This is a genomic window from Pseudarthrobacter sp. NPDC058329, from assembly GCF_042879835.1.
In the GTDB taxonomy this organism is placed as follows: domain Bacteria; phylum Actinomycetota; class Actinomycetes; order Actinomycetales; family Micrococcaceae; genus Arthrobacter.
In genome coordinates, this window is the sequence record NZ_JBHVZR010000018.1 from 57,672 (window position 1) to 100,697 (window position 43,026).

General features: G+C 65.2%; 39 protein-coding genes and 1 pseudogene (1 of these 40 cut by a window edge). 32 read left to right on the forward strand and 8 right to left on the reverse strand.

Annotated features, from left to right (window positions below):
- The 23 genes from dinB to dnaE all read left to right on the forward strand — a co-directional run.
- Nucleotides 1-960: the 3' portion of a DNA polymerase IV gene (gene dinB / locus ACFVYC_RS18905; protein WP_387553210.1), read on the forward strand. 198 nt of this gene lie to the left of the window's left edge; 960 of the gene's 1,158 nt are visible here — the last part of the coding sequence; its start codon lies off the left edge, out of view; the stop codon is at nucleotides 958-960.
- A 276-nt stretch (nucleotides 961-1,236) separates the two neighbouring features.
- Complete coding sequence (locus ACFVYC_RS18910) at nucleotides 1,237-1,611, forward strand: DUF3040 domain-containing protein (RefSeq protein ID WP_387553138.1); 375 nt, start codon at nucleotides 1,237-1,239, stop codon at nucleotides 1,609-1,611.
- 376 nt (nucleotides 1,612-1,987) lie between these two features.
- Nucleotides 1,988-2,416, forward strand: coding sequence for a division/cell wall cluster transcriptional repressor MraZ (gene mraZ / locus ACFVYC_RS18915; RefSeq protein WP_256247430.1), 429 nt, complete (start codon nucleotides 1,988-1,990; stop codon nucleotides 2,414-2,416).
- Between the two features lie 167 nt (nucleotides 2,417-2,583).
- A complete protein-coding gene (gene rsmH, locus ACFVYC_RS18920) occupies nucleotides 2,584-3,573 on the forward strand; it encodes a 16S rRNA (cytosine(1402)-N(4))-methyltransferase RsmH (RefSeq protein WP_387553141.1) in 990 nt (329 codons plus the stop codon).
- Complete coding sequence (locus ACFVYC_RS18925; protein WP_387553143.1) at nucleotides 3,573-4,262, forward strand: hypothetical protein; 690 nt, start codon at nucleotides 3,573-3,575, stop codon at nucleotides 4,260-4,262. The genes rsmH and ACFVYC_RS18925 overlap by 1 nt, the downstream gene beginning before the upstream one ends.
- Nucleotides 4,263-4,310: 48 nt before the next feature.
- Nucleotides 4,311-6,110 carry a peptidoglycan D,D-transpeptidase FtsI family protein gene (locus ACFVYC_RS18930; RefSeq protein ID WP_387553145.1) on the forward strand — a complete coding sequence of 600 codons (1,800 nt, stop codon included), beginning with the start codon at nucleotides 4,311-4,313 and terminating at the stop codon, nucleotides 6,108-6,110.
- 82 nt (nucleotides 6,111-6,192) lie between these two features.
- Entirely contained in the window at nucleotides 6,193-7,824 is a 1,632-nt protein-coding gene (locus tag ACFVYC_RS18935; protein ID WP_387553147.1) for a UDP-N-acetylmuramoyl-L-alanyl-D-glutamate--2,6-diaminopimelate ligase, read from the forward strand.
- Nucleotides 7,825-7,830: 6 nt separating this feature from the next.
- Nucleotides 7,831-9,297 (forward strand): UDP-N-acetylmuramoyl-tripeptide--D-alanyl-D-alanine ligase, encoded by a 1,467-nt coding sequence (murF, locus tag ACFVYC_RS18940; protein WP_387553149.1) that lies wholly within the window; start codon nucleotides 7,831-7,833, stop codon nucleotides 9,295-9,297.
- The gene (mraY, locus tag ACFVYC_RS18945; protein WP_387553150.1) at nucleotides 9,294-10,403 is read left to right on the forward strand and encodes a phospho-N-acetylmuramoyl-pentapeptide-transferase; all 1,110 of its coding nucleotides are present in this window, start codon (nucleotides 9,294-9,296) and stop codon (nucleotides 10,401-10,403) included. The genes murF and mraY overlap by 4 nt, the downstream gene beginning before the upstream one ends.
- Nucleotides 10,385-11,962, forward strand: coding sequence for a UDP-N-acetylmuramoyl-L-alanine--D-glutamate ligase (gene murD / locus ACFVYC_RS18950; RefSeq protein ID WP_387553152.1), 1,578 nt, complete (start codon nucleotides 10,385-10,387; stop codon nucleotides 11,960-11,962). The genes mraY and murD overlap by 19 nt, the downstream gene beginning before the upstream one ends.
- Before the next feature lie 2 nt (nucleotides 11,963-11,964).
- Nucleotides 11,965-13,308, forward strand: a complete 1,344-nt coding sequence (ftsW, locus tag ACFVYC_RS18955) for a putative lipid II flippase FtsW (protein WP_387553154.1) — start codon at nucleotides 11,965-11,967, stop codon at nucleotides 13,306-13,308.
- Between the two features lie 6 nt (nucleotides 13,309-13,314).
- Nucleotides 13,315-14,415, forward strand: coding sequence for an undecaprenyldiphospho-muramoylpentapeptide beta-N-acetylglucosaminyltransferase (gene murG, locus ACFVYC_RS18960; protein WP_387553155.1), 1,101 nt, complete (start codon nucleotides 13,315-13,317; stop codon nucleotides 14,413-14,415).
- Entirely contained in the window at nucleotides 14,412-15,788 is a 1,377-nt protein-coding gene (murC, locus tag ACFVYC_RS18965) for a UDP-N-acetylmuramate--L-alanine ligase (RefSeq protein WP_387553156.1), read from the forward strand. The genes murG and murC overlap by 4 nt, the downstream gene beginning before the upstream one ends.
- Nucleotides 15,781-16,752 (forward strand): cell division protein FtsQ/DivIB, encoded by a 972-nt coding sequence (locus ACFVYC_RS18970; RefSeq protein WP_387553157.1) that lies wholly within the window; start codon nucleotides 15,781-15,783, stop codon nucleotides 16,750-16,752. The genes murC and ACFVYC_RS18970 overlap by 8 nt, the downstream gene beginning before the upstream one ends.
- A 184-nt stretch (nucleotides 16,753-16,936) precedes the next feature.
- Nucleotides 16,937-18,172 (forward strand): cell division protein FtsZ, encoded by a 1,236-nt coding sequence (gene ftsZ / locus ACFVYC_RS18975; protein ID WP_387553158.1) that lies wholly within the window; start codon nucleotides 16,937-16,939, stop codon nucleotides 18,170-18,172.
- Between the two features lie 8 nt (nucleotides 18,173-18,180).
- Nucleotides 18,181-18,870, forward strand: a complete 690-nt coding sequence (locus tag ACFVYC_RS18980) for a polyphenol oxidase family protein (RefSeq protein ID WP_387553160.1) — start codon at nucleotides 18,181-18,183, stop codon at nucleotides 18,868-18,870.
- Nucleotides 18,863-19,600: a YggS family pyridoxal phosphate-dependent enzyme gene (locus ACFVYC_RS18985; protein WP_387553162.1), complete on the forward strand. Its 738-nt coding sequence runs from the start codon at nucleotides 18,863-18,865 to the stop codon at nucleotides 19,598-19,600. Before ACFVYC_RS18980 ends, ACFVYC_RS18985 begins: the two co-directional genes overlap by 8 nt.
- An 89-nt stretch (nucleotides 19,601-19,689) precedes the next feature.
- Nucleotides 19,690-20,220, forward strand: a complete 531-nt coding sequence (locus tag ACFVYC_RS18990) for a cell division protein SepF (RefSeq protein ID WP_387553164.1) — start codon at nucleotides 19,690-19,692, stop codon at nucleotides 20,218-20,220.
- 123 nt (nucleotides 20,221-20,343) lie between these two features.
- Nucleotides 20,344-20,631, forward strand: coding sequence for a YggT family protein (locus tag ACFVYC_RS18995; protein WP_387553166.1), 288 nt, complete (start codon nucleotides 20,344-20,346; stop codon nucleotides 20,629-20,631).
- A gap of 178 nt (nucleotides 20,632-20,809) precedes the next feature.
- Nucleotides 20,810-21,499 carry a DivIVA domain-containing protein gene (locus tag ACFVYC_RS19000; protein ID WP_387553168.1) on the forward strand — a complete coding sequence of 230 codons (690 nt, stop codon included), beginning with the start codon at nucleotides 20,810-20,812 and terminating at the stop codon, nucleotides 21,497-21,499.
- A gap of 91 nt (nucleotides 21,500-21,590) precedes the next feature.
- Nucleotides 21,591-22,166 (forward strand): signal peptidase II, encoded by a 576-nt coding sequence (lspA, locus tag ACFVYC_RS19005; RefSeq protein ID WP_387553170.1) that lies wholly within the window; start codon nucleotides 21,591-21,593, stop codon nucleotides 22,164-22,166.
- Complete coding sequence (locus ACFVYC_RS19010; protein ID WP_387553212.1) at nucleotides 22,159-23,085, forward strand: RluA family pseudouridine synthase; 927 nt, start codon at nucleotides 22,159-22,161, stop codon at nucleotides 23,083-23,085. The genes lspA and ACFVYC_RS19010 overlap by 8 nt, the downstream gene beginning before the upstream one ends.
- A gap of 36 nt (nucleotides 23,086-23,121) precedes the next feature.
- Nucleotides 23,122-26,679 (forward strand): DNA polymerase III subunit alpha, encoded by a 3,558-nt coding sequence (gene dnaE, locus ACFVYC_RS19015; RefSeq protein ID WP_387553172.1) that lies wholly within the window; start codon nucleotides 23,122-23,124, stop codon nucleotides 26,677-26,679.
- 95 nt (nucleotides 26,680-26,774) lie between these two features.
- On the opposite strand, the gene ACFVYC_RS19020 is transcribed toward dnaE, so the two are convergent.
- Nucleotides 26,775-27,275: a flavin reductase family protein gene (locus ACFVYC_RS19020; RefSeq protein WP_387553174.1), complete on the reverse strand. Its 501-nt coding sequence runs from the start codon at nucleotides 27,273-27,275 to the stop codon at nucleotides 26,775-26,777.
- A gap of 128 nt (nucleotides 27,276-27,403) precedes the next feature.
- On the opposite strand from ACFVYC_RS19020, the gene ACFVYC_RS19025 reads away from it, so the two are divergent.
- The 3 genes from ACFVYC_RS19025 to nrdR all read left to right on the forward strand — a co-directional run bounded on the left by ACFVYC_RS19025 (nucleotide 27,404) and on the right by nrdR (nucleotide 30,018).
- The gene (locus ACFVYC_RS19025; protein WP_387553176.1) at nucleotides 27,404-27,955 is read left to right on the forward strand and encodes a hypothetical protein; all 552 of its coding nucleotides are present in this window, start codon (nucleotides 27,404-27,406) and stop codon (nucleotides 27,953-27,955) included.
- A 4-nt stretch (nucleotides 27,956-27,959) separates the two neighbouring features.
- Complete coding sequence (gene hisD, locus ACFVYC_RS19030; RefSeq protein ID WP_387553178.1) at nucleotides 27,960-29,327, forward strand: histidinol dehydrogenase; 1,368 nt, start codon at nucleotides 27,960-27,962, stop codon at nucleotides 29,325-29,327.
- Nucleotides 29,328-29,511: 184 nt separating this feature from the next.
- On the forward strand, nucleotides 29,512-30,018 hold the full coding sequence (nrdR, locus tag ACFVYC_RS19035) for a transcriptional regulator NrdR (protein WP_387553180.1): 507 nt from the start codon (nucleotides 29,512-29,514) through the stop codon (nucleotides 30,016-30,018).
- Between the two features lie 144 nt (nucleotides 30,019-30,162).
- Here the strand turns inward: nrdR and ppgK are convergent, their stop codons facing one another.
- Both ppgK and map read right to left on the reverse strand, forming a co-directional pair.
- Nucleotides 30,163-30,966 carry a polyphosphate--glucose phosphotransferase gene (ppgK, locus tag ACFVYC_RS19040; RefSeq protein WP_387553182.1) on the reverse strand — a complete coding sequence of 268 codons (804 nt, stop codon included), beginning with the start codon at nucleotides 30,964-30,966 and terminating at the stop codon, nucleotides 30,163-30,165.
- 120 nt (nucleotides 30,967-31,086) lie between these two features.
- Complete coding sequence (map, locus tag ACFVYC_RS19045) at nucleotides 31,087-31,965, reverse strand: type I methionyl aminopeptidase (protein WP_387553184.1); 879 nt, start codon at nucleotides 31,963-31,965, stop codon at nucleotides 31,087-31,089.
- A 120-nt stretch (nucleotides 31,966-32,085) separates the two neighbouring features.
- Here map and ACFVYC_RS19050 point away from each other — a divergent pair, with 120 nt between their 5' ends.
- The gene (locus ACFVYC_RS19050; protein WP_387553186.1) at nucleotides 32,086-32,250 is read left to right on the forward strand and encodes an SPOR domain-containing protein; all 165 of its coding nucleotides are present in this window, start codon (nucleotides 32,086-32,088) and stop codon (nucleotides 32,248-32,250) included.
- A 72-nt stretch (nucleotides 32,251-32,322) separates the two neighbouring features.
- Here ACFVYC_RS19050 and panB read toward each other — a convergent pair whose 3' ends face one another.
- Nucleotides 32,323-33,219, reverse strand: coding sequence for a 3-methyl-2-oxobutanoate hydroxymethyltransferase (gene panB, locus ACFVYC_RS19055; RefSeq protein ID WP_387553188.1), 897 nt, complete (start codon nucleotides 33,217-33,219; stop codon nucleotides 32,323-32,325).
- A gap of 259 nt (nucleotides 33,220-33,478) precedes the next feature.
- Here panB and glnA (ACFVYC_RS19060) point away from each other — a divergent pair, with 259 nt between their 5' ends.
- The 4 genes from glnA (ACFVYC_RS19060) to ACFVYC_RS19075 all read left to right on the forward strand — a co-directional run bounded on the left by glnA (ACFVYC_RS19060) (nucleotide 33,479) and on the right by ACFVYC_RS19075 (nucleotide 38,891).
- Nucleotides 33,479-34,819: a type I glutamate--ammonia ligase gene (gene glnA / locus ACFVYC_RS19060; protein WP_387553190.1), complete on the forward strand. Its 1,341-nt coding sequence runs from the start codon at nucleotides 33,479-33,481 to the stop codon at nucleotides 34,817-34,819.
- 9 nt (nucleotides 34,820-34,828) lie between these two features.
- Nucleotides 34,829-37,840, forward strand: coding sequence for a bifunctional [glutamine synthetase] adenylyltransferase/[glutamine synthetase]-adenylyl-L-tyrosine phosphorylase (locus tag ACFVYC_RS19065; protein ID WP_387553192.1), 3,012 nt, complete (start codon nucleotides 34,829-34,831; stop codon nucleotides 37,838-37,840).
- 68 nt (nucleotides 37,841-37,908) lie between these two features.
- On the forward strand, nucleotides 37,909-38,352 hold the full coding sequence (locus ACFVYC_RS19070; RefSeq protein WP_387553194.1) for a VOC family protein: 444 nt from the start codon (nucleotides 37,909-37,911) through the stop codon (nucleotides 38,350-38,352).
- 5 nt (nucleotides 38,353-38,357) lie between these two features.
- Nucleotides 38,358-38,891 (forward strand): GNAT family N-acetyltransferase, encoded by a 534-nt coding sequence (locus tag ACFVYC_RS19075; protein ID WP_387553196.1) that lies wholly within the window; start codon nucleotides 38,358-38,360, stop codon nucleotides 38,889-38,891.
- 258 nt (nucleotides 38,892-39,149) lie between these two features.
- Here the strand turns inward: ACFVYC_RS19075 and glnA (ACFVYC_RS19080) are convergent, their stop codons facing one another.
- Nucleotides 39,150-40,574 carry a type I glutamate--ammonia ligase gene (gene glnA, locus ACFVYC_RS19080; protein WP_387553198.1) on the reverse strand — a complete coding sequence of 475 codons (1,425 nt, stop codon included), beginning with the start codon at nucleotides 40,572-40,574 and terminating at the stop codon, nucleotides 39,150-39,152.
- A gap of 275 nt (nucleotides 40,575-40,849) precedes the next feature.
- On the opposite strand from glnA (ACFVYC_RS19080), the gene ACFVYC_RS19085 reads away from it, so the two are divergent.
- Nucleotides 40,850-41,287, forward strand: coding sequence for an RDD family protein (locus ACFVYC_RS19085; RefSeq protein ID WP_387553200.1), 438 nt, complete (start codon nucleotides 40,850-40,852; stop codon nucleotides 41,285-41,287).
- 10 nt (nucleotides 41,288-41,297) lie between these two features.
- Here the strand turns inward: ACFVYC_RS19085 and ACFVYC_RS19090 are convergent, their stop codons facing one another.
- From ACFVYC_RS19090 to ACFVYC_RS19100, 3 genes and pseudogenes are all read right to left on the reverse strand, one after another.
- Nucleotides 41,298-41,684, reverse strand: a complete 387-nt coding sequence (locus ACFVYC_RS19090) for a DUF3817 domain-containing protein (RefSeq protein ID WP_387553202.1) — start codon at nucleotides 41,682-41,684, stop codon at nucleotides 41,298-41,300.
- A 90-nt stretch (nucleotides 41,685-41,774) separates the two neighbouring features.
- Nucleotides 41,775-42,527: a DUF4191 domain-containing protein gene (locus ACFVYC_RS19095; protein ID WP_387553204.1), complete on the reverse strand. Its 753-nt coding sequence runs from the start codon at nucleotides 42,525-42,527 to the stop codon at nucleotides 41,775-41,777.
- An 87-nt stretch (nucleotides 42,528-42,614) separates the two neighbouring features.
- A pseudogene (locus ACFVYC_RS19100) lies at nucleotides 42,615-43,026 on the reverse strand (lipoyl synthase); the annotation flags it as partial.

The following is a 43,026-nucleotide window of genomic DNA, read 5'->3' on the forward strand; positions in this document are numbered from 1 at the left end:
ATCGAGCCCCGGCACAAGGTGTACTACGAGGTCTCTGCCCAGTTGATGGCAATTTTCGAGTCCGTCACTGAACTCGTGGAGCCGCTCAGCGTCGATGAAGCGTTCCTGGACGTTAGTGGGGCACTGCGCCGGCTGGGGCCACCGCGGGACATCGGGCAGCTGATCAGGCGCAGGGTGGCTGCGGACCTGGGCATTACCGCCTCCGTGGGGATCGCCGAGACAAAGTTTGTGGCAAAAATCGCCTCCACCCGCTGCAAGCCGGACGGGTTGCTTCTGATCGGGCCGGACCAGACGGTTCCTTACCTCCACAGCCTGCCGGTGGGAGCCTTGTGGGGGGTGGGCGCAAAAACCGCAGACGTCCTGGCGAGGATGGGCATCAAAACCGTCGCCGACCTGGCAGCCACCCCGGTCTCCTCGCTCAAGAAGATGCTCGGCGCCACGGGAGTACACGTCCACCAGCTCGCGTGGGGAATAGATCCGCGTCCCGTCACGCCTGTCCGTCTTGAGAAGAGCATCGGGGCGGAAGAAACCTTTGCCGTGGATACTGCCGATGACGCCCTCCTCCACCGGGAGCTGTTGCGGCTTTCGCACCGCACGGCAGAGCGGTTGCGGAGCTCGGGAATGGTGGCCCGGACCATCGCACTGAAGCTGCGGTTCGCGGACTTCTCCACCATCACGCGCAGCCGGACCGTCCAGACTCCCGTGGACAGTGCGCAGCTCATCTACGCAGTGGCGCTTCAGCTGCTGGACGCTGTGGACCGGACCATGACCGTCAGGCTGGTAGGGGTGCGGGCCGAGCAGCTTGAAGAAGCGGCGCGGACCTCGCTCCAGCTGAGTTTCGACCGCAGGGACGACAACTGGCGTGCCGCCGAGCAGGCGGTGGACCAGGTGGCCCGCAAATTCGGCGGTAAGTCGGTTCTTCCCGCCCGGCTCCTCGACCCGGGCAGCGGGGCCGGATAAGCCCGGAAAATCTGCGGCCCGGAGGGTGCCGGGAAAGTCATCGCCGTCTTTCAGAACGGCCCTGAACAAACTATCCTTGTAGGTACGAAGTTTTTGAGTGACTGGACTTACTGCCGGGCTCTCTTGGACATGCTTCCGCTCAGGCGACCGCATGCCTGGTCACCGCTTTCCGCCATAGCCGGCGGGTGCGGGAACCGCAAAGGCATGCCGGACGTTATTCGAGCAGGAGTACTGGCTGGGATCAGCCCGGACGTTGGCCTACAAAAGGAGGTCGTGATGCCGCTGTCGGAGCACGAACAGAAGCTGCTTGAGCAGCTGGAGAAGCAGCTTCACGAGGATGATCCAAAGTTCGCGAATTCCATGGGGTCGGACCCCGGGCGTTCGTGGTCGACGAGACACGTTGTGATCGGCGTTCTTTGTGCGCTTGCCGGCGTCTTCCTCTTATTGGTGGGCGTCACCCTCCAAAACATCTTTGTAGGTGTCCTGGGCTTCATTGTGATGGGCGGCGGCGTCTACTTCGCCACGATGCGCAGCAGCTCGCCCGGTGCGAAGGGTGCCAAGCCCGGCACGGGCAAAGCAGGCAAGCAGCGGAGTTCCTTCATGAGCAGCCTGGAGGAACGCTGGGACGAGAGGCGCCGGGGTGAACCCTAGCCTTTCGGGCATCGGCTGATCCGGAGGCCACCCAGGCACTCCACTTTGCTCCCCGGCATGGGGAAGCAAAACAGAAAAGACCCGCTTCGGCGGGTCTTTTCGCGTTAAACCTGGTTTCCGTGCACTTTCGGCAGCAACTCCTCGATCCGGCCGGCGCCGCGTCGCCCATCGGCATGGGCCAGGAGGGGCGAAGATCCTCCACTTCCCACCACCCGCGCATTTCCGCGTCTTTTCGGGCCAACTTTCCCAAAAAACGGGCCTGTGGGTGGTCTATTCACGTTGACTGTGGTGGAAAGTGGAGTAATGTGGAGGACATAAGAGGGTGGTTGCAACATAGGGGATGTGCAGTTCCTGACATCGGACAGGCGGTGGGCCAGTGTTTCTGGGCACGCATTCGCCACGTCTGGATGAAAAGGGACGGATCATTCTCCCCGCGAAGTTCCGGGAGGAACTTGCCAGCGGACTGGTCCTCACCAGAGGGCAGGAACGTTGCATCTACGTCTTCAGCGAGAAGGAATTTGCCCGTGTTCACGAGCAAATGCGGGAGGCGCCAATCTCCTCGAAACAGGCGCGGGACTACATCCGCGTCTTTCTCTCTGGAGCCTCGGACGAGGTACCTGACAAGCAGGGGCGCGTGACTATTCCGCCAGCGCTCCGGGAGTACGCAGGGCTCGGTAGGGAACTTGCCGTCATCGGCGCCGGAACCCGCGCCGAGATCTGGGACGCCCAGGCCTGGAATGACTACCTCGCGGAGAAGGAAACCGCCTTCTCCGAAACCGATGACCCCATTCCGGGCATTCTCTGACCGGAACAGGACAGCGGGCAGTTTTCTTGGCTGAGATCTCCAGCCGGCCCATCGGCTGGCCAACCTGGCTCACTTCCCCGGAGCCAGGCGGGCATGACGGTAGGCGCGGATGGGGATCTGGGCCAAGAACCCCACCAGGTGAGAGCAGCGGCGAGAGAGGACGAGGCATGAACGATCAACCGAAGCCAACGTCCGAACGCCATGTGCCGGTCCTTCGGGACCGGTGCATCAATTTGTTGGCCCCCGGATTCGAAGCTGCCCGGAATCGGGGCGAGACGCCGGTGGCCATTGATGCGACCTTGGGAATGGGCGGCCACTCCGAAGCAATGCTGCAGCGTTTTCCGGACCTGCACCTGATCGGCATCGACCGGGATGAAGAAGCCCTTGCCCTGGCAGGGGAGCGGCTGGCGCCCTTTGAGGCCCGCACGGATCTTGTCCACGCCGTCTATGACGAAATCGCAGAAGTCATCGCTGACCTGGGTGTCCCCGAAGTTCACGGAATCCTTATGGACCTCGGCGTTTCGTCCCTCCAGCTGGATGAGCGTGAACGCGGCTTTGCGTACTCGTTCGACGCGCCACTGGACATGCGGATGGACACCAGCCGCGGGCAGACTGCGGCCGACGTCGTTAACAGGTACAGCGAAGAAGAACTCGTCCGGATCATCCGGAAGTGGGGCGAGGAGAAGTTCGCTGGACGGATCGCTAACAGGATCGTCGCCTCCCGGGCCACGAAACCCTTTACCACCACCGGGGAACTGGTGGAGCAAATCCGCGCCGTCGTCCCGGCAGGAGCTGCCAAGTCCGGCGGCCACCCCGCCAAGAGGACATTCCAGGCCCTGCGGATCGAAGTCAATGAGGAGCTCGACGTGCTGGAACGCGCGGTTCCCGCTGCCGTGGAGGCCACAGCACTCGGCGGCCGCATCGTGGTGATGTCCTACCACTCCCTGGAAGACAAGATCGTCAAGGGAGTTTTCCAGTCCCGTTCCAAATCTTCCGCTCCACTGGGCTTTCCCGTTGAGCTGGAAGAGCATAAACCCGAACTGAAGACCCTGACCAAAGGCACCGAGGTGCCAACCGCCGTCGAAATCGCCGAAAACCCCCGCGCTGCCTCTGCCAGGCTCCGTGCGGTGGAACGTATCCGAACCAGGAGAGCTTAGTGAGCACCGCTGCCGTCAAGAACTTTCCCGTCGTTTCCGGTTCGGCGGCCAAGCAGCTTCCTGCGGGTTCGCCGGCCGGGCCGCGCCGGAGCCGCACTCCGCTCTCCGTAGTCCGGACCGTCCCCCGCAAACGCCGCGCGCCCTTCGTGGTGCTGTGCTTCGCCATGCTGGCCGTGGCCCTGATCGCCGTTCTGGTCCTCAATATTTCGGTGTCCACGGCGCAGTACCAGTTGGTGGAACTTCGCGCCAAGCAGAGCACGCTGACGAAGCAGAACCAGGATCTTACCCAGCAGGTCCAGAACTTCGAAGCACCCCAGAACCTCGCGGCGCAGGCGACAAAGCTGGGGATGGTGCCTTCCACCGTCAAAGGCCAGATTGACCTGTCCACCCTCTCCGTTACAGGCAAGGCAACCCCGGCCGTGAAGGACGGTGCTGCCGGGGCCGTTATTCCGGCGCCTGCTGTCGCGGGTCAGCTCACCGTGGTGCCGCCGCCGAGCAAGCGTGATCCGCTGGAAGCCCGGAAGCCCGTTGATGAGCCCCCTGCAGCTGCTCCCTCGGCCGCGGAGACCAAACCGGCCCCAGACGCCACGCCTGCCCAGACACCGCCATCAGCCGCTCCGGCTGTCCCGCCGGTGGATCTCCACGGCGGATCGGTACCCGCGCCCGAGCAGAAGGTCCCCGGGCAGTAACACGGCAGGTCTGACAGGCAACAAGGTCGAACAGCAAGGATTATCACGGTGGCGCAGCGGACCGGCAAGGCGAAAAGCAGCAAGGTACCCAACGCCAAAAAGCGTCTCCGGCTGGGGCTTGGCATGATGCTGACGCTCCTGCTGGTGGTGGGCGGGAAACTCTTCCTGGTCCAGGGACTGGACGTCGGGGGAATGGCAGAGGCCGCGCTGAACAGCCGGATGAAGCGGACCGTCCTGCCTGCCGAGAGGGGCAGCATCCTGGACTCCCGGGGAACGGTGCTGGCCAACAGCGTAATCCGCTACAACGTGGTGGTGGACCAGCGGGTGAACACCAAAACCGAAACCTTCAAGCGCCTGGAAACTGTGGACGGCAAAGAGAAGCTGGTGGACGTCAGCCGGGACCAGGGCCTTACCGAACTGGCCGGCGCCCTGGGCATGGAGAAAGACGCCATCCGCGAAGCTGTCACGGGCCAGCAGCCCTACTACATCGTGGCCAAGGATGTGAAGCCGGACATCGAGGACCGCATCTCGAAGCTCCAGATCCCCGGCATCGTCACCGAAGGCGTCAGCAAGCGGGTCTATCCCAACGGGTCCGTCGCCGGCGGAATCATCGGATTCCTGGCCGACGGCAGCAGCGGCCAGGCCGGCATAGAACAGACCCAGGACGAACTGCTGAAGGGCGCGGACGGCGAACGCCTTTTCGAGATCGGCGCTGACGGCCTGCGCATCCCCGTGGGCGTGGATGAGCTGACTTCGCCGCAGGACGGCAAGGACGTCAAGCTCACGCTCAACTCCGACCTGCAGTACTTCGCACAGCAGGCCATCCAAAGCCAGACGGACAAACTCAGCGCCGAGTGGGGCGTCATCATTGTGATGGATGCCAAGACCGGCGACCTGGTGGCCATGGCCGACACCAATTCCCCCGATCCCAACGACCCAGGCCGGGTGGCGGCAAAGGACCGCGGCGTCCGCGCCGTCACCGCGGCCTACGAGCCCGGTTCCGTTGAAAAAATGATGACCGCCGCCGCCCTCATTGAAGAGGGCAAGGCCAAGCCGCTCGATTCCTTCACCCTCGGGCCCACCTACACGGTGGACGGACAGACCTTCAGCGATTCCTTTGCCCATGGGACTGAGGAGCGCACCCTGGCGGGCATCCTGGGTTACTCGATGAACACCGGCACCGTCATGGCCGGCCAGCGCCTCAGCAAGGAACAGCGGTACGACTGGCTCAAGAGATTCGGCATCGGCGAGGCACCTGACATCGGGTTGCCTGCCACAGCCTCCGGCATCCTCACGCCCTGGCAGCAGTGGGACGGACGCCAGCAGTACACCGTGCTGTTCGGACAGGGCGTGTCCCAGTCCACCCTCCAGACCGTACGGGCGTTCCAGTCCATCGCCAACAACGGCGTCATGCTCCAGCCCAGGCTTATCGATGCCTACGTTTCCCCGGATGGAACCGAGGAAAAAGTGCCCGCAGCCGCACCACGGCAGACGGTGTCGGAGGAAACGGCGCAGCAGGTCCAGGACATCCTGGAAAGCGCCGTTACCGAGGGGCAGATCAAGGATGCGGCCATCGACGGCTACCGTGTGGGCGCCAAGACGGGCACGTCCGAATCACCGTGCGACGACGGCGCCGGGTACTGCGGCTACACTGCCTCCATGGTGGGCATGGCACCGATGGATGATCCGCGGTTTATTGTGGAGGTGGTACTCCAGCGTCCCAAGGGCAGTATTTATGGGATTACCAACGGGCCGGTTTTCCGGTCGGTCATGAGCCAGGCACTGCGGACCTACAACGTCCAGCCGTCCACGGGCGAACCGGCCCGGCTGCCCCAGTTCGCCAAGTAGCATCCCGGCAAACAGCCGACCGCACAGCAGCACCACCGGTTCATCCCTGCCGGGCCCGAACACTAGCACCATCGGAGATTCCTTGTCTGACCTCAATCCGTCCGATAGCCGCGCCGTCCCGGAGGGACCTGCCGGCAAGGGCCGCTTCCGCCCGTCAACTGTCGAAGCGGTCCGGCTGGCCGGCATCGGCGATGCCCTTGATGTTGCGGTTCCCGGACCGGCCGCCGAGGTGGAAGTCACCGGAATTTCGTTGAACTCCCGTGCGGTGGAGCCGGGGGACCTCTACGTCGCCCTTCCGGGCGCCGCCCGCCATGGTGCGGATTTCGTTCCGCAGGCCATCGAAGCGGGAGCCGTCGCCGTCCTCACGGACGATGCCGGCGCCAGGCTGCTCGCGCTGTCCAACGATGTTCCGGTACCCGTGATTGTTGTGGACGCACCCCGCAATGTGGTGGGGCCATTGTCCGCCCTGATTTATCAAAGCCAGCCGGGCGCCGGCCAGCCACAGTTATTTGGCGTGACGGGCACCAATGGAAAAACCACCACCACCTACTTCATCAACTCGCTGCTTCGCGCCCTCGGCCGGAAGACCGGGCTGATCGGCACCATTGAGATCCATGCCGGCGGGGACCCCATCCCAAGCCTGCTCACCACACCGGAATCCACGGACGTGCACGCGCTGCTGGCCCTCATGCGGGAGAGGGGACTCGCCGCAGCCGCCATGGAGGTCTCCTCCCACGCCATTTCCTTCCAGCGGGTGGACGGGGTGCTGTTCGATGTTGTGGGATTCACCAACCTGACCCAGGACCACCTGGACCTGCACCTCACCATGGACGACTACTTCGCCACCAAGGCGGAGCTTTTCACGCCCGGCCGCGCCCGTGCGGCCGTGGTGATGGTCGACGACGAGTGGGGCCACCGGCTTGCCGGCGCCACGCAGGTGCCGGTCACCACCCTCGCCACCTCGGCCGGAACCGCTGCCGACTGGACTGTTACGGCCACGAGCGCGCGCGGGCTGGGCACGGAGTTCACACTGAGCGGCCCCGACGGCAGGCTCACGGTTCACACCGGCCTCCCCGGCAGCTTCAATGTCGCCAATGCGGCGCTGGCGGCAGTGATGGTCCTGACGGCTGGCGTGGACGCCGGCACGCTGCAGTCGGCATTGGACGAGTACGACCCCTTCACCGTAGCGGTGCCCGGGCGCATGCAGCTGGTTTCAGACGAGCCGGCCGCGATCGTGGATTTCGCCCACAACACCGATGCGCTGGCACGGGCCCTCGAAGCGGTACGGTCGCCGCAACCAGGGTCCCGCCTCATCGTTGTCTTTGGTGCCACAGGACAGCGTGACCAGGGCAAACGGCCCGCCATGGGTGCCATTGCGGCCAGGCTCGCCGACACCGTCATCATCAGCGATGACGACCCCCATGATGAGGACCCGGGCGCAATCCGCGCCGACGTCCTGGCAGGTGCCCGTGAGGCAAAGGAAAAGGACTTACTGGAGTGTGACGTCCTGGAAGTTTTCCCCCGGGCAGAGGCAATTCGCCGGGCCGTGGAGCTGGCCCGGCCGGAGGACACCATCCTCGTGGCGGGCCGCGGCCACGAGGTGTGGCAGGAGGTCAAAGGCGTCAACCTTGCCCTGGACGACAGGGTGGAATTGCGCAGCGCCTTGACAGCCAGGGGATTCAACGTTCTCCAAGACGACCGGATAGAGTCCTAGACCGAGATGATTGCATTTACTGCGGCGGAGATCGCCGAAATCACTAACGGGCGCCTGGACGCCGATCCCGGGATCACGCCTCTTTCGGTGGTCACGGACTCACGCGAATCCACCCCCGGATCGCTCTACGTCGCAAAGCCGGGTGAACACGCGGACGGCCACGACTACGTGGCAGCGGCATTCACGGCGGGCGCCACGCTGGCCCTGGTGGAGCGTCCGCTGCCCGCTCCGGACGGAACCACCTATCCCTCGGTGGTGGTTCCGGATGCCGTCCTTGCGATGGGCGCTCTGGCCGCCGAGGCCGTGCGCAGGATCCGCGCCGCACGTGCCCGGGAAGGCAGCGAACTCACGGTAGTGGGAATCACCGGTTCGGCCGGAAAGACCACCACCAAGGACCTGCTCGCCGGCATCCTGGCTTCACAGGGAAACACCGTGGCGCCCCAAGGGTCCTACAACGGTGAAATCGGCGTTCCGCTCACTGTCTTCCGCGCAGGAACAGACACCCGCTACCTGGTGATCGAGATGGGTGCCACCGGCGTCGGCCACATCCAGTACCTTGCGGACATGGTCAAGCCCGACATCGGCGTGGTGCTCGCCGTCGGAACCGCCCACGCCGGGGAGTTCGGCGGAGTAGAGAACATCGCCCAAGCCAAGGGGGAACTGGTGGAGGCCCTTGCCCCGTCAGGCACCGCCGTCGTAAACCTCGACGACGAACGGGTGGCCGCCATGCGGGCGCGGACCTCGGCGTCGGTGCTCGGATTCTCAGCTGAAGGCCGCGGGGACGCCGCCGTGCAGGCACTTAACGCCGACACCAACGCGGCAGGCCATCCCGAATTCGACCTCCGGCTGCCGGACGGCGAAACCGGTCTGCACGTGAGCAGCCGCCTCATCGGCGCGCACCATGTGGGCAACCTGCTGGCCGCTGCCGCTGCGGCGTGGGCAGCAGGCGTTCCGGGACAGGACATAGCATCCTCGCTCAGCAACCAAACTGCCGCCAGCCGGTGGCGCATGGAGCGCACCGAGCGGCCTGACGGCGTTACCATCATCAACGACGCCTACAACGCCAATCCCGAATCCATGCGGGCCGCCCTGCGGACGCTGGCGGACCTTGGCCGCGGCAGGCGTACCTGGGCCGTGCTGGGAGCCATGCTGGAACTCGGCGAGGACTCCATCAGGGAACATACCGCCGTCGGCACGCAGGTGGTCCGGCTTAATATTTCGCGACTGCTGGTAGTAGGCCGGCAGGCCCGTGCCCTGTACGTGTCAGCGGTGCAGGAGGGGTCCTGGGGCGACGAATGCCTCTTCGCGGAAACGGTGGAAGAAGCCCACGAACTGCTGGACGCCGAGCTCCAACCGGGCGACCTGGTGCTGTTCAAGTCCTCGAACAGCGTGGGGCTGCGCCACTTAGGCGATCGGATAGCATTACCCCCACAAACCCCGCAACCCGCTGATGAAAGGAGCGCTCTGCTGTGATTGCACTTTTGATCGGCGCCGGCCTGGCACTCCTCTTCGCCCTGGTAGGGACCCCGCTCTTTATCCGGCTGCTGGTCCGCCGCGGCTACGGCCAGTTCATCAGGGACGACGGTCCCACCTCGCACCACACTAAACGCGGCACGCCCACCATGGGCGGGACAGTGGTGGTGGCGGCGGTACTGCTGAGCTACGGCCTGACCCACCTGATCATGCTGATGGTGAACCCCGGTTCTTCGGGCCCCTCGGCGTCGGCCCTCATCCTGCTGTTCCTGATGGTGGGGATGGGCCTGGTGGGATTCCTGGATGACTTCATCAAGATTTCCCGGCAGCGCAGCCTCGGCCTCAACGCTAAGGCGAAACTGATCCTGCAGGGGGCCGTGGGCATCATCTTCGCCGTGCTCGCCCTGAACTTTCCCAACAGCGCCGGCGTCACACCTGCCTCCACAAAGATTTCGCTGGTCCGTGACCTGCCCTGGCTGGACCTTGCCTTCGGTGGAACTGTCCTCGGGGCCATCCTGTTCGTGGTCTGGTCCAACCTCATTGTCACCGCAGCCACCAACGGGGTAAACCTGACCGACGGCCTCGACGGGCTCGCTGCGGGAGCCGCCGTGATGGTGTTTGGCGCATATACGCTAATGGGAATCTGGCAGAGCAACCAGGCCTGCGGTTCACCGCGCCAGGCCGGCAGCGGATGCTATTCCGTCCGTGATCCCCTCGACCTCGCACTGCTGGCTGCCATCCTGAGCGCCGCACTGGTGGGCTTCCTATGGTGGAACACCTCGCCCGCCAAGATCTTTATGGGTGACACCGGTTCGCTGGCCATCGGTGGCGCCATCGCCGGTTTCGCCATCCTGTCCCGCACCGAACTGCTGCTGGGCATCATCGGCGGCCTGTTCGTCCTGATCACCCTCTCCGTCATCATCCAAGTGGGCTATTTCAAAGCTACCGGCGGCAAACGTGTCTTCAAGATGGCCCCGCTGCAGCACCACTTCGAGCTGCAGGGCTGGGCGGAAGTAACTGTGGTGGTCCGGTTCTGGATCCTCTGCGGGCTCTTCGTCGCCGTGGGGCTTGGCATTTTCTACGCTGAATGGGTTGTGCTGCTGTGACCGTTTCCCCCCGACTCGAGAACCTCACCAGCTGGGATGCCGACTGGTCCGGGCTGCGCGTAGCCGTGACCGGCATCGGCGTTTCCGGATTCGCGGCAGCTGACACCCTGATCGAACTCGGTGCCCGGGTAGTGGTGGTGGACGCGGCCACGAGCGAGACGGCCAGGGCCCACGCGGAAACCCTCAGGATCGTGGGCGCTGCCGATGTGCTGCTCGGCGAGGACGCGGTAATCCGCATGCCCCGGATCGACGGCAAGTTGCCGGAACTGATCGTGACTTCACCCGGGTGGCGCCCCGACCAGGCCCTCTTGGCAGCCGCGGCAAGGGCACACATTCCGGTGTGGGGCGACGTTGAACTCGCCTGGCGCGTACGGGTGCGGGAAGGCCGCAAGACGGCGGACTGGCTCGCCATTACGGGAACCAACGGGAAGACCACCACCGTCGGCCTGACCGAAGCCATGCTTCGGGCCGCCGGACTGAAGGCCATCGCCGTCGGCAACGTCGGCACGCCCATCCTGGACGCCCTTCGCGACCCCGTGGAATACGATGTCTTCGCCGTTGAGCTTTCCAGCTTCCAACTGCACTGGGCACAGTCCCTCTCACCTGTCGCCAGTGTCTGCCTGAACGTGGCAGAGGATCACGTGGACTGGCATGGCTCTTACGATTCCTACCTGGCGGACAAGGCCAAGGTCTACGAACAGACACAAAAAGCATGCATCTACAACGCCGAGCAGACTGAAACCGAGCGGATGGTGGAAAATGCCGACGTAGTGGAGGGCTGCCGCGCGGTCGGTTTCACCACGGTCACGCCCGCCATCAGCATGCTTGGCGTGGTGGAGGGACTGCTGGTGGACAGGGCGTTCATCGCCGAACGCAGGGACAGCGCCGCGGAGCTTGCTTCCATGAGCGACCTGGGGGCCTTCGCGCCGCGCCACATGGTGGCCAACGCGCTGGCCGCCGCGGGACTCGTGCGCGCCTATGGGGTCGAAGCAAAGGCGGTGCGGCAGGGCATCCAGGACTACATCCCGGGCGACCACCGCATCCAACCGGTAGCCCGCCGGAACGGTGTGCTCTGGATCAATGACTCCAAGGCTACCAACCCCCATGCAGCGGCAGCCTCACTGGCCACGTTCAGCAACGTCATCTGGATCGCCGGCGGCCTGTCCAAGGGAGTCACGTACGACGACCTGGTCCAGGAACACGTTCAACGGCTCAAGGCCGTGGTGCTCATCGGCAGCGATACCTCAGCCCTCTCCGAGGCCCTCCAGCGACACGCGCCGGATGTCCCGGTGATCATCCCGGCGGCGGGTGAAACTGAAGTGGTGCAGACTGCCGCAGCGGCCGGCGCCGTCCAAGCCGTTTCTTCAGTACCCGGTGAAACGGTGATGGCCAGGGCCGTGGCGTCAGCAGCGCAGCTCGCCGAGTCCGGCGATACTGTGCTGATGGCTCCGGCAGCTGCTTCCATGGATCAGTTCTCTTCCTATGCTCACCGTGGTGACACTTTCATCGAAGCTGTCCGCGGGCTGGTGGAAGGGCAGGCCCAGACCGGCGAGGAGTAACAATGGTCAGCACGCCAACGCGCCCGCAGCCAATTAAGCAGCAGGACGGCAAGCCGCGCCCCGGCTCCCCGGCAACAGCGGCTGTGCGCCCGTCAACGGCGGCCGCCAGGCTCCGGACCATGTACCGCAGATTCTGGTCGGCCCTGGAAGGGACCGGAACCTCCAGAAACGGCTCCACCTACTACCTCATTCTGGGATCAACATTGGCGCTGACGGCCATCGGCATCATGATGGTGCTCTCGGCCTCCAGTGTTGAATCCATTGCCGCCGGCAAATCGCCTTACGGTGATGCGTTGAAGCAGGGAATGTTCGCCGCCATCGGCATTTTCACCATGTTTGTGCTGTCCCGGATCAACGTCATCTGGCTCAAGCGGCTGGCCTGGCCGGCGATCGGGGCGGCCGTGGTCCTCCTGATCCTCGTCCAGGTTGTGGGCGACGAGGTCAACGGCAACAAGAACTGGATCGACCTCGGCGGCATCACCTTCCAGCCGTCGGAGGCATCAAAACTTGCCCTCGCCCTCTGGATGGCCACAGTCCTGGCCATGAAGGGAAAGCTGCTCAGCCGCTGGCAGCACGTAGCGATACCCGCTGTCCCGATGGCCATCATCATCGTTGGCCTGGTCCTGGTCGGAAACGACCTCGGTACGGCCATGATCATCATGATGGTCACGGCCGCCGCACTCTTCTTTGCCGGCGCACCCCTCTATCTCTTCGGCATCGCCGGCCTGGTGGCCGCCGCTGGAACGGCTGTTATGGCTGTCACCAGTTCAAACCGCATGTGCCGCATCACGTCCTGGTGGACCGGGCAGTCCTGCGCCGACGGCATTGATGCCAACTACCAGGCCACCAACGGGCTCTACGGCCTGGCCTCCGGCGGCTGGTTCGGCGTGGGCCTGGGGCAAAGCCGGCAGAAGTACAGCTGGATCCCCGAAGCCCACAACGACTTCATCTTCGCCATCATCGGCGAGGAGCTCGGACTGGTGGGCACCGTCGTCGTACTCATCCTTTTCGCGATCCTCGGGGCGGCCATTTACCGCGTGGTGGTGGCGCAGGAGGGCATGTTCCACCGTGTCCTGGCCGGCACCATCATGGTGTGGCTGCTCGGGCAGGCCACCGTGAACATGTCCGTGGTGACAGGCCTGATGCCCGTCATTGGTGTGCCGCTGCCGTTCATCTCCTATGGCGGGTCCGCCCTGTTGATGTCCCTGTGCGCCATTGGTGTGGTGCTTTCGCTGGCCCGCGAGCAGATGGCTCCGGCCATCCGGCCCAAACGGATGCTGAAGTTCAAGGCGAAGCCGGCCAAGGCAGCCGCACCCAGGAAAAAGACTGTAAGAAAGCGTGCCTAGCCCCATATGACCTACCAGAATCCCTCCATTGTCCTGGCGGGCGGCGGAACCGCCGGCCACATCAGCCCGCTCCTGGCCATCGCAGCTGCCGTCCGCGCGGCTGCTCCCGGCGCCGCCATCCTCGCCGTCGGAACCCCGGCAGGAATGGAAACCCGCCTGGTGCCCGCAGCCGGTGTTGAACTGGCCACCATCGACCGTGTGCCCTTCCCTCGGAAGCCTTCCGTTGACCTCCTTCGCCTCCCGGGACGGCTTGGCGGCGCCGTGCGGCAGGCTGGTGCCATCCTGGACAGGGCCGGTGCGGACGTCCTGGTGGGCGTCGGGGGCTACGTGTGCACACCCATGTACCTTGCCGCACGGAAACGCGGCATCCCCATCGTGATCCACGAGGCCAATATCCGTCCCGGGCTGGCCAACAGGGTGGGCGCGATGTTCACCAAGCGCGTGGCAGTAGCTTTCGACACCACCCCGCTGAAGGGCGCCTTGCACGTGGGGATGCCGATGCGCACCGAAATCTCACGCCTTGACCGGGCGGCCGCGCGAACTGCCGCGCGTGAGGCACTCGGACTGGATGAAACGAAACCCACGCTGATCGTCACCGGCGGATCATCCGGCGCGCAGAGCATTAACCGCACCATTGCGGCCGCCCTCGGGCAGTTGGCCGGCGCCGGGATCCAGACCCTGCACATCACCGGCCGCGGAAAGTCCGTTCTTGACGACGCCGGCACGCCGCTGGTTGCCGATGGCTACCGGCAGGTCGAATACATCGACGGCATGGAACTGGCCTACGCCGCCGCCGATGTGCTGCTGGCCCGCTCCGGTGCCGCAACCGTCTGTGAAATCGCAGCCGTGGGCGTGCCGGCAGTCCTGGTGCCTCTGCCCATCGGCAACGGTGAACAGGCACTCAACGCGGCCGGGCTCGTCTCCGCCGGCGGAGCCGTGCTCGTGGCCGACCGCGACTTCACCCCCGAGTGGGTGGGCGCCGAACTGGTGCCCCTGGTCACCGACCAGGAACGCCTCGCCACCATGGCAGCCAATTCCTACCAGCTAGGTATCCGTAACGCCGACCAGCGCATGGCCGGTCTCGTCCTGGAAGCGATATCCGCATGAGCTCCGACAGCATCCCCAGCCTCGACTCCCTGGGCAAGGTCCACTTCGTCGGCGTCGGGGGCGTCGGCATGTCCGCCGTCGCGCGGATCATGGTTGCGCGCGGCGTAGCGGTCAGCGGGTCTGACGCCAAGGACCTGCCGGTGATGGCGGACCTTTCTGCTGCCGGCGCGCGCATCGCCGTCGGATACGACGCTGCCAACCTGGCCGATGCGCAGACAGTGGTGGCGGGTTCGGCGATCAGGGCCGACAACCCCGAGGTGATGGCCGCCAGGGAAGCGGGGGTGCCGGTGCTGCACCGCTCGGAAGCCTTGGCGGCAACCATGGGCGGGGACACGGTGGTGACCGTGGCAGGGACCCATGGCAAGTCCACCACTACCTCGATGGTCGCTGTCCTGTTGCAGGGCGCCGGCTTGGACCCCTCCTTTGCCATTGGCGCCAACGTGCCTGCGCTCGGTGTCAACGCGGCATCCGGCACGTCCCCGATCTTTGTGGCCGAGGCAGACGAATCCGACGGGTCCTTCCTCAACTACCGGCCCGGGATCGCCGTGGTCACCAACGTGGAACCTGACCACTTGGACTACTACGGCACCGCAGAGGCGGTCTACGAATCCTTCGACCGCTTCACCGCCCTGCTGCCGGCCGACGGCGTGCTGATCGCCTGTGCCGACGACCCGGGGGCGCTGGCCCTCGCGGAGCGGGCCCGGGCACGCGGCAACTCCCGGGTGGTCCTCTACGGGACGGGCGCCGGGGCAGAACTTGTACTGCACGACGGCGGCCCCGGAGACGTGGCGGTGTCCACACCGTCCGGCCGGTTCCAGCTTGACCTGCAGGTGCCGGGCCGGCACAACGCCCTGAACGCGGCGGCCGCCTTTGCCGTCGCCCTCGAGCTGGGCGTTGAGCCCGCCGCAGCTGCCGGCGCCCTGGCGCAGTTCTCGGGGGCTTCGCGGCGCTTCGAGCTGAAAGGCCAGGCACGGGGCGTGCGGGTGTTCGACGATTATGCCCACCATCCCACCGAGGTCCGTGCAGCACTTGCCGCAGCCCGCTCCGTGGCCGGCAACCACAAGGTGCATGTCCTCTTCCAGCCGCACCTGTTCTCACGGACCCGGGAATTTGCCCGCGAGTTTGCTGAAGCCCTGGACCTTGCCGACACTGCCTGGGTGCTGGACATCTACCCGGCCCGTGAAGACCCGATCCCCGGGGTTACAAGCCAGCTCATCGCCGACCACCTCGGCGACGGCGGGCGGCTGGTTGGTGCCGCGGACGCCGTGGCTGCCCTCGCCGCAGCGGCCGGCGCCGGGGACATCGTCCTCACGGCCGGCGCCGGTGATGTGACGGCCTACGGCCCGCAGATCGTAGAGGCCCTGGGTGCCTAGTTCCCGCCGGCCCACCTACGCATCCACCGGCAGGCGCCCTGCCGGTGGGAAACCGGCTGACCGCACCGCGGGCTCCGGTACCGCCAGCGGGGATGCGGACAGCGGCTCCGACGTCATTTCAGCCTCCCGGCCGGTTGCTGAGCAGGTTCCGCAGCCGCCCAAGGAAGCCAGGAAAGCCAGGTTCCCGGGCCGAACCAGGGACAAATCGGCTGGCTCCTCCGCTGTTGCGGAAGGCCAGGCCGGCAATGTCCTGGCGTTTCCCGAACCCAAGGGCAAGCGGCGCAGGCGGAATGTACTGGTGGTTGCAGCCACGCTGGTTGCATTGGTGGCCGGGCTGCTGGCCGCGGCTGTATTTTCCCCGGTCCTTGCCGTGGACACGATCTCGGTGTCCGGGACGCGCCTGCTGACCCCTGCGCAGGTGCAGGCCGCGCTGGAACCCCTGCGCGGTAAGCCGCTGCCACAAATCACAGACGAGGAAGTAGGGCGCCTCCTCGAACCCCTGGTCCAGGTCAAATCCGTCTCCGCCGAGGCGCGTCCGCCGTCGGGCCTTGCTGTGACAGTGCGTGAACGGGTGCCGGTGGCGCTGGTCAAACAGGGGGAGCAGTACCAGCTTGTGGATGTGGAGGGCATTCAGCTGGCGGCTACCGCAGACCCGGCATCCGTATCCCTGCCGGTGATTGACGGCGGCGCCGGCACCATCGGCAAGGAGCTCTTCCGCGCCACCGCAGAGGTGCTCGGGGCACTGCCTGCCGATGTTCTGGCCAGGCTGTCCAACGCGTCTGCCCAGTCAGTGGACGCCGTGGAACTCAAGCTCGTTGACGGCCAGACCATCATCTGGGGCAATGCGGGGGAGAAGGAACTGAAGGCCAAAGTGCTGGCAGCGCTCCTGAAGGTTCCGGCGGATCCCAAAAATCCGGTTAAGGTGTACGACGTGAGTGTGCCCAGGCATCCGGTGACCCGCTGACACGCTTTCTTTACGGTATTAATCCGACACGCGGTCCCGGTTATTGAATGTGGGTACCAGAGGAAATACCGTCACAGACATGAGTTACTTGACATAACTATAACCTTCAACTCGAAGGTTAGGGTTTCAGGCACTAAGCTCTTCATCAGATTTAGCAAAAAGACACGAACAAGGGACACGTAACGTGGCAGCTCCGCAGAATTACTTGGCCGTCATCAAAGTCGTCGGCATCGGCGGCGGTGGCGTGAACGCAGTCAACCGCATGATCGAGGTCGGCCTCCGAGGTGTTGAATTCATCGCCATCAACACCGACGCCCAGGCCCTGCTGATGAGTGACGCCGACGTCAAGCTCGACGTGGGACGCGAACTGACCCGCGGCCTCGGAGCAGGTGCGAATCCTGAGGTTGGCAAGCAGGCTGCAGAGGACCACGCAGACGAGATCGAGGAAGTGCTCCGGGGCGCCGACATGGTCTTCGTCACCGCCGGCGAGGGCGGTGGCACCGGCACCGGCGGCGCTCCCGTCGTCGCACGCATTGCCCGGTCCCTGGGCGCCCTGACCATCGGCGTGGTAACCCGCCCGTTCACGTTCGAGGGCCGCCGCCGCGCGGGCTCCGCGGAGGCCGGAATTGACGCCCTCCGTGACGAAGTGGACACCCTGATCGTTATCCCCAACGACCGTCTCCTCTCCATCAGCGACCGCAACGTCTCAGTCCTCGACGCCTTCCGCTCGGCTGACCAGGTGCTGCTCTCGGGCGTCCAGGGCATCACCGACCTCATCACCACGCCCGGCCTGATCAACCTGGACTTCGCGGACGTCAAGTCCGTCATGCAGGGTGCCGGTTCCGCCCTGATGGGTATCGGCTCCGCCCGGGGCGAAGACCGCGCCGTCAAGGCCGCAGAGCTTGCCATCGCCTCACCGCTGCTGGAAGCGTCCATTGACGGAGCCCACGGTGTGCTCCTGTCCATCCAGGGCGGCTCCGACCTCGGCCTGTTTGAAATCAACGAAGCCGCACGCCTGGTCCAGGAAGTGGCACACCCGGAAGCGAACATCATCTTCGGTGCCGTTATCGACGACGCCCTTGGCGACGAAGCCCGCGTGACGGTCATCGCTGCCGGGTTCGACGACGTCAAGGCCACCTCACCGTCCATGGACCAGTCCCAGCCGCAGGTTGCTCCGCAGCGGCCGGCCGCGCCTGTTGCCCCGGCACCCGCCCAGGCTCCTTCCGCAGGCAACCACTCCCACCATGTCCAGCCGGTCCACGCAGGCGTCGGCGCAGCGGGCCTCAGCAACTGGGGGCAGCAGCGTCCCTCCGCTGTCCCCGCTGACTCAGGCTTCGACGTCGACCTCCCCTCCGTAGTGGAGCCGGACCTCTCCGGCAGCCACTCGGATGACCTGGATGTCCCCGACTTCCTGAAGTAGGCGCCGGATTGTTCCACTGGCGTGCCGAAATCCGGCCCGGAGTCTCCGTCGCCTTCACTGACACTGCCGCGGGAAACCTGGCGCTGCACGTGGGTGACGATCCCGCAGAAGTGGGCCGGCGCCGCGGAGAGCTGGAGCGCACCCTCGGCCTTGCCCCGGATGGCCTTCGGTTCATGAACCAGGTCCACGGCACCACGGTGGCGGTTATGGAGCAGGGAAGTGCGGCGCCCGAAGCCGACGCCATGGTTTCCCGCGGCCTTCCGCTGGCAGTCATGGTTGCTGACTGCATCCCTGTCCTGCTGGCGGGGGAGTCTGCGGAAGGGCCGGTCCTCGCTGCCGTGCATGCAGGCCGGCCCGGCCTCGCCGGTGGCGTGATTCCGGCTGCGGTGGCGAGCATGGAGTCCCTTGGAGCATCCGGACTCCGCGCCTGGCTGGGGCCGTCCATCTGCGGGAACTGCTACGAGGTGCCTGCCGGGATGCAGGCCGAAGTGGCCGCCGGTGTGCCCGCGGCCCGGAGTACCACCTCATGGGGTACTCCCGGGCTGAATCTGCCCGCTGGGGCCCGCAGTCAGCTGGAGCGTTTGGGCGTCAGTGTGGAGTACTGCGGACCGTGCACCCTTGAGACACCGTCCCTCTTCTCGTACCGGCGGAACAACAGCACGGGGCGCTTCGCCGGCGTGGTGTGGTCCCATGACTGATGCCGGAGCGGCCGGGGACGCGCGTTCTGAGCAGCTCAAAGGCCGGCTTGATGCCGTGCAGCGCCGCATCATTGCGGCTGCAGCAGCCGCGGGCAGGGCGGGCGACCTGCCCACTTTGATCGTGGTCACCAAGTTCCACCCGGCGGAGGACATTAAGCGTCTTGCCGCCCTGGGGGTCACGGACGTTGGCGAAAACCGGGACCAGGAAGCGGCCGCCAAAGCGGAACAACTGGCTGAGTGCGGACTGGCGTGGCATTTCGTGGGCCAGCTGCAGACCAAAAAGGCCAAGTCCGTTCTCCGGTACGCGGCCGCTGTGCACTCGGTTGACAGGCCGCAGCTCGTGGACGCACTGGCCAAGGCCTCCCAGGCCCAGCAGGACACCACCGGACGGCCGCCATTGAGGTGCTTCATCCAGGTGGGCCTGGCGGACGACGCCGGAACGCACCGCGGTGGCGCCGCCATCCAGGATGTGGGGATGCTGGCCGAACGGATAGCATCGGCCGGGAGCCTGGAGCTTGCGGGAGTGATGGCAGTGGCTCCCCTGGGTGCCCCGCCGGAGCCCGCCTTCGAAAAACTTGCCGCCGTGTCCGCGGCGCTTGTGGCGGAGCATCCCGAAGCCAATGGCATTTCGGCGGGCATGAGCCAGGACCTGGAAGCCGCCATCCTGTTCGGAGCGACACACCTGCGAATCGGTTCCGATATTCTCGGATCGCGTCCCCCCGTGGGGTAGCGTCGGTGCTATTGGAAGTGATGGGCGGGGGACTCCAGTGCTGTCAAGCCATTGGGCGGCCCGCTTACGGACACGATTAGGAGTCGACCATGGCCGGCGCTCTGCGCAAGACAATGATCTATCTTGGGCTCGCCGACGGCGATGAACACTACGAGTCCGAGCAACAGACCACACGTAAGGATGAGGACGAAACTATGGAAGTTGACCGCGAGGAGCGCCGTGCACCTGCACCCGTCCGCGAGGTCAGCCGCGAAACGTCCTACACCCCCGAAGAGGAATACCGCGCCCCAGTGACACCCATCAAGCGTGCGGCCTCAAGCCGCGAGGAGACCAGCGGTCTCCGCCAGATCACCACCATCCACCCGCGGTCGTACAACGACGCCAAGCTCATCGGCGAAAGCTTCCGTGACGGGATCCCGGTCATCATGAACGTGACGGACATGGGCGAGGCCGACGCCAAGCGCCTGGTGGACTTCTCCGCGGGCCTCGTTTTTGGGCTCCGGGGGAGCATTGAGAGGGTGACGAACAAGGTGTTCCTGCTCTCGCCGTCGTACGTCGAGGTCATCGGTGACGACAAGAAAGCCAGCGAGACACAAGCCAGCTTTTTTAACCAAAGCTGACCAAATATCCTGACGCAGATGCCAGGCAGGGACACACCTGCCTGGCATCTGTGCTGAAATAGACAAGAAGCATCGGCCGGACGCCTGGCCAACCACTATGGACATGGAGATTTGAATTAAGTCATGGGAATTGTTTTCGGGCTTGTCTATCTCGCGCTTTTGCTGTTCTTTGTGGCCCTGATTATCCGCCTCGTATTCGACTGGGTCCAGATGTTCGCACGGGAGTGGCGCCCCCGGGGCGCGGCCCTGGTGGTGGCGCATGCCGTCTACTCCATTACGGACCCGCCGCTCAACGGACTCCGCCGGCTGATCCCGCCGCTGCGCCTTGGCGGCATCTCCCTGGATTTGGGCTTCCTGGTTTTGTTCATCGGCGTCAGCATTGCCATGGGGATCACCAGAAGCCTCGCCTGAATTACCCGATAGACCAGCAGTGCACACGGATGGAACCCGCCGGGAACCACCTGTGCAATATGAAGAAAACTCGCGTTTGACACCGCAGTGTTGAATTAGAGGAACCAGACCAACTTTAGGTACCGTAGTTTTGACGGCCGGAAGGCCTACTGACTAACTAGACCAGTGAGGTGACCAGATGGCTTTGACGCCAGAAGACGTTGTCAACAAGCGCTTTCAGCCGACCAAGTTCCGCGAAGGCTACGACCAGGATGAAGTTGATGACTTCCTGGACGAGATCGTTGTTGAACTCCGCCGCCTGAACCAGGAAAACGACGAACTTCGCAAGAAGCTCTCCGAAGCCGGGTCCAGCGTGCCGGCCAGCTCCGCCGCCGCACCCGTGGTGGAGAAGGTCCCCGCGCCGGTCAAGTCCGACAAGGACGAAGCACGCGAGAAGGCCGAAGCCGAAGCCAAGGCCGCCGAGGAGCGCAAGAAGAAGGACGTCCAGCCCGCCGCTCCGGTAGCTGCCGCTCCCGTTGCCGCTGCTCCGGCCGCGTCCACCGCCTCAGCCGAATCTGCCGCCGGCCTGCTCGCCATGGCCCAGCAGATGCACGACCGCCACGTCGCGGACGGACAGGCGCAGAAGGACAAGATCATCGCCGAAGCGCAGATCGAAGCCAGCAGCCTCGTCAACGATGCCCAGGAGAAGTCCCGCAAGATCCTTGGTGCCCTCGAGCAGCAGCGTTCGGTGCTGGAGCGCAAGGTTGAGCAGCTCCGCGGCTTTGAGCGCGACTACCGTTCACGCCTGAAGGCCTACATCGAGGGCCAGCTCCGCGACCTTGATGCCCGCGGTTCAGTGGCAACGCCGGAAGTCAGCGAAGCCAACTAATCCGGCAAGCACGTATTCTGAAAGCCGGTGGCTGAGGATTCCTCGGCCACCGGCTTTTGGCATTGAACCAGGTCTTACGAATGAAAGCACCATGACTGACGAACTCGCCGCCGACCCGGCCCGCCCCCTACCGCCTTCGCCCCGCCCCCGGCGGGCCGTGCTGCTGTCCCTCTTTGCAGGGTTCGCAGTCTTCGCCTACGTGCTGGACCAGGTGACCAAAATCTGGGTCACTTCCACCATGGTGGAAGGCGAGCGGATTCCGGTGTTCCCGCCGCTGCTGCATTGGTACTTCATCCGGAACTCGGGAGCTGCGTTCTCCATCGGTGAGAACGTCACCTGGGTGTTCTCCATCATCATGGCCGCCGTGGCTGTGGCCATCCTTTTCCAGGTCCGCAAGCTCGGCTCGAAATGGTGGTCCCTGTCCCTTGGCCTGCTGCTCGGCGGGGCACTTGGCAACCTCACCGACAGGCTTTTCCGGGAACCGTCCTTCGGAATGGGGCACGTGGTGGACTTCATCCAGCTGCCCAATTTCGCCATTTTCAACATCGCTGACTCGGCTGTGGTTTCCGCCGTCGCGATCATCTGCATCCTGACGCTGCGCGGCATCGCGCTGGACGGAACCCGGCTCACTTCCGGCCACAAGGAGAAGTCCGGCGATGATGCCTGAGCGCATCGTCGTCGCCGAAGAGTACGCCGGATCACGCGCAGATGCGGGCCTGGCCGGGTTGATGGGTATCTCGCGTTCCCTGGCGGCCACCCTGATCGCCGAAGGCAATGTCCTCAGCAAAGGCAAAGCACTGGGAAAGTCAGCAAAGCTCGTTGCCGGCGACGTCCTCCAGGTGAGCCTGCCGGAACGGCGTGATCCCCTGGAAGTCGTGGAGGAAGTTGTGGAAGACCTGTTGATCCTGCTGGACGATGACGATTTCGTCGTCGTTGACAAACCCGTGGGTGTTGCCGCCCATCCCTCACCGGGCTGGGTGGGTCCCACGGTGGTGGGTGGCCTCGCCGGGGCCGGCTACCGCATTTCCACCTCGGGCTCGCCCGAACGTGTGGGAATTGTCCACCGGCTCGACGTCGGAACGTCCGGGGCGATGGTGGTGGCCAAGTCCGAGCGTGCCTATACGGCCCTGAAGCGGGCCTTCAAGGAGCGCACCGTGGACAAGGTCTACCATGCGGTGGTGCAGGGCCTGCCTGATCCACTGACCGGCACCATCGATGCGCCAATCGGCCGGCACCCGGGACACGACTGGCGGTTTGCGGTCATTGAGGACGGGCGTCCGTCCGTCACGCACTACGAAGTGGTGGAAGCGTTCGGCAAAGCCAGCCTCGTTGAGGTGCACCTGGAGACGGGACGCACCCACCAGATCCGGGTGCATTTTTCGGCTCTCCGCCATCCCTGCGCCGGCGACCTCACGTATGGTGCCGATCCGCGCCTGGCCGCTACGCTTGGCCTGACGCGGCAGTGGCTGCACGCCCGGGAGCTGGGCTTCGAGCACCCGGTGACAGGTGAGCCGGTACGCGTGGTCAGCGACTACCCGCAGGACCTGGCATTTGCCCTCGAAGTGCTGGAGTCCGGGCGGGCCTGACCCGTGGGGTGCACGCCCAGCGCATAGAATAGTGCGGTGACTTCCAGCAACGACTCGTTTGTCCATCTCCACAACCACACCGAGTATTCAATGCTGGACGGTGCCGCACGGCTCGGCGAGCTGTTCGACGAAACCGAGCGGCTGGGCATGCCCGCCATCGCCACCACCGACCACGGCTACCTCTTCGGCGCCTTCGACTTCTGGAAGAAGGCTACGGACAAGGGCATCAAGCCGATCATCGGCGTCGAAGCCTACGTGACGCCGGGAACGGCCCGCGGTGACAAAAGCCGTGTGCGCTGGGGCGATGAGCATCAGCGCAAGGACGATATTTCCGGCGGTGGTTCCTACACCCACATGACTCTGCTCAGCTACAACAACGCGGGCATGCGGAACCTGTTCCGGGCATCTTCGATCGCCTCGCTGGATGCCGTATTCGGCAAGTGGCCCCGCCTGGACCGGGAGCTGCTGAACACCTACTCCGAGGGTCTCATCGCCACCACGGGCTGCCCGTCAGGGGAAGTCCAGACCCGCCTCCGGCTCGGCCAATACCGCGAGGCCTTGGAGGCAGCCTCGGAGTTCCGCGACATTTTCGGCGCGGAGAACTACTTCTGCGAACTGATGGACCACGGCCTGGACATCGAACGGCGCGTCACGGGGGACCTGCTCCGGCTCGCCAAGGACCTGAACCTTCCCCTCGTCGCCACCAACGACCTCCACTACACCCACGAACACGACGCCAAAGCCCACGAGGCACTGCTGGCGATCCAGTCCGGGTCCACCCTCCTTGAGCCCACCTATGACAACGGCGGCTCCCGCTTCGCCTTCTCCGGCAGCGGCTACTACCTGAAGTCCCCGCAGGAGATGCGCGAGCTGTTCCGGGACCACCCGGACGCCTGTGACAACACCCTCCTCATCGCCGAGCGCTGCGAGGTTTCCTTCAATACCGGCGCCAACTACATGCCCCGGTTCCCCTGCCCGCCGGGGGAGGACGAGACCTCCTGGCTGGTCAAGGAAGTGGCCACCGGACTCGATTACCGCTACCCGGGCGGCGTGCCGGACGAGGTCCGCGCCCAGGCAGACTACGAACTCGGCGTTATCACGTCCATGGGGTTCCCCGGCTACTTCCTGGTGGTGGCGGACTTCATAAACTGGGCCAAGAACAACGGCATCCGCGTGGGTCCCGGCCGTGGTTCCGGTGCCGGGTCCATGGTGGCCTACGCCATGCGCATCACGGACCTTGACCCGTTGCGCCACGGACTGATCTTCGAGCGGTTCCTGAACCCCGACCGCGTCTCCATGCCTGACTTCGACGTCGACTTCGATGACCGGCGCCGCTCGGAAGTCATCGACTACGTGACCCGCAAGTACGGTGACGAGCGTGTGGCCATGATCGTCACCTATGGCACCATCAAAACAAAACAGGCGCTTAAGGACTCCTCCCGCGTGCTGGGATATCCCTTCAGCATGGGCGAGACGCTCACCAAGGCGTTGCCGCCGGCCGTGATGGCCAAAGATATTCCGTTGGCGGATATCCAGAACCCGGAGGCCAAGCGCTTCGGCGAAGCCGGTGACTTCCGGCAGCTGGTCAGCACCGATCCCGAAGCTGCCAAGGTGTTCGAGACCGCGCTGGGCATTGAGGGGCTGAAGCGCCAGTGGGGTGTCCACGCCGCCGGCGTGATCATGTCATCGGACCCGATTATCGACGTCATCCCCATCATGCGCCGCATCCAGGACGGCCAGGTGATCACGCAGTTCGACTACCCCACCTGCGAAGGCCTTGGCCTGATCAAGATGGACTTCCTGGGGCTGCGGAACCTGACGATCATTTCCGACGCCCTGGAAAACATCAAAATGAACCGCGGCATCGACCTGGACCTGGAGTCGCTGGAGCTCGACGACGCCCCCTCCTACGAGCTGCTGGCCCGCGGCGACACCCTGGGCGTGTTCCAGCTCGACGGCGGGCCCATGCGGTCCCTGCTCAAGCTGATGAAGCCCGACAACTTCGAAGACATCTCGGCCGTGCTCGCGCTGTACCGGCCGGGGCCGATGGGCGCCAACGCGCACACGGACTACGCGCTGCGCAAGAACGGGATCCAGGAAGTCATCCCGATCCACCCGGAACTGAAGGAACCGCTCTCGGAGATCCTCGGCGGAACCTACGGGCTGATCGTGTACCAGGAGCAGGTTATGGCCGTCGCCCAGAAGCTCGCCGGGTACTCGCTGGGCCAGGCAGACATCCTCCGCCGCGCCATGGGCAAAAAGAAGAAGTCCGAACTGGACAAGCAGTTCGCAGGCTTCTCGCAGGGCATGCAGGACAACGGCTACTCCATGGAGGCCGTCAAAACCCTCTGGGACATCCTGCTCCCGTTCTCCGACTACGCCTTCAACAAGGCCCACTCCGCCGCTTATGGAGTGATCTCCTACTGGACCGCGTATCTCAAAGCACACTACGCCCCGGAGTACATGGCCGCGCTGCTTACCTCCGTGGGCGACGACAAGGACAAGTCCGCAATCTACCTCAATGAATGCCGGCGCATGGGCATCACCGTGCTTCCGCCGGACGTTAATGAGTCGGCCCTGAACTTCACTCCGGTGGGCAACGACATCCGCTTTGGCATGGGCGCCATCCGCAATGTCGGCGTCAACGTGGTGGAAGCCATGGTGGCCGCCCGCGAAAGCGAAGGCGCCTACACGTCCTTCAAGGACTACCTGATGAAGGTGCCCGCGGTGGTCTGCAACAAGAGGACCATCGAATCGCTGATTAAGTCCGGCGCCTTCGACTCACTGGGACATCACCGCCGTGCCCTGGCGATGATCCATGAGGAAGCCATCGACTCCGTCATCACGCTCAAGCGGAATGAAGCGATCGGCCAGTTCGACCTCTTTGCAGGCTTCGAGGAAGCCGAGTCGGAGTCGTCGCTGAGCATCGAAATCCCGGACCTGCCCGAGTGGGAGAAGAAGGACAAACTTTCCTTTGAACGGGACATGCTGGGCCTCTACGTCTCCGACCACCCGCTGCAGGGTCTCGAAGGGGTACTGAGCCAGCATGCTGAGCTGAGCATCACCTCCGTGCTGGGCGAGGACGGGCCGCAGGACGGCGCCATCATCACCATTGCCGGCATGATCACCTCATTGAGCCGGCGCATCGCCAAGGCCAGCGGCAACGCCTACGCACGGGCAGAGGTGGAAGACCTCGGTGCTTCCATGGAAGTGATGTTCTTCGGCCAGGTGTACGGACCCATCGCCTCGGTGCTCGCCGAGGACCTGATCGTGGTGGTCAAGGGGCGGCTGCAGAAGCGGGACGACGGCGCGATTGCCCTGAACTGCATGGAACTGTCCGTGCCGGACCTGAGCGAAGGGCTGAACGGGCCGCTGGTGATCACCATGCCCACCCACAAGGCCACCGAGGCTGTGGTGACCGAGCTGGGCGACGTGCTCCGGACACACCGCGGAAACTCCGAAGTCCGCCTGCACCTTCAGGGCGACACCAGGACCGAAATCATGGGACTGCCGGTCCACCTTCGCGTGAACCCGAGCCCATCACTCTTTGGCGACCTGAAGGTACTGCTCGGCCCCGCCTGCCTGGACGCCTGACGCACGGAAGCGGACGACGCCGGGAACATCCCGCCGTCGTCCACTGCTGTTTGAGGCGTGGCCGGGAGCCCTGGCCGAAACAGGCGGCAGGTGCCCTAGATTTCGTAGTCGAGCGGCACGGGCTGGCTGTAGCCGCCCCCGTGGTACAGCAGCGGCGACCCGTCCCCGCCCACCTGGCCGTCAACCACCTGCACCACCACAACAGCGTTGTTCTCGAACGACAGGCGCATCTGCACCTCGCCGATCAACCAGCCGGCTACGTCCTTCAATACCGGCACGCCATGCGGCCCCACGGCCCAGTGGTCGCCCTCAAAACGGTTGCCCGCCCCGGCAAACCGGTCAGCAAGTTGCTGGTTCTCAAGACCCAGCATGTGGACACCGAGGTAGGTGGTATTGGCCACAGCAGGCCACGACCTGGAACTCCGTGCCATGTTGAAGGTGAAACGCGGAGGCTGCGCAGACAGCGATGCAACGGAGGTGGCGGTAAAGCCGAAGGGACTGTCCTGGTAGTTGACCGTGATGATGGCAACGCCCGCGGCGTGGCGCCGGAACATCTCCCTGAACGTCCGTTCGAACGGCACGTCATTTACGGTCACGGGAACTCCTGGTGATGGGTGGTTGTATGTTCTCCTTCAAGGGTATGGGCCGTTTGGCCAGGCAGGGAATCACTTGAAGCCCGACGTCCGGCAGTTAAGCCGGCGGAACATTTGTTAAGGTTTGTTGCATGACGAAAGCAACCCGCCGCGCACGTCCGCGGCTGCCCTGGGCCATGCTCGCGGTCCCGGCTGCGGCGGGAGTGCCCGCGGGGATTCTCTGGTGGCTCCTGGCACCCGGCGGCCTCAACCTGATCACCAGGGACCCGGCTCTGGCCACCGGCACTAACCCCCTGGCCTGGCTGCCAAGGGACCTTACGCTGGCCGGGCTTCTGGTTTTCGCGGGGTGCCTCCTGGCGGTGTTCCTGACGGACAAAAAGCGCCAGGATCCGCAGGCGGACCTGGTGATGGGCCTGGCCGGGTCCTTATGCGGTGCAGTCCTGGCCTGGCAGGCCGGGATCCTGTCCGCGCAGCTCTGGGGGCCTGCGGTGGACGCCTCAGCCAACGCCAGCATTGCCTTCTCGTTGCGCTCCCTGACTGTGCTGCTGCTGTGGCCCGCCGCCACGGCGGTGTCCGTCTTTGTGCTGGAGTTGATGCACCTCCTGGGAAGGAAGGACAACGGAAGGAACTACGACGCCGGCGCCCACCGGTCGCCGCACGTTGGGGTCGGGCCCGTAAAATAGTGCAGTGACCATTTCTTCCGAATTTCCCGCCACCCCCGCCGCTGCCGCCGTGAGCTTCCGCACTGTTGACCTTCGCGGCCGGAGCCTGACCCTCGCGGGACTGCGCGCCGCCGTGCCGCGCGCCCAGGGCCAGACGGTGGCTGACGCCGAAGAGAAGGTCCTTGGCATCATCTCGGCCGTCCGGCAGCGGGGTTTCGACGCCCTGGGCGAGTTGGCCCTTCGCTTCGATGGTGTGGAGCAGGACCACCCGCTGGTCCCACAGGAAGCCCTTGCTGCAGCGCTCCATGAACTGGACCCCGCTGTCCGCCTGGCGCTGGAGGAATCGATCAGCCGGGCACGCCGGTTCGCGGACGGCCAGCGTCCGCGGAACGTTGAAGTCGAGCTTGGTGATGGCGCCCTGGTCAGCCAGAACTGGGTGCCGGTGGCGCGGGTGGGACTCTACGTGCCCGGCGGCCTGGCGGTCTACCCGTCCTCGGTGATTATGAACGTGGTTCCGGCCCTGGCTGCCGGGGTGGAGTCAATCGCATTGGCCTCACCTCCGCAGAAGGAGTTTGGGGGCCTGCCGCACCCCACCATCCTGGCCGCCGCTGCGCTCCTGGGCATCAGCGAGGTATACGCGATCGGCGGCGCCCAGGCCATCGCCGCCTTTGCCTACGGGGTGCCCTCAGCTGAGGCAGGTCCGGCGCTGGAGCCCGTAGATGTAGTCACTGGACCGGGAAACATCTTCGTGGCCACGGCCAAGCGCCTGGTTAAGGGTGTTGTGGGGATCGACTCCGAGGCGGGCACCACGGAAATTGCCATCCTTGCAGACGCGACTGCCCAGCCTGCATTGGTGGCGGCTGACCTCATCAGCCAGGCGGAACACGATCCCAAGGCAGCCTCGGTGCTGATCACGGATTCCGAGGACCTTGCTGCAGCCGTGCGCGCGGAGTTGGACGTGCAGGCCGCCGCCACCAAGCACTCCGGCCGGGTCCGCGAGGCATTGTCCGGTCCACAGTCTGGTGTGGTCCTGGTGGATGACCTGGAACAGGGCATCGCCGCCTGTGACGCCTACGCTGCCGAACACCTGGAAATCATGACCCGCGATGCCGCCGGCGTGGCCGCCAGGATCCGCAATGCCGGTGCCATCTTTGTTGGCGATTTCAGCCCCGTGAGCCTCGGGGACTATTGCGCCGGCTCCAACCACGTTCTGCCCACCAGCGGCACGGCTGCCTTCTCGTCCGGCCTGAACGTCACCACCTTCCTTCGGGCCATCCAGGTAGTCAATTACAGCCGCGAGGCGCTGGCAGAAGTCAGCGGCCACATCCTCAGCCTGTCCGGCGCGGAAGACCTGCCCGCCCATGGCGAGGCAGTGACGGCCCGGTTCTCCTGACAACGGCACTCACGAGGCCCGACATCTAGTAGCCCCCACCACAACATGTAGTAGTTACAGGCTTGTGATTAGCCTGCTGAGGGACGTAAACTGGAGGCGCCGCGCGGCCTGCCTGCGCTTTGCCGCGGGCAAACAGCAAAGCGGAACTGTTAAGCGAAGAGCACTCAGCGAAAGAAGGGACGCCATGTATTGTCCGTTCTGCCGCAACCCTGATTCCCGGGTGGTGGACAGCCGCATGGCGGACGATGGCTCGGCCATCCGCCGGCGCCGCCAGTGCCCTGAGTGCGGGCGCCGTTTCACCACGGTGGAAACCACCAGCCTGTCCGTCATCAAGCGTTCCGGTGTGGGGGAGCCCTTCAGCCGCAGCAAGGTGATCAACGGTGTGCGCAAGGCCTGCCAGGGACGCCCCGTCAGCGAGGACGACCTCGCGTTGCTCGCCCAGGAAGTCGAAGAGCAGATCCGCTCCTCCGGCGCCGCAGAAATCGATGCCCACGAGGTTGGACTCGTTATCCTTGGTCCGCTGCAGAAGCTGGACAAGGTGGCCTACCTTCGCTTTGCGAGCGTCTACCAGGCCTTCGAATCCCTTGAGGATTTTGAAACGGCCATCGCACTGCTCCGCCAGGAAGCCGAAGAAGACGCGAAGGGCATCCCTGCCAAGAGCGTCAAGAGCTCCGAAAAGAGCCCACTGTAAGCTCCGGTGGTGGCGCTGGAGGGGAAGCCGCAGCCACCACCGGCCCGCCGCCGCCCGCCGCGGGCAGCCTGCCGGGCGATGGCGGCACCGATGCCCGGGCCGGCACCGGTGGCCACCATGACACCCGGGCGGGGAGCGCCCGCGTTACTTGGCGAGCTTGTGCTTCAAAGCGATTTCGATGGCGGCGCCCACGATGCCGGCCTCGTTCCGCAGGACTGCCGGCACGATGGGCGTGCGGAGTTTGAGGTTGGGCAGGTACTCATCCGCACGCTTGGAAATGCCGCCGCCCACGATGAACAGTTCGGGGGAGAACAGGAACTCGACGTGGGAGAAGTAGCGCTGCAGCAGGACGCTGTACTCGTCCCACGTCAGGCCGTCCCTCTCCCGGGCTACGGCGGAGGCTTTGGTTTCCGCGTCGTGGCCGTCGATCTCCAGGTGGCCCAGCTCGGCGTTGGGTACCAGTTTGCCGTCGAAGATGAAGGCTGAGCCGATTCCGGTCCCGAGGGTGATCACCAGGACAGTGCCGGCAACTCCGGCACCGGCACCGTAACGGGCCTCGGCAAGGCCGGCGGCGTCGGCGTCGTTGATGACCTCCACAGGCCGGCCCAGGCGCGCGGTGAGGAGCCCGTCGATGTCCGTGTTGAGCCAGCTCTTGTCCACATTGGCTGCCGAGTGGACCACGCCGTGCTGGATGATGCCGGGAAAGGTCACGCCTACCGGGGACCCGGCGGCAGGCGCTTCAGGACGGGCGGAAAGCTCTGACACCACCAGTGCTACTGCTTCGGCAACAGATTCCGGGGTGGCGGGCTGCGGGGTGGGGACGCGGAACCGTTCACCCAACAGTTTGCCCTTTTTCAGGTCGACGATGCCGCCCTTGATTCCCGTGCCTCCGATGTCGATGCCGATCAGCGGGGCGTTCTTGTGCGACTTCTCGTCCTTCTTGGCCAATGGGTTTCCGTTCGTGGCAGGGGGCGGGCAGGGAAGGGGCGGCGGGCAGCCGGCCCCGGGTTATTGCTAAATCAGCGGCGTGCCGGTGACAGGAGCCGGGTCGCTTCGTTGGCGGCCCGGTCAGGGCAGGGTGAGGATCTCTGCGCCGGACTCGGTGACCAGCAGGGTGTGCTCGAACTGTGCGGTGCGCTTCCGGTCGCGGGTGACAACGGTCCAGTCGTCTGCCCACATGTCCCACTCCACCGTGCCCAGCGTCAGCATCGGTTCAATGGTGAATACCATGCCGGCCTCAATCACCGTGTTGTATGCCGGCGCGGCGTCGTAGTGCGGGATGATCAGCCCGGTATGGAACGCCTCGCCCACACCGTGGCCGGTGAAGTCCCGGACCACTCCGTAGCCAAAGCGCTTGGCGTAGGACTGGATGGCGCGGCCGATCACGTTGATCTCGCGTCCCGGCGCGACGGCCTTGATGGCCCGGTTCAGGGATTCCTGCGTCCGTTCCACGAGCAGGCGGGATTCCTCGTCAACATCCCCCACCAGGAAGGTGTAGTTGGTGTCGCCGTGGACACCATCGATGAAGGCGGTGATGTCGATGTTGATGATGTCGCCGTCGTTGACCACGGTGGTGTCCGGGATCCCGTGGCAGATGACCTCGTTCAGCGACGAGCACAAGGACTTGGGGAACCCCCGGTACCCGAGGGTGGAGGGGTACGCCCGGTGGTCAAGGAGGAACTCGTGGCCCACTTTGTCCAGCTGGTCCGTGGTGACGCCCGGCGCGATGTGCTTGCCGACCTCCACGATGGCCTGCGCAGCAATATTTGCGGCCACGCGGATCTTTCCGATGGTTTCCGCGGACTTGACCTCGGAGCCGGTGAACTTCGCAGGCGCAGGCCTGCCGACATACTCGGGGCGGGCGATGGACGCCGGTACGGGACGCTGCGGGCTTACGGTGCCCGGGGTGAGGGTGCCGATGGGTGCAGTCGAGGCAAGGGAAGGCATAGATTGATCATATAAGGCACCACAGAAGGCCTAACAACCGGGAGCCGCGTCTGTCCCGCGTAAGAGTTTAAGTTACGCGCGTCACGCCGCAGCGTCCCTGCCTGGCGGAAGGGAACAGCGATGACTGAGTTCTGGTACAACATCAAGACCCATGAGGTGGAGGAGGACCGGCTGTCGGACTGGAGCCAGCTGATTGGCCCCTACAAAACCAGGCAGGAGGCGGAGCATGCCCTGGAGAAGGTCCGCGCCCGCAATGAAGTCTGGGAAAAGGGCGACGACGACTGACGGCTGTGCGGCGCACGCAGCCGCCGTGCCGGGCCTCCGGGGCCCGTGCCCAGCCAGTAGCGGCGCGTGCCGCTAGAAGGAGTGCTCGGGCCCTGGGAACTGGCCGGACCTGACATCCTCGCCATAGGCGGTGGCTGCATCCTGCAGCGTGCTGCGGAGGTCCGCGTACTGCTTGACGAATTTGGCCATCCTGCCGCCCCGCAGCCCGGCCATGTCCTGCCAGACCAGCACCTGGCCTGTGGTCTCCTTGCCGGCGCCGATGCCCACGGTAGGAACGGTGACTGCCTTGTCCACGGCCGCGGCCGTCTCCGCCGGGACCATTTCCATCAGCACGCTGAAGGCGCCCGCCTCAGCCAGCGCGACGGCGTCGTCAATCAATCTTTGAGCGTCACCGCCGCGCCCCTGGACACGGTAACCGCCCAGCGCGTGCTCGCTCTGCGGCGTAAAACCGATGTGGGCCATCACAGGAATGCCCGCCTGCACCATGGCCCGGACGGTGGGCGCGTAGTACTTCCCGCCCTCAATCTTGACGGCGTGCGCCAGGCCCTCCTTCAGGAACCGGACGCCTGCGGCGACCGCCTGCTCGGGGGACACCTCATAGCTTCCGAACGGCAGGTCGGCCACCACCAGGGCGCGCTTCGCGGAACGCGCCACTGCCCGGCACAGGGGCAGCAGCTCATCCACGGTGACCGGAAGGCTTGTCTCGTTGCCAAAGACGTTGTTGGACGCGGAGTCGCCCACCAGGAGCACCTCAATGCCTGCGGCGTCGAAAATTTCGGCTGTGTATTGTTCGTAGGCTGTCAGCATCGCGAACTTCGTGCCGTCATTCTTTGCCTGCTGGAGGTGGTGGACGCGCACCTTGGCCGGTTTCCGCCCGGAGGCCGGCGGGAGGCCCTGCCCGGGTCCGCTGCCGTAGGGGGCGGGGGCGTCGGCGGGCATGCTTGCGTCGGAGCTGTTGCTTGAGGCCATGGCATGAGCGTAGTGCGGCACCCGCTGTCCTAGCTACCGGCGGCATCTTCCGCAGGGGTGATTCGCGTCATAGGGAAGGGCCGGCGGCGGGGCGGCGGCAGGGCTGCCGCCGCCGCCTTCGCCCGGCCTTCGTGTTAACGCTGTGTTACGCGGCCCGCAGGCTCCAGCATCGGCGCCAATTGCTTAGTACAGTGTTTGTGAACTGCTGCCGGCATCCTGCGGACCGGGGCATGGACGTTGACCGGAGAAGAGGGCCATCATGGACCGCCAGCAAGAGTTTGTCCTGCGAACAATCGAAGAGCGCGACGTACGTTTCGTGCGCCTGTGGTTCACCGACGTCGTGGGTTCACTCAAGTCCGTGGCGCTGGCGCCGGCGGAAGTAGAGGGCGCCTTCGAGGAAGGCCTCGGTTTCGACGGTTCAGCCATTGAAGGACTCGCACGTGTTTTCGAGTCCGACATGCTCGCACAGCCTGACCCCTCCACCTTCCAGATCCTGCCGTGGCGCGGCGAAACCGAGCAGACCTCGCGTATGTTCTGCGACATCCTCACCCCTGATGGTGAACCCTCCGCAGCCGATCCCCGCAACGTCCTCAAGCGCACCCTCGCCAAGGCCGCGGACATGGGTTTCACCTGCTACACCCACCCGGAGATCGAGTTCTACCTCCTGAAGTCCCAGGAGCCCGGGCCTGACGGCGCACCGGTGCCGGTTGATGAGGGTGGCTACTTTGACCACGTCCCGGGCGGCGTTGCCCAGGATTTCCGCCGCACGGCCGTGACTATGCTGGAATCGGTGGGCATCTCGGTGGAGTTCAGCCACCACGAGGCGGGCCCGGGGCAGAACGAGATTGACCTGCGCTACGCGGACGCCCTCCAGACGGCGGACAACATCATGACGTTCCGGACGATCATCAAGGAAGTGGCGCTCCAGCAGGGGACGTACGCCACCTTTATGCCCAAGCCCTTCACCGCGCACCCCGGGTCCGGCATGCACACGCACTTCTCCCTGTTTGAGGGGGACACCAACGCCTTCTACGAGGCCGGCGCGGAATTCCAGCTCTCCAAGACCGCCCGCCAGTTCATTGCCGGCATCCTCAAGCACGCGCCCGAGTTCACTGCGGTGACCAACCAGTTCGTGAACTCCTACAAGCGCCTGTGGGGCGGCGGCGAAGCCCCCAGCTACCTCAGCTGGGGACACAACAACCGCTCAGCCCTGGTCCGCGTTCCCCTATACAAGCCCGGCAAGGGCCAGTCGGCACGGATCGAGTACCGCGGCATCGATTCCGCGGCAAACCCGTACCTCGCCTACGCCGTCCTGCTGGGTGCCGGCCTCAAGGGCATCGAAGGCGGCTACGACCTTCCCGCCGCCGCAGAAGACGATGTCTGGTCGCTCAGTTCGGCCGAACGCCGCGCCATGGGCCACGATCCACTTCCCGCCAGCCTGCATGATGCGATCCGCTCCATGGAGGACTCCGAACTGATGCCGCAGATCCTGGGCGAGCAGGTCTTCGAACACTTCCTCCGGAACAAGCGCGCCGAGTGGCAGGACTACCGGCTCCAGGTGACGCCCTACGAGCTGCAGCGCAACCTGGCCATCCTCTAGGAAGCCGTTGTGAGCCTCGCACGGCGCCTGATTTCCGCCGGCTTCAGCGACCTGGACAAGGCGGAACGGTTCCTGGCTGCCCGCGAGCTCGACGGGCTGGATGAAGAGCGGCTCTTTGCGGGGCTGCAGATGGCAGCCAGCCCGGATACCGCCCTCCAGTCCTTGGTGCGGCTGATTGAGAAGCATCCGGACCTCCGGGAGCTGGCGGGGGCCGACCCCGAAACGAGCGAACCGCTCTACCGTGTCCTGGGGGCATCGGAGGCGCTGGGGGAGTTCCTCATCCGCCACCCCGAACATCTCGACGCCTTCAGTGTCCGGCCCAGCCCCGAGCCGCTGCAGGCGGATCCGTCGGCGCTGCGTGCCTCCCTCCTTTCGTCCGTGGGCGCTGATCCGCGTGCCACACGGCCCGTTGCCTCCGTCACCGGCACGGACGCCTACGCGGCTCTTCGGACGGCCTACCGCAGGGGCGTGGTGGACCTTGCGGTCAAGGACCTCTGTGCTGCTGATCCTCTGGACTTCCTGCCCCTGGCCGGCGGGGAGCTCGCGGACCTGGCCGGCGCAGCGATCGAGGCCGCCCTCGCCGTCTCGCGCGCGGAGGCAGCAAACCAGTTCAGTGCCTCGGAAGTGGCCGCCGTCGGCCTGGCCGTCATTGGCATGGGCAAATGCGGGGCGCGGGAGCTGAACTATATTTCCGACGTCGACGTCATCTACGTGGTGGAGGCGGGCGGCCTGGAGGACGCCCAGGCCAGTACCATTGGCACTGCACTGGCCAGTGGAATTTCCCGTGCCATCTCCTCTGTCGCCCGGGAACCCGGCCTGTGGGAAGTGGACGCGAACCTCCGGCCTGAAGGGAAGTCTGGCCCGCTCGTGCGCACCCTGGCGTCCCACCAGACCTACTACGCCCGGTGGGCCGAAAGCTGGGAGTTCCAGGCACTGCTGAAGGCCAGAACCATTGCCGGCGATGCCCCCCTGGGCCGCCAGTACGAGGAAGCCATTGCGCCGCTGATCTGGAGTTCCGCCAGCCGCGACGGGTTCGTTGAATCCGTGCAGGCCATGCGCCGCCGGGTCACCGAACACATCCCGCAGACGGAAGAGCAGCGGCAGATCAAGCTGGGCCGCGGCGGACTCCGCGACGTTGAGTTCACGGTGCAGCTGCTTCAGCTGGTCCATGGCAAGTCCGACGAAACGCTGCGGCGGCGGGACACCACCTCAGCCATCGCGGCGCTCTCCGCAGGCGGTTACATAGGGCGCACAGACGCCGCTGCCTTCGACAATGCCTACCGGTATCTTCGGCTGCTGGAGCACCGCATCCAGCTCTTCCAGCTGCGCAGGACACACCTGATGCCGGTGGGTGAGCCCGCGCTCCGTGCACTGGCCAAGGCGGTGCTGGGGCCGTTTTCAAATGAACGACCGCACCCGGACGCTTTGCTTGGCGCCTGGCAGAAGACCAAGCGTTCGGTGCGTGAGCTGCATGAGCGGATCTTCTACCGTCCCCTGCTCAACACCGCAGCCAAGCTCAGCAGCGAGGACGCCAGGTTGACGCCCGAGGCTGCCGAGGGCCGCCTTGCGGCCCTTGGCTACCGGGACCCGAAGGGCGCCATGCGCCACATTGAGGCCCTCACTGCCGGCGTGAGCCGCCGGGCGGCCCTGCAACGGCAGCTGCTGCCCATCCTTCTCGACTGGCTCGCAGAGGGAGTGGATCCCGACGCCGGCCTCCTCGCCTTCCGCAGGGTCAGCGAGGCTTTGGGGACCACCCACTGGTACCTGGGGATGCTCCGCGACTCCAAGGCGGCGGCCGAGCGGCTGTGCCACGTGCTCGCCAACTCGCGGCTGATTGCGGACCTGCTGGAGGTATCCCCCGAATCGGTGGCATGGCTCGGCCACGACAGGGACCTGGTCCCGGTCAGCTTTGAGGCCCAGTGGCAGGAAATCACGTCCAAAATGTCCCGCCATGCGGACCCGGAAAGCGCCATGCGGCTGATCCGCCTGATCAGGAGGCGGGAAACCCTGCGCATTGCGATTGCCGATTCTGCCGGACTGCTGAACCAGGACGAGGTGGGAGCGGCCCTGGCTGACACCGACCGGGCGGCCGTCCTTGGCGCCCTGCGGGTGGCTGAAGGTGTTGTGTCCGCCAGGGGGCCCCTGAAGACCGCCGTCCTGGTGGTTGCCATGGGCCGGCAGGGCGGGCGCGAAATCGGCTACGGGTCCGATGCCGACGTTATGTACGTCCACCGGGCGCTGCCGGGCTTCTCCGAGGAGGAGGCGCAGGAACAGGCCGCGCGGATCGTGGCCAAGGTTTCCAGCCTCCTGACCCAGCCGCTGAAACCGGCGATCATGGCCGAGCGGGTGCTGCAGGTGGACGCCGACCTGCGCCCGGAGGGCAAGAACGGGGCGATGGTGCGCTCCCTTGATTCCTTCGCCGAGTATTACCGGCGCTGGTCACTTATCTGGGAGGCCCAGGCACTGCTGCGTGCCCGGCCGATGGCAGGCGACGACGCCCTGGCCGCGGACTTCCTGGAGCTGATCAACCCCATCCGGTATCCGGAGTCCATTTCCGGCCAGGACGTCCGCGAAATCAGGCGGGTCAAGGCAAGGGTGGAATCCGAACGGTTGCCCCGCGGCGCAGACCCTGCAAGGCATCTCAAGCTTGGCCGCGGCGGGCTCAGCGACGTCGAATGGCTGGTCCAGCTCCTGCAGCTGCAGCACGCCGGCAAACACGGGGAATTGCGGACCACGTCCACCATCGAAGCGCTCGAAGCCGCAACGCAAACGGGCCTGCTCGCCAAGGCCGATGCGGACCTGCTCGCGGCGGCCTGGCGCCTGGCCAGCCGGATCAGGTCGGCCAATGTGATCTGGAGCGGCAAGGCCTCTGACCTGCTTCCGTCCTCCCGGCGCGATCTGGAGGCGGTGGCGCGGTGGTGCGGCTATGAACCCGGCAACGCCGCGGTCCTTGAAGAGGACTACCTTCGGGTGAGCCGCCGGGCCAGGGCAGTCTTTGAACGGGTTTTCTACGGCCACTAGCGGGGCAGTTATGCCCTGTTTGTCCGGAGTGGCTGACACTTGTCGGGGCCCGGTGCTATTTTGAGCCCATGGCTACCCAGATCTTTTTCAACCTGCCCGTCAAGGACCTCAAGCGCTCCGTGGACTTCTTCGCGGCCCTGGGCTTCTCTTTCAACCCGGACTACACGGATGAGAACGCCACGTGCATGATCATCAACGAGAACGCCTATGTCATGCTGCTGGTGGAGACCTTCTTTAAAACCTTCACCTCCAAGAACGTCGCGGACAGCAAGGACTCGGCCGAAGCGATCATCGCCTACTCCGTGGACAGCAGGGACGCTGTGGACGAGGCCGTCCGGACCGCGCTGGCCTCAGGAGGGGCCGCTTCCGAAGACCCCCAGGACTACGGATTTATGTACAACCACAGTTTCCAGGACCCGGACGGCCACCTCTGGGAAGTGATGTGGATGGATCCGGCCGGGCCGCCAGCTGAATCCACTGCCGGCAACGACCCCGCCAGCGCGCCGTCCTGAGCGGCGTGGATCCCGGCGTCTGGCTGATTTCACTGCAGGACCTCGACGACGACGCCCGCGCCATCCAGCTCGGTGCAGTCGCGGAGCTTGAACTGGGGCCTGGCCAGGAGCGGTTTGTTGGTGACCCGCTCAGGATGGCCCTGGCAGGACTGGCTGAGGAGTCCCGCCGACCCTACGTCATCGAGTTCCTCGGCAGTGCGGTGGGAATGCTTACCCTGCAGGCCGGGGCAGCCCGGCTGGCGGGCTGGCCGGACGATGACTCCGCCTGGCTGCTGCGGGGTTTCCTGATCGACCGGCGGCAACAGGGCAAAGGCCTCGGTCCGCTGGGTGCTGCAGCCGCAGCGGCGGCCGCGGAAAAACTGAGCGTCCGCCACGGGACGGGGGAAACCGGCGTCGTCCTTTCTGTGAGCGAAACGAACCGCGCAGGCTTGTCCGCCTACCGCCGGGCCGGCTTCGAGGACCGGGGGCAATACTCCGGGACCTCGGCAGAACCCCAACGGATCATGTTTCGGGGCTTCGGCCGGTCCGCATTGCGGTAACCAGGCAGCCGGGCGTTGCGCTTGGTGCCGGATTGCTTGATTATGTGGATTGGCGGTGTTCTTCAAACCTTGTTGGGGGGAAGGCTTTTTGGAGTCTTCGTCTCGGGGAACATTCGTCAGGGGATCCGGCTCCCGGTCTCAGCACGTCTGGAGCTGGGTCCCCGCCTTAGGCAGTTGGCAGGAGTTCCTGCGGGTACGCAAAGGCGGCCATCGGAAGTGTTCCGGTGGCCGCCTTTGGTGCTTCAGGAGCCCGTGATACTAGACGCCGTAGTAGAGCTCGAACTCGTAGGGGTTCGGACGCAGCGACAGCGGACGGATCTCGTTCTCGTACTTGTACTCGATCCAGGTGTCGATCAGGTCCTGGGTGAACACGCCGCCGGCCTGCAGGAACTCGTTGTCCTCGGCCAGGGCTTCCAGGGCTTCCTCGAGGGTGCCCGGAGCCTTGGGGATGTCCTTGGCTTCCTCGGCGGGAAGCTCGTAGAGGTCCTTGTCGATCGGTGCCGGCGGTTCAATGCGGTTGCGGATGCCGTCGATGCCGGCCATCAGCTGGGCAGCGAACGCCAGGTACGGGTTGGAGGAGGGGTCCGGTGCGCGGAATTCGATGCGCTTGGCCTTGGGGTTGGTGCCCGTGATGGGGATACGGATACCGGCGGAGCGGTTGCCCTGCGAGTAAACCATGTTGACCGGAGCCTCGAAGCCCTTGACCAGGCGGCGGTAGGAGTTCACCGTGGGGTTGGTGAACGCCAGGACGGCGTCGGCGTGCTTCAGCAGGCCGCCGATGTACCAGCGGGCGGTGTCGGACAGGCCGGCGTAGCCCTTCTCGTCGTAGAACAGCGGTTCGCCGTTGCTCCACAGCGACTGGTGGCAGTGCATGCCCGAGCCGTTGTCACCGAAGACCGGCTTCGGCATAAAGGTCACGGACTTGCCCCAGGCGTCTGCCGTGTTCTTGATGACGTACTTGAACTTCTGCAGGTCATCAGCAGCGTGGGTGAGGGTGGTGAATTTGTAGTTGATCTCGGCCTGGCCGGCGGAGCCAACTTCGTGGTGGCTGCGCTCGACCTCGAGGCCGGCTTCGTCCAGGGCGACACACATGGCGTCGCGGAGGTCAGCCTGCTTGTCGGTGGGGGAAACCGGGAAGTAACCGCCCTTGACGGGCGTCTTGTACCCGAGGTTTCCGCCCTCTTCCTCGCGGCCGGTGTTCCAGTGTGCTTCTTCAGAGTCAATCTTGTAGAAGCTGCCCTGCGGGGAGGACTGGTACTGGACGTTGTCGAACACGAAGAACTCAGCTTCGGGAGCGAAGAATGCGGTGTCGGCGATGCCGGTGGAGGCGAGGTAGGCTTCGGCCTTCTCAGCCACGCCGCGGGGATCGCGGTGGTACGGATCGCCCGTGCGGGGGTTGACGATGGAGAAGTTCAGCGCGAGGGTCTTCTCCATGCGGAAGGTGTCCAGGAACGCGGTGGTCACGTCCGGGATCAGCTGCATGTCGGATTCGGCGATGCCCTGGAAGCCGCGGATGGAGGACCCATCGAAGAGCTGGCCGTTGATGAAGAAGTCGGCGTCAACGCTCTTGGCCGGCACGTTGAAGTGCTGCTGTACACCCGGCAGGTCGGTGAAGCGGATATCGACGAACTTAATATCTTCGTCCTTGATGAACTTGAGGACTTCGTCCGCAGTCGTGAACATCTATGCTCCTAACGCATATGTAAATATCTGGCGTGAAAGCCATCTGGTCCAGCGCAATCCGAAGGCAGGGAAAACGCAAGGTTTCCCTGCTGTGAGCACCTGCCGGGGGATTTGCTTGAAACTGCTAACAGCCTATGGACGCGGCATTTCCCGTCCGTGTCCACATTGTTTCGGGCAGGTTACAGAATGCCCTGTTATGGCAACGCTATCTGCCGTCCACACTGTGGTCTAACCGCTTCCACAGTGTGGGCGGACCGAACCGGTAAACTTGGACGGTGGTAGATCGCAAAGACATCGGCTCCTGGCTAACAGGCCCTGATACCTCCGGCATCTCGAAATATCCCGGTCAGCGGCTTGGGTTGCCGGAGTCCGGCCCCGGCTCCATTGCCCGGGCCGGCCGCAGGATCCTCGCCCTCATGATCGACTGGGGCATCGCGTTGCTGATCAGCAACTTCGCCTTCGGCGGGGACGCGTGGGCCACCCTGGCGATTTTCGCCGTCGAACAGATCCTCCTGGTGGGAACCCTTGGCTACAGCATCGGGCACCGGGCCGCCGGCATTCACGTGGTGAAGGCCGGAGGGGGAGCGCCGGGACTGCTCGCTGCGCTGGTGAGGTCGTTGCTGCTCTGCCTGGTGGTTCCTGCGGTCATTTTCGATCCGGACCACCGCGGCCTGCACGACAAGGCGATGAACACGCTGCTGCTGCGCCGCTAACGCCGCGGAATCAGACGCGGCTGGCTTCCTTCGCGGACGGAGCCCCGGCTGCGGCAACGGAAAGGTATCCGCGTTGGCCGGCCCAACGCTCGAACCAGAGCGTGGCAAACGGGAAGACGGCGGAAAGGCCGGCGAACAGGGCCACCACGAACGGCCAGCGCTGCAGCCGCCAGAGAGCCAGAGCCGCGACACCGTAACCGACAAACAAGGCACCGTGGATGGGCCCTGCCACCTGCACGCCCAGCTCGGTGGTGCCCGCGATCCATTTGAAGTACATGCCCACCAGCAGCGCTGCCCAGCTGAACGCCTCGCCGATCGCGAGGATGCGGAACGCGCGGAGCACGGCGTTCCTCACGGGGGATTGCACCTGGTCCTGTTGCAGCTTGTCCTGTTCCACGTTGTCCTGTCCTGTCGTTGGTATTTTCGGCACCGGGCGGCCATAAAAAGCCCCGGTCCCGGCGGATGGCCGGAAACCGGGGCGTGTGCTTTAGCGTCCGCGGTTGGGGCGGGCTTTGTAAGGATCGATGCCCTTGGGAATGGGGAGCTTGTTACCCAGCGAGGCGATCCGCTTGGATACGGCATTCACCTCAAGCTTAGTGAGTTCCTTCTTGAGCTTGCCCATCTTCTTGGCCACCTGGCTGATGGGAACCTGGCCCTCGCCGCGGCCGCTCTCGATGACGTGCACGGTGACGTTGGGGAGGATCCGGGCCAGGCGCTTGCGTTCGGCGTCCAGCAGCGGCTTTACCCGGTGGGTGGGTCCTTCGCTGACCAGGACGACGCCGGGACGGCCGATGGCGCGGAACACGGCGTCCTGCGTGCGGGGGTTGACCGCGACGGGCTGTTCCTCGGTGATCCAGCCACGCCGGAGCGTGCCCAGGGCGGCGCCGGAAGCACCCGGCTGGTTTTCGATCCGGGCGAAGGCCGCGCGTTCGGCGCGGCGTGACAGAATCAGCGTGGCGCCCAGGAGGCCCAGCGGGATGCCGATGATCAGGCCCGTGATCCAGTTCTCAAGCCAGTAGCCCACCAGGAAGCTGACAGCCACAACACCAAGGAAAACCAGCAGCATAAGCCACGGAACCATGGGGTCGTGGCGGCGGGTCATGTTGAAGACCTCACCGATCTGCTTAAGCCGGCTGGGTTTCTTGACCTTTGCTTCTTTCGGCTTGCGGGAGAAGAGGCCACGCTTCACTGCGCTTGAGCCCGCCGGAGTGGGGTTGCTGGAATCAGGGGATTTCGCCATAGTGCCTCAATTCTACGTGACCAAAGCCGAAGGGCCGGCACCGGAGTTCTCCTGTGCCGGCCCTTCGGGGGTGAGTGCGTTTTTAGGTCAGGAGTGGGCGGCGAGGAGTGAGCTGGCTTCCTGGCGGGTGGTGCCGGAGGACTCGATGTGGGCGAGTTCGGCGGGGATGTCCCAGCCTTTCTTCCGCATCGCGGTGGCCCAGAGCCGGCCGGCCCGGTACGAGGAGCGGACCAGCGGGCCACTCATCACGCCGAGGAAGCCGATCTCGTTGGCCTCGTTCTGCAGGTCCACGAATTCCTGCGGCTTGACCCAGCGGTCCACCGGCAGGTGCCGCTCGGACGGGCGCAGGTACTGGGTGATGGTGATCAGGTCACACCCGGCCTCGTGCAGGTCCCGGAGGGCCGCGGAGATCTCCTCGCGGGTCTCGCCCATGCCCAGGATCAGGTTGGACTTGGTCACCATGCCCAGGTTCCGGCCCTGCGTGATGACATCCAGGGAC

Coding starts and splice junctions, on each gene's coding strand:
- ACFVYC_RS18910 (WP_387553138.1), top strand. CDS start 1,237: ATGCCGCTGTCGGAGCACGAACAGAAGCTGCTTGAGCAGCTGGAGAAG.
- rsmH (WP_387553141.1), top strand. CDS start 2,584: ATGAACGATCAACCGAAGCCAACGTCCGAACGCCATGTGCCGGTCCTT.
- murF (WP_387553149.1), top strand. CDS start 7,831: ATGATTGCATTTACTGCGGCGGAGATCGCCGAAATCACTAACGGGCGC.
- murD (WP_387553152.1), top strand. CDS start 10,385: ATGGGTTGTGCTGCTGTGACCGTTTCCCCCCGACTCGAGAACCTCACC.
- ftsW (WP_387553154.1), top strand. CDS start 11,965: ATGGTCAGCACGCCAACGCGCCCGCAGCCAATTAAGCAGCAGGACGGC.
- murG (WP_387553155.1), top strand. CDS start 13,315: ATGACCTACCAGAATCCCTCCATTGTCCTGGCGGGCGGCGGAACCGCC.
- murC (WP_387553156.1), top strand. CDS start 14,412: ATGAGCTCCGACAGCATCCCCAGCCTCGACTCCCTGGGCAAGGTCCAC.
- ACFVYC_RS18985 (WP_387553162.1), top strand. CDS start 18,863: ATGACTGATGCCGGAGCGGCCGGGGACGCGCGTTCTGAGCAGCTCAAA.
- ACFVYC_RS18990 (WP_387553164.1), top strand. CDS start 19,690: ATGGCCGGCGCTCTGCGCAAGACAATGATCTATCTTGGGCTCGCCGAC.
- ACFVYC_RS18995 (WP_387553166.1), top strand. CDS start 20,344: ATGGGAATTGTTTTCGGGCTTGTCTATCTCGCGCTTTTGCTGTTCTTT.
- ACFVYC_RS19000 (WP_387553168.1), top strand. CDS start 20,810: ATGGCTTTGACGCCAGAAGACGTTGTCAACAAGCGCTTTCAGCCGACC.
- lspA (WP_387553170.1), top strand. CDS start 21,591: ATGACTGACGAACTCGCCGCCGACCCGGCCCGCCCCCTACCGCCTTCG.
- ACFVYC_RS19010 (WP_387553212.1), top strand. CDS start 22,159: ATGCCTGAGCGCATCGTCGTCGCCGAAGAGTACGCCGGATCACGCGCA.
- ACFVYC_RS19025 (WP_387553176.1), top strand. CDS start 27,404: ATGACGAAAGCAACCCGCCGCGCACGTCCGCGGCTGCCCTGGGCCATG.
- nrdR (WP_387553180.1), top strand. CDS start 29,512: ATGTATTGTCCGTTCTGCCGCAACCCTGATTCCCGGGTGGTGGACAGC.
- map (WP_387553184.1), bottom strand. CDS start 31,965: ATGCCTTCCCTTGCCTCGACTGCACCCATCGGCACCCTCACCCCGGGC.
- ACFVYC_RS19050 (WP_387553186.1), top strand. CDS start 32,086: ATGACTGAGTTCTGGTACAACATCAAGACCCATGAGGTGGAGGAGGAC.
- panB (WP_387553188.1), bottom strand. CDS start 33,219: ATGGCCTCAAGCAACAGCTCCGACGCAAGCATGCCCGCCGACGCCCCC.
- glnA (WP_387553190.1), top strand. CDS start 33,479: ATGGACCGCCAGCAAGAGTTTGTCCTGCGAACAATCGAAGAGCGCGAC.
- ACFVYC_RS19070 (WP_387553194.1), top strand. CDS start 37,909: ATGGCTACCCAGATCTTTTTCAACCTGCCCGTCAAGGACCTCAAGCGC.
- glnA (WP_387553198.1), bottom strand. CDS start 40,574: ATGTTCACGACTGCGGACGAAGTCCTCAAGTTCATCAAGGACGAAGAT.
- ACFVYC_RS19095 (WP_387553204.1), bottom strand. CDS start 42,527: ATGGCGAAATCCCCTGATTCCAGCAACCCCACTCCGGCGGGCTCAAGC.